The 57,671-nt window shown below is 35.3% G+C and carries 32 protein-coding genes, 2 tRNA genes and 3 rRNA genes (2 of these 37 running past the window's edge); 11 read left to right on the top strand and 26 right to left on the bottom strand.

Going from position 1 to position 57,671, the window contains the following annotated elements; genetic code table 11:
- Positions 1–2,472, bottom strand: partial view of an MBG domain-containing protein gene (locus AC3QL1_RS10125; RefSeq protein ID WP_492497272.1) — the start only. It extends 14,229 nt beyond the left edge of the window; 2,472 of the gene's 16,701 nt are visible here — the first part of the coding sequence; it begins with the start codon at positions 2,470–2,472; its stop codon lies off the left edge, out of view.
- Between the two features lie 792 nt (positions 2,473–3,264).
- On the opposite strand from AC3QL1_RS10125, the gene AC3QL1_RS10120 reads away from it, so the two are divergent.
- From AC3QL1_RS10120 to AC3QL1_RS10105, 4 genes are all read left to right on the top strand, one after another.
- Positions 3,265–3,714: a DUF1810 domain-containing protein gene (locus AC3QL1_RS10120; protein WP_492497271.1), complete on the top strand. Its 450-nt coding sequence runs from the start codon at positions 3,265–3,267 to the stop codon at positions 3,712–3,714.
- A gap of 273 nt (positions 3,715–3,987) precedes the next feature.
- Positions 3,988–4,557 (top strand): hypothetical protein, encoded by a 570-nt coding sequence (locus AC3QL1_RS10115; RefSeq protein WP_492497269.1) that lies wholly within the window; start codon positions 3,988–3,990, stop codon positions 4,555–4,557.
- 217 nt (positions 4,558–4,774) lie between these two features.
- Positions 4,775–5,188 carry a hypothetical protein gene (locus tag AC3QL1_RS10110; protein ID WP_492497267.1) on the top strand — a complete coding sequence of 138 codons (414 nt, stop codon included), beginning with the start codon at positions 4,775–4,777 and terminating at the stop codon, positions 5,186–5,188.
- Positions 5,189–5,278: 90 nt separating this feature from the next.
- Positions 5,279–5,689, top strand: coding sequence for a hypothetical protein (locus AC3QL1_RS10105; RefSeq protein WP_492497266.1), 411 nt, complete (start codon positions 5,279–5,281; stop codon positions 5,687–5,689).
- A gap of 114 nt (positions 5,690–5,803) precedes the next feature.
- On the opposite strand, the gene AC3QL1_RS10100 is transcribed toward AC3QL1_RS10105, so the two are convergent.
- The 16 genes from AC3QL1_RS10100 to AC3QL1_RS10025 form a co-directional block, all read right to left on the bottom strand.
- The gene (locus AC3QL1_RS10100; RefSeq protein ID WP_492497264.1) at positions 5,804–6,781 is read right to left on the bottom strand and encodes a M20/M25/M40 family metallo-hydrolase; all 978 of its coding nucleotides are present in this window, start codon (positions 6,779–6,781) and stop codon (positions 5,804–5,806) included.
- Between the two features lie 204 nt (positions 6,782–6,985).
- Positions 6,986–8,029: a sialidase family protein gene (locus AC3QL1_RS10095; protein ID WP_492497262.1), complete on the bottom strand. Its 1,044-nt coding sequence runs from the start codon at positions 8,027–8,029 to the stop codon at positions 6,986–6,988.
- Between the two features lie 77 nt (positions 8,030–8,106).
- Positions 8,107–9,438, bottom strand: coding sequence for a sugar MFS transporter (locus AC3QL1_RS10090; protein ID WP_492497260.1), 1,332 nt, complete (start codon positions 9,436–9,438; stop codon positions 8,107–8,109).
- 194 nt (positions 9,439–9,632) lie between these two features.
- Positions 9,633–11,234 (bottom strand): SusD/RagB family nutrient-binding outer membrane lipoprotein, encoded by a 1,602-nt coding sequence (locus tag AC3QL1_RS10085; RefSeq protein WP_492497258.1) that lies wholly within the window; start codon positions 11,232–11,234, stop codon positions 9,633–9,635.
- Positions 11,235–11,263: 29 nt separating this feature from the next.
- Positions 11,264–14,359, bottom strand: a complete 3,096-nt coding sequence (locus AC3QL1_RS10080; protein ID WP_492497256.1) for a SusC/RagA family TonB-linked outer membrane protein — start codon at positions 14,357–14,359, stop codon at positions 11,264–11,266.
- A 254-nt stretch (positions 14,360–14,613) separates the two neighbouring features.
- Complete coding sequence (locus tag AC3QL1_RS10075) at positions 14,614–17,274, bottom strand: glycoside hydrolase family 3 N-terminal domain-containing protein (protein ID WP_492497254.1); 2,661 nt, start codon at positions 17,272–17,274, stop codon at positions 14,614–14,616.
- Between the two features lie 12 nt (positions 17,275–17,286).
- Positions 17,287–19,527, bottom strand: a complete 2,241-nt coding sequence (locus AC3QL1_RS10070) for a GH92 family glycosyl hydrolase (protein ID WP_492497252.1) — start codon at positions 19,525–19,527, stop codon at positions 17,287–17,289.
- 4 nt (positions 19,528–19,531) lie between these two features.
- Complete coding sequence (locus AC3QL1_RS10065; protein WP_492497250.1) at positions 19,532–21,016, bottom strand: alpha-L-fucosidase; 1,485 nt, start codon at positions 21,014–21,016, stop codon at positions 19,532–19,534.
- 420 nt (positions 21,017–21,436) lie between these two features.
- Positions 21,437–23,758 (bottom strand): glycoside hydrolase family 20 protein, encoded by a 2,322-nt coding sequence (locus AC3QL1_RS10060; protein WP_492497248.1) that lies wholly within the window; start codon positions 23,756–23,758, stop codon positions 21,437–21,439.
- Between the two features lie 6 nt (positions 23,759–23,764).
- Positions 23,765–26,905 (bottom strand): beta-galactosidase, LacZ type, encoded by a 3,141-nt coding sequence (gene lacZ / locus AC3QL1_RS10055; protein WP_492497246.1) that lies wholly within the window; start codon positions 26,903–26,905, stop codon positions 23,765–23,767.
- 324 nt (positions 26,906–27,229) lie between these two features.
- Positions 27,230–28,255 (bottom strand): isoaspartyl peptidase/L-asparaginase family protein, encoded by a 1,026-nt coding sequence (locus tag AC3QL1_RS10050; RefSeq protein ID WP_492497244.1) that lies wholly within the window; start codon positions 28,253–28,255, stop codon positions 27,230–27,232.
- Positions 28,256–28,639: 384 nt separating this feature from the next.
- The gene (locus AC3QL1_RS10045; protein WP_492497242.1) at positions 28,640–29,719 is read right to left on the bottom strand and encodes a putative glycoside hydrolase; all 1,080 of its coding nucleotides are present in this window, start codon (positions 29,717–29,719) and stop codon (positions 28,640–28,642) included.
- Positions 29,720–29,726: 7 nt separating this feature from the next.
- Entirely contained in the window at positions 29,727–30,794 is a 1,068-nt protein-coding gene (locus tag AC3QL1_RS10040) for a carbohydrate-binding family 9-like protein (RefSeq protein ID WP_492497241.1), read from the bottom strand.
- Positions 30,795–30,804: 10 nt separating this feature from the next.
- Complete coding sequence (locus AC3QL1_RS10035; RefSeq protein WP_492497239.1) at positions 30,805–31,770, bottom strand: glycoside hydrolase family 130 protein; 966 nt, start codon at positions 31,768–31,770, stop codon at positions 30,805–30,807.
- A 331-nt stretch (positions 31,771–32,101) separates the two neighbouring features.
- Positions 32,102–33,979, bottom strand: a complete 1,878-nt coding sequence (locus AC3QL1_RS10030; protein WP_492497237.1) for a sodium:solute symporter family protein — start codon at positions 33,977–33,979, stop codon at positions 32,102–32,104.
- A gap of 34 nt (positions 33,980–34,013) precedes the next feature.
- Positions 34,014–36,257 carry a GH92 family glycosyl hydrolase gene (locus tag AC3QL1_RS10025; protein WP_492497235.1) on the bottom strand — a complete coding sequence of 748 codons (2,244 nt, stop codon included), beginning with the start codon at positions 36,255–36,257 and terminating at the stop codon, positions 34,014–34,016.
- A gap of 121 nt (positions 36,258–36,378) precedes the next feature.
- On the opposite strand from AC3QL1_RS10025, the gene AC3QL1_RS10020 reads away from it, so the two are divergent.
- Together AC3QL1_RS10020 and AC3QL1_RS10015 are read left to right on the top strand one after the other, a co-directional pair.
- Positions 36,379–37,437: a sensor histidine kinase gene (locus AC3QL1_RS10020; RefSeq protein ID WP_492497233.1), complete on the top strand. Its 1,059-nt coding sequence runs from the start codon at positions 36,379–36,381 to the stop codon at positions 37,435–37,437.
- A gap of 64 nt (positions 37,438–37,501) precedes the next feature.
- On the top strand, positions 37,502–38,221 hold the full coding sequence (locus AC3QL1_RS10015; RefSeq protein ID WP_492497231.1) for a LytR/AlgR family response regulator transcription factor: 720 nt from the start codon (positions 37,502–37,504) through the stop codon (positions 38,219–38,221).
- A gap of 354 nt (positions 38,222–38,575) precedes the next feature.
- Here AC3QL1_RS10015 and nagB read toward each other — a convergent pair whose 3' ends face one another.
- Positions 38,576–40,489 (bottom strand): glucosamine-6-phosphate deaminase, encoded by a 1,914-nt coding sequence (nagB, locus tag AC3QL1_RS10010; RefSeq protein WP_492497229.1) that lies wholly within the window; start codon positions 40,487–40,489, stop codon positions 38,576–38,578.
- A gap of 144 nt (positions 40,490–40,633) precedes the next feature.
- Entirely contained in the window at positions 40,634–42,727 is a 2,094-nt protein-coding gene (locus AC3QL1_RS10005) for an alpha-L-fucosidase (RefSeq protein ID WP_492497227.1), read from the bottom strand.
- Positions 42,728–42,951: 224 nt separating this feature from the next.
- Here AC3QL1_RS10005 and AC3QL1_RS10000 point away from each other — a divergent pair, with 224 nt between their 5' ends.
- Positions 42,952–43,971, top strand: coding sequence for a proline-specific peptidase family protein (locus tag AC3QL1_RS10000; RefSeq protein ID WP_492497225.1), 1,020 nt, complete (start codon positions 42,952–42,954; stop codon positions 43,969–43,971).
- A 723-nt stretch (positions 43,972–44,694) separates the two neighbouring features.
- On the opposite strand, the gene rrf is transcribed toward AC3QL1_RS10000, so the two are convergent.
- From rrf to AC3QL1_RS09970, 6 genes are all read right to left on the bottom strand, one after another.
- Positions 44,695–44,804: ribosomal RNA gene (rrf, locus tag AC3QL1_RS09995) — 5S ribosomal RNA — on the bottom strand.
- Between the two features lie 171 nt (positions 44,805–44,975).
- Positions 44,976–47,859: ribosomal RNA gene (locus AC3QL1_RS09990) — 23S ribosomal RNA — on the bottom strand.
- A gap of 131 nt (positions 47,860–47,990) precedes the next feature.
- Positions 47,991–48,064 (bottom strand) — tRNA-Ala (locus tag AC3QL1_RS09985).
- A 155-nt stretch (positions 48,065–48,219) separates the two neighbouring features.
- Positions 48,220–48,293: transfer RNA gene (locus AC3QL1_RS09980), tRNA-Ile, on the bottom strand.
- A gap of 122 nt (positions 48,294–48,415) precedes the next feature.
- Positions 48,416–49,929: ribosomal RNA gene (locus tag AC3QL1_RS09975) — 16S ribosomal RNA — on the bottom strand.
- The 16S, 23S and 5S rRNA genes sit together here with 2 tRNA genes alongside, the layout of an rRNA operon.
- 977 nt (positions 49,930–50,906) lie before the next feature.
- On the bottom strand, positions 50,907–51,908 hold the full coding sequence (locus AC3QL1_RS09970) for an LLM class flavin-dependent oxidoreductase (protein WP_492497224.1): 1,002 nt from the start codon (positions 51,906–51,908) through the stop codon (positions 50,907–50,909).
- Positions 51,909–52,094: 186 nt separating this feature from the next.
- Here AC3QL1_RS09970 and AC3QL1_RS09965 point away from each other — a divergent pair, with 186 nt between their 5' ends.
- The 4 genes from AC3QL1_RS09965 (at position 52,095) to AC3QL1_RS09950 (ending at position 57,361) form a co-directional block, all read left to right on the top strand.
- A complete protein-coding gene (locus AC3QL1_RS09965) occupies positions 52,095–52,610 on the top strand; it encodes a DUF2975 domain-containing protein (protein ID WP_492497222.1) in 516 nt (171 codons plus the stop codon).
- 2 nt (positions 52,611–52,612) lie between these two features.
- The gene (locus AC3QL1_RS09960; protein WP_492497220.1) at positions 52,613–52,819 is read left to right on the top strand and encodes a helix-turn-helix domain-containing protein; all 207 of its coding nucleotides are present in this window, start codon (positions 52,613–52,615) and stop codon (positions 52,817–52,819) included.
- A 113-nt stretch (positions 52,820–52,932) separates the two neighbouring features.
- Complete coding sequence (locus AC3QL1_RS09955) at positions 52,933–53,817, top strand: ABC transporter ATP-binding protein (protein ID WP_492497218.1); 885 nt, start codon at positions 52,933–52,935, stop codon at positions 53,815–53,817.
- Positions 53,818–53,821: 4 nt separating this feature from the next.
- Positions 53,822–57,361 carry an ABC transporter permease/M1 family aminopeptidase gene (locus AC3QL1_RS09950; RefSeq protein WP_492497216.1) on the top strand — a complete coding sequence of 1,180 codons (3,540 nt, stop codon included), beginning with the start codon at positions 53,822–53,824 and terminating at the stop codon, positions 57,359–57,361.
- An 89-nt stretch (positions 57,362–57,450) separates the two neighbouring features.
- Here the strand turns inward: AC3QL1_RS09950 and AC3QL1_RS09945 are convergent, their stop codons facing one another.
- Positions 57,451–57,671, bottom strand: the 3' end of a protein-coding gene (locus tag AC3QL1_RS09945; RefSeq protein WP_492497215.1) for a polysaccharide deacetylase family protein. 976 nt of this gene lie beyond the right edge of the window; 221 of the gene's 1,197 nt are visible here — the last part of the coding sequence; its start codon lies beyond the right edge, outside the window; it ends in the stop codon at positions 57,451–57,453.

The raw sequence follows: 57,671 nt of genomic DNA, 5'->3' as shown, positions 1-57,671 counted from the left end.
GTCGACCAAAACAGAAAAATCACTGGCGATATGTCCAGAGTATGTCAGTCCCGTGATATCATAACTCAAACTCACAGTTCCAGTAGTTCCGGTAGTTTGAACCTTCCATAATCTCTGAACCCTTTTTGTTGTATTTGCTCCATCGATAACATCTGCTTCTGTAAGTGCGTTAGTATTATGACCCACAATTAAAAATGAATTATTTACTAATGATGATGGATTGCTGATTATAATATTTCCCTTTGCACTTTGTCCGGTACCATTTCCGGAACCTGTATTTGTGCTATTAGAAGTAGTCTGATTTAAATCTGAAGCATCATCTTTACCTATTCCAAAAACATCATTATGATAAGCCAAATTAGCTGTTCCATCCCATATAACAGCATCATTTGATGAAATATAATTTGCTGGTGTAGCTGATGTTCCTAAAGTAAAACCATATTTAATAGCCAGATATGTTTCTATTTTATTATGATTATTAGAAATAGAAGATTGATCTGTTTTGTAAAAAATAACCTCCGCAATATTACCATTAAAATAATCTGTTCTGATAATCGTGCTATTTCCTAAACGATAAATTTGCGAATTAAGATTAGCAGTTGTATAGGCATTTGTTGTAAAAGCGCTACCATTGCTTTCTATTCTATATTGATTTGATGTTGTAAAATGAGTTGATAATATTATGTCTTTACCTAATATTGTACTAATACCCGGTAAAGAAACACCATTTCTAGTTGAATGGATCACATCGTTTCCTCCATTTCTTTCTATTAAAGCAATTCCATTTGTATTGTCATAATCTGAAATATTATATCCATTTGAAATGGTGATTACTCTACCATTCGTAGTAGCCGTTTGTGTATTCATTTTTTGCACAACATATGCCGAAATATTATTACTTGTTATAGGAACCGAAAATGTTGCCTGCATCGCATACATACTAGTTCCCGAAGTTCCATTAAAATTTAAAGATGGATTAAAATTCAGATAATTTGTTTGGAATGTCGGTGCTAAAGGAATGGCTGAACCACCACTTAGAAATGCCATAGAAGAAGGTACTGTGGCATGATTATTATTTGTACTCTGGTCATTCCAGGTTGTAACACCAGCACCATTTACAACAGTTGATGTACCTGCATTTGCTTTTAACCATAGTACTAAATCTGAGGAAGCTATTCCTCCCGGACCTATGGTTGATGATAACGTATTTATTGTACCAAAAGTAAAAGTAGCTCCAGGCGGAAAATTCACATTGTCAAATAATAATTTATTTCCAGAAACAGAACTAGAAGATATAATGGTTACAGTTCCGGTTGCAAAATTGCCATCACCATCATCGTCAACTAATAGTTGAAGTCCACTTAATGTTCCAGGAATTGAAATAGCTGTGACATCAAATTCTAAATTTATTGTACCTACACTGCCTGTCGTTTCTGTTTTCCAAATGCGATCCATGCGGGCAAACCCTATCGGAGAACCAGTTGGCAAATTTGTAGTAACAAACGAGAAATTATTACTATCATGTCCAATTAATAAAAAGCTATTATTTGACAATGACGAAGGGTTGCTTATTACAATATTTCCCTTTCCGCCTTGTCCTGTTCCGTCTCCGCTTCCTGTATTCATACTATTAGATTGTGTCTGTAGTAAGCCAGATGCAGTATCTTGCCCTACTCCAAAAACATCGTTATGATAAACCGAATTTATAACAGCATTCCATAAAATTGTATTGGCGCTGTCTACATAGTTACCTGTTTTATGAATACCATATTTGATTGCTAAGTAAGATTCAATATTTATTCTTTGCCCTGATGTAGTTTGGTCGTATACAATAACTTCTGCAATTTGTCCATTTAAATGGTTCCATCCTGCAGAATTTCCGTTATTATTGGTAGTACCAACAGTAGGCACAAAGTTTATCGACGAAAATCCTAATAAATCAGTCATACTCTGATCAGCCCCATCTAATCGGCCTATCATGTTACCGGCCAAAGCTGCATCCATTCCAAAAACGTGAAAATTATCAAAATCAGTAAAAGGAAAACTGGAGTAAGTTGTTGGTTCTCCATTTCCGGAATGTATACCGGAATTAAATTCAGCAAAAATAGCTTTACCATAACTAGAACCAGGACTTGTACCACCAATAATAACACCGCCATTTGGATCATTTACTTTAAAAACCGCATATCCATCAGTATAATTGATTGCAGTATTACCAATTAAATTCTGATTACCGGGATAAACATCCAGAGCTATACTATTATTAAAATTTACTGTAGAATTAAAATTAATTGCGTTTGCTGTAACAGTTGGAGGGGTAGCACTAACTGCAAAAGTATTTATAGAAGCTTTGTCAGTCCAGCCAGTTAAATTGCTTCCGGTAACGGCTGTGCCATTACTTGCATCGAGCCATAAATTTAAACCGGTTGATACTCCTCCCGGACCTTGTGCTCTAACAGTATACGATAGCATTGAAAAAATAACTAAAAAACAAAAGAAAAATAAAGTTCTTATACGTGGAAAAGTAAATATTCTATCCATACTAAATAGTTTTATGTTTAATCAAAAATTATTTATAACATTTTCTAATAGTGGTCGCATAAATAATTTTAAAGATTGTTTTTAAAATTTCAATTCTGACTTCTCAAAAAAGCAATTCATAATCTGTTGAATTATAATTTCATAGAATTATAAAATTTAATCAACTATAAAATCTCTTTTTTAAAAGAGCCTATTTTAAAGCAATAGTTTTAATCGAATAATTATATAAATGAAGCGGACAAATTTGACAAATCAGAAGTACGAGAAAAATGAAGGAAGGTTAATTTGTGTAAAGGCTAAAAATTCAAACACCTGATTATCAGGTGATAAAATTATGTTAAAATTCTAATTTTCTTACAATTCTGAATCTCTAAACTGTTTCAAGTTATAAAATGAAACATGTTTTAATTATTGATCATTTTGAAGAAAAAAATATTTTATTAGAATTATCAGGTTGTTTCTAAAAGCCTAAAATTGACTGTATAGCACTGATTCATTGAGTTAGGAGGAAAAGTTATTAGGATATTTATCAGTATTAAATTCTTCCAGTTATATTCAAATATTGTTATTATATAACAAACCAAAAAAATTATATAAATTTTAAATAAGCTTCATTATTACTTTTGAAGTGTTGTAGAAATTAATCGAATAAAGATATTATTCCATTTAATTAAGCACAGGACACCCAAAATCTTTTATAAATCTTTTATAAATTCAATACAGATGGTATACTTAGACACTGACTTAATGCGATTTTTAGATGCACAAAACAAACTTTATCTTACTGCATTTTCTGAAATCAAAAAAGGAAAAAAACAAACTCATTGGATGTGGTTTATTTTTCCGCAAATAAAAGGACTTGGTAGCAGCAGTATTGCAAATTATTATGCGATAAATGATCTAAAAGAAGCAAGTGACTTTTTACAGCATCCGGTTTTGGCAAAACATCTTATTGAAATTTCAAAACTCTTACTGACTTTTAAAAGAAAACCTATTCAATCTATTTTGGGAGATTTAGATGCTCGCAAACTACGTTCGTCAATGAGTCTTTTTTCACAGGTTGAAAATGCCGATCCTATATTTAAAGAAGTTTTAGATACTTTCTTTTCAGGTGACGTAGATATGCAGACTTTATCATTAATAAATTCTAATGTTAAACTGGCTGTGGCGTAGTTTACATTCATATACATATATTCGAAATAATAAAAAAGCAACTCTTTGGAGTTGCTTTTTTTATTATATGATGTTCAATTTTGTAATGCTTCAAATAATTATATTAGTTTTGTGCAAGGTTCGTTTAAAATCAGTTAAAAGATTTAAAGATCTTTGATATACACGAGCGGGATGCTCGCGCCATCGGGGGCCAGAAATGGGAATCGAAACGACAGAACAAATCCAGCAACAATAAATCCTTATGTTAATAATTTATCAAAAAGATAAACATTTATGAAAACGTTACAAATACTCATGAGTTTTATTCTTCTAGTTGGTTGCAATAATGTAGAAAACAAAAAAGATGTAGATTCATCACTAATAGAGAAAAAGGTATTACCTGCTAAAGTAGTAGCTACAAATAATACAATAGTCTTAAAAAAAGAGATCGTTAATAATCAATTTACTAATGCTCCTTTGGGTGACTTTAATTTCATCAAAAAAGATCTTACTTTATTTTTTAAAGGTAGATATAATGTAAACAAGACAACTACCGTAAATAAATTTACAGGGAAAATTGATACACTTATTACTTTTCAAAATAAAAACTCTCTAGTACGATTTTATAAAAATGATGAAAAAGTAATACTGGACAGTCTGAATGTTTCTGATAAGAACTTTGTAAAATTCTATTTAGGAGTGGATATAGATATGAACAAAGATAAAATTTTAAATATATTTGAGGTTAATAATAAAGACTCTTTTTATGATACTATTTCAATTATTGATGATGAGGGAAATAGTTCAGTAGAACTTTCATTTATCAATAAAAAGTTAAACAAAATAATAGTACTTCCATGGTAATACTTAAAATCAGTACTTATTAACTCGCTCTGCGAAGTGTTCATCTATAAAAATAATACCTGCTGTAGGAAGTCTCCCGACTTCTTAACCATTTCAATAATCTGCGAAGAGAATCAAAAAAATAAAATTGGAACGGAATATAGGGACGGGTACGAAGACTTCGCACAGCAAGTGCAAATAATTCGCTTAGCGCGGTTTAAATATTAAGTAAACATATATGAAAAGACTCTTTTTTTTACTTTTACTGATTTTTTCAGGATGTTCATATCACAAAGATAAATTAGTTATAAAAAATAATTCTAAAGAAGATATTAGTTATGCAATTTTTATAAAAACAAAGAACGAAGTAGAAGATGATTGTGTTTATAAAATTGTTTCAGCTCCTGGAGAATTTAATTTTTTTAATGAAAGCTCTCCAATAGTTAGAAACTATTTATCAGATGAAATGGAGGAATTTTCATGTGATTCTGTTTTATATTTATTTATATATGACAAGGTGGATAATGAAAATTTCTATAAAAATATGGACAGTATCATTTATAGTAAGAGTACCAAATTTTATAAATACTCTAAAAAAGAATTAGATAGTACGAACTGGATTATAAATTATCCTCCTCTTAATACTCATTAACTTGTGCTTTGCGAATGTTTACCAATTTTTCCACAAAAAAGTAGTTCAGCGAAGACATCAAAAATCAAATCCAAGATATTTTTTTGACAAATGAAAAAACTAAAATATATTCTTTTAACATTGACCTTAATAATTCTTAGTTGTAATTATAAAAAAGACAAACTAAAAATTAAAAATAATTCTACAAAAGACATCTATTATCATATAATTTTAAAATTTAGAGATGAGAATACTTATTATGGACCAGCAGTTGGCGGTAAAATTAAGCCAAATACATATGATTCTCCTGGTATGAGAGGTCCAATTTCACACGAAATGAATAAAAATTCTTACAACAAAATATTATACATTGTATATTTTAATATCAAAGATCAAGAATATGTATACAAAAATGAGAGTACTATAATATTTAATAAAAATTTTAGCGTTGATAAATATTCAATAAAAGAATTAGATAGTATGAACTGGATTATAAATTATCCTCGCCTTAATACTAATTAACTTGTGCTTTGCGAATGTTTACCAACTTTGACCAAAAAAAAGTAGTTCAACGAATCAACCAAAATTGAAAAAGCCACTTTCATTAAAAGTGGCTTTTCCAGTTTATTATATTTTCTAATCCCTATTTATAAAATATAGCTGTGGATAGTTCGCAATCTCAACCAAAGCATTATAAATATATTTCGCTACCAAAGCTCCACCATCAACATTAATCAAATCAACATCATCTTCAGGAGTATGATATTGCGGATGTCCTCCTGTATGGAAACCTATAACAGATATTCCGGATTTGTAGAATGAAACATGATCAGATCCTCCGACTTCTCCGGCGTGAACTACGGGATTTAGTCCGCTGTTTTCTCCTAGTTTTTTCATTAGTTCAACTCCTTCCGGGAAAGTTCCGGCGCCACCCATGTAGATTTGTTTTTCGGTATTTAATCTTCCTACCATATCCATATTCAGCATTACTTTTAGCGCTTCTTTTTTGATTGGTAAATGCGAAACGAAATATTTAGAACCTAATAATCCTTCTTCTTCTCCGCTAAAGGAAATGAAAATAATACTTCTTTTAGGTTTGGTTTTAGCTTTTGAAATTTCCTCTAAAATGCACAACAATGCTGAAACTCCGGATGCATTGTCATCTGCTCCGTTGTGAATGGCAACGACATCTTTCTTTTTGCTTCCTGAATTTTGTCCGCCCCAACCCCAATGGTCATAATGAGCGCCAATTACGATATATTCATTTTTTATATTTTCATCTGAACCTTCGATATAACCAATAACATTTTGTGTTGTAACGCTGTCTGATTTTACTTTATTCAATCCTTCTTTCACAAAAAGGCGGAAAGATTGATAGTAACTATCATTGAACTTTTTTAAACCGAATTTTTTAAAATACTTTTCAATATATGCAGCTGCATCATTATTCCCTTTTGTTCCCGGAAACCGACCCTGCATTTTATCTGATGAAAGATATTTATCGTGTTTGTAAAATGTTTTGGCATTGATTCCGTTTTGGGCATTCATTGCTATATTGAAAAATACCGTAAATATTAATACGATCTTAAATTGTAAATTTTGAAAAGATTTCATAATTAGGCTTTATTAATTTTAACACATAAAAACATAGTATGATAGCTTAAAAAAGTCGTTTTACTTGCATTAAAAAAACATAGGCTATGTCTGAGAAACTTGTTTCTTTTATATTCCTCTTTAAATTCATTTAAAAATAAATCTATGTTTCTATGTGTTAAACAAATTTTAGTGAATTAGCGATAGCTGGATATTTTCTTGTTTTTAATTCACATCAAAACTTACATGCTTGATATATTTTCGATTATAAGTATATAAAACATGTACTTTTTTATCAGAAGTTTGAATGATGGCCGGATAACTAAACTCGCCTTCAGGCTGATATTCAAGGTCGAAAAGTTTGTTCCATTGAATTCCGTCGTTTGAATGTTCTACGTCTAATACATTGCGTCCGTTAAACCAGTCTTTTCCTTGTTTCAGCGGATTGTTTACCAATAAAAAAGATTTTTTAGACAGCGGTAAAGCATCAATTCCCGAGTTTGAATTCACCACATTTATGCTATCGGTCTGAGTCCAGTTTTGACCTTTGTCCTTCGACCAGCTTGTAATTAGTTTATTGTGTTTGCTTCGGAATAACATTTGAATTTTATCAGAATGCACTAAAAATGTAGGTTGAATAATATCAAAATTCTGTTTGTTTTCTATATTGATTTTTTCCCATTTTCCGGTTGCTTCGGTATAGGTTTCTACGTGGCTTCTCCATACATTACCTTCAACACTTTCTGTACTGCTTCCGCATAAAATAACGCCCGGAGTTACTTCGATTGGTTTGTTTTTTATGGGGCCTAAAATACCTTCCGGTAAATATTCCGGATTACTCCAGGTTGTTCCGTCATCTTTAGAAGTGATCATCGCGCCAAACCATTCTCTCGGATTTTTTCCAACTTTATAAAACAAATACAAAGTTTTGCTTTTTGCTTTAAATAAAACCGGATTCCAACAAGCTAAAGTGTCGCTTTGTTTTACCAATGGTTTTATCAGATTTTGAGGCTGTGACCAGATTTTATTTTTATAGGTAGAAAAATAAATTCCTACGTCTTTAGCTCCTTCATAACTCCCGCCAAACCATGCCGCCATAATTTCGTTTGGTTGTATTTCGACCAAAGTCGCAGCGTGACTGTTTGTTGTTACCGGTTTTAATGTTATAAAAGTATTTGTGATATTATAAGCCTGTGGTTTCTGTTGTGCCGAAGCAGTAGAAACGCAAACTAAAACGAATAATAATATGGAATTAAATTTTAAAATCATTGTATTATAAAAGTATTAAAGCAGTGAGATTTGAAATACAGGATTCCAATCTCACTTTCAATTTTAATTATAAAGTATTACTTTTTGCTTAATCCTAATTTGTGTCCCCAAACAGCATAATATAAAATTATGATATAACATGGCAGTAAAATCCAGTATCCATCTGTAGCGGCCTGAGCTGTTGCAAAAGTATCATTGATGCCAAACGCAATCATATCGGCTTTATTTAAATCAACTATTTTTCCATATAAAGGCGGAATAACGGCTCCTCCCGAAATGGCCATAATCAATAATGCCGAAGCTGTTTTGGTAAATTTTCCTAAACCTTTTAACGTCAAAGGCCATATTGCCGGCCAGACAAGTGCATTGGCAATTCCTAATGCGGCTACAAAAAGTATAGAGATAAAACCATCGGTGAAAACAATGCAGAAACAAAATATAATTCCTAAAATGGCACTTACTCTCAGAGCCAAAGCCTGAGTGATAAATCTCGGAATTAAAAATACGCCCAAAAGATACGTTCCTACCATTGCCATCAAGGTGAATGTTGTAAAGAATTTGGCATCTGCAGCAGCAAAACCTAACGAAATTCCGTAAGCGATAATAGTATCGCCGGCAATAACCTCAACACCAACATACATAAACAATGTTAATACACCCAGCCACAAATGCGGAAATTGGAATATACTTGTTTTGGTTGTTTCACCTTCTTTTGGCTCTTCAATTGGTGCGGCTTCAACATCCGGTAACGGTGCTTTTCTTATTAAGATTCCCAAAACAACTAAAACGATAGCCATTACCAAATATGGAGTGACCACACTATCTGCCATTGTGTTTAATAATTTTGCTTTTTCTTCGGCATTTACGACGCTTAATTTCTGTTGAATTTCATCAATTCCGGATAATAAAATGGCTCCAAAAATAAGCGAACCCAAAGCGCCTGCAATTTTATTCGAAATTCCCATAATTGCGATTCGTTTGGCCGCACTTTCAATGGGACCAAGAATCGTAATATAAGGGTTTGAGGCTGTTTGCAATAAGGTCATTCCGGTTCCCTGAATAAAAATTCCGGTCAAAAACATCCAGTACGTTCTGGCTTCTGCGGCGGGAATAAAAACCAAAGCTCCCGCTGCCATGATAAACAATCCTAATGACATTCCTTTTTTATATCCAATTTTATTTAGAATATAAGATGCCGGCAAAGCCATTACAACAAACGAAATATAAGATGCCGATGCTACTAAAAGTGATTGCGCAGAGGTTAATTCGTTTATAGTTTTCATAAACGGGATTAATGCGCCATTAATCCAGGTTACAAATCCAAAAATGAAAAATAGTCCTGCAATTATTATAATAGGAATTAGGGTGGTTGGTTGGTTTAATGAGGTTGCTTTATTGTTATCAGCCATAATTTTATTTTTTGTTGGCTATCATCTTCTTCATTTATAAACTCACTTTAAAAATTGAGATAACCCTTTTTATTATTTTGTTTTCATTGTTTTGTTTTTTGCTATTTTAGAAATAGGCGTATAAAACAAAAGGAGAGTTACCTCTCCTTTTGCTTTCTAAGTAACGAATCTCTTTATCTTTACTTAAATTTATTTTATTTAGTATCCCACCAAAGTCTTGTTCCTCCTGAGTCAGGACCTCCAAGTTTTGAGATAGCATCTGTAACGGCATCTCTGTTTGAAGAATATTCGTTTGTAACAAAAATTACACGTTTCATTAAGCTTTTTCCAACTCCCGGTTCAACATTATCCGTGTTAATTATTGGATAGATTACTTTAGCATCACTTCTGCGTAAATCAGCCCAAGCTTCCCAGGATTCCGGGAATATTGCCAAATATTTTTGAACCGCAATTTGTGTACGTTGGTTTGCTTCAGAAGCATCCCATGCAACAGGAAGAGTTACCGGAACTGTTTGTAAACCAATAGTTGGGTAAAGAGTGGCAGCATTTGGCACTGATGGAGTTGATGTTCCTGCGATATAATCAGCAATTACATTTGGATCTGTGATTCCCCATTGTGTCAATGATAATGTAATACCTCGCTCATATAAACTTTGAGCTGTACCGTTCATATTCCATCCGTTTAATGCACCTTCAGCTCTGCTTAAATAATTTTCAGAAGCCATGAAGATTTCAATATTTTTAGTTTCACTTAGAGTTCCGTTAGAACCACTTCCTAATACGTCATTATTAAACATAGAGAAAGCTGTTGTTCCAAACTGACCTTGCAAACCTCCAACTGGTCGGCCTCTGTAGACTTGATCTGCAGGAAGCGCTGTAGGATTAGCCGGTGAGAACCATTTAGCAAGTCTTGGATCATCATACCCTACAAGTAAACTTTCCATAGAAGCTGTCATATAATAACCCCAAGCATTTACAATCATGTTCATATTGTTTGGCGTGATATTACTAACTTTGAAAGTAGCACTTTGATCATTATTCTCAATAACACCTGCCGCTACTGCAGCTTCTGCCTGAGCTTTTCCTTTTGCAGGATCAATGTCAGAAATTCTTAATGCTAAACGCAATCTCATACTGTTTCCAAATCTTTTCCAGTTTGCTACATTTCCACCATATACTCTGTCATTAGGCTGAAGAATTCCAACTGTAGTTGCAGATGTTGCATTAAGTGTAGCATTTGCTTCGTCTAATAATTTGAAGAAATCTGCATAAATAAAGTCAACAGAATCATAAGGTACTTTTTCTTTCTTATTTCCAGCTTCCGTGTAAGGAATTGGACCGTAAGCATCTACCATTTGATTGAACATAAAAACTTTCCAGATTTTTAATATCGCAAGCGCGTCAGCGTTTCCTTCAGATGCTTTAATAGCATTGTTTAAAGCCGGCACAGCAACTGTATAAAAACGCAACCATCCACGTCCTTCGTAACCGTTTACGAAAGCATTTCTTTCTGTACCATATCCACAACTAAGATATTGTGTAAATGTTGATGGCAAAATACCTGTTGCAATACCCCATGTTCCCTGATCATCAACTCCCGGAGAAGAATAAGAACCGTTGTGAATTCCGGCGTATAATGCTGATGCAAACGCAGGACCTGCAAGAGTCTGGTCTAACTGATCTTCTGTTAAGGTATTTTTGTTGGTATTTATATCATTAAAATCCTGTGTACAGCTTGAAAAAACAGCGAGCATCGACATGAATACTCCTATTGTTTTAATTTTATAATTTTTCATATTATATCTCTCTTTTTTTTAAATTAAAATTAAAATCCAAACCTTACGTTAACACCATATTCTCTTGTTGAAGGAATATTGAAAGATTCAATACCTTGCAAGTTTCCTGTACCTGCACCTGCTTCAGGATCAAAGTATTTTGCTTCGTTAAGGAAAAAGAATAAGTTTCTACCTACTACTGAAAAATCAATACTTGCAAATCCGGTATTCTGCAACATGCGTTTTGGTAATGAATATCCAAAAACAAGTTCTCTTAATCTGATGTTTGTAGCATCATAAATAAAAGGTTCTGCCACAGGAGTTCTTTGTCCAATTGCTGTCCAGTATTGTTCTGCTGTAATGCTTGTCGTGTTTGGAACATATGTTCCTCCACTTGCTACAACTCCAGGAACAACAATTCCGCCTTCTCTTCCTGCTAAAGTGATATCACTTACCCCTAAACCAGCTTCTCTCGCCTGTGAGTAAGAAATAACTTCTCCACCAATTCTAAAATCAACTAAGAAACTTAGTGAAAAATCTTTGTATTTAAAATTATTTTTAAAACCTGCAGTCCAGTCCGGGTTAAAGTTTCCGGCACGAACACTAAAATCATCTGTTGCTAAAGGAATACCCGCAGCATTTACAATCATTTGTCCGTCTGGAGTTCTTTGGAATCCTTTGATGTATAAATCACCATATTCTCCACCTTTAATAACTTTACTTCTAACTAACCTTCCTTCACCAATAACCAATTCTTCTCTGTTATCATAGATAGAAGTAACTTTTGATTTATAAGAAGCATAATTCGCCATAATATCCCAAGAGAAATTCTCTGTTTGAATAGGAGTTGCAGTAAGCGTAAGCTCAATACCTTTATTTTCAATATCTCCACCGTTTAATACCGCTCTTGATGTTGAAGAAGACTCAGGTGTGTTGATGTAGAAAATCTGATCTGATGTTTTTGTCTGGAAATAAGTGAAATCTAATCCTAAACGATTTTTGAAAAATCTAACATCTGCACCAAACTCTGATGAACTTGACATCTCTGGTTTAAGGTTAGGATTTGCTGCTGTAGTTTGAGAATACAACATACCACCATTACCACCAATGTATGACAATTGAGAACTTGTTTGGTAAGGATCTGTATCATTACCCACTTTTGCGTAAGAAGCTCTTACTTTAGCAAAGCTAATAACTTCCGGCAAAGTAGCCATATCAGAGATTACTGCTGAAAGACCTGCAGAAGGATAAAAGAAAGATCTGTTTTGCTCAGGCAATGCAGATGACCAGTCATTTCTAGCTGTAATATCTAAGAATAAATAGTTTCTGAAACCAATTTGAGAGAATCCATAAACAGAGTTAACTTGTTTTTCTGACATTGTTGAAGTTGAAGTAACTGTAGAAACATTGATTAAAGAAAAATAGTTTCTTTTACTTAAAACTCCTCCAGATGTTAAAGCAGAACTAGACTGTTTCAACATGTTGGCACCAGCATTAAGACCAATTGTAAAATCTCCAAATTTCTCTTTATAAGAAAGTAATGCATCTGTATTAAATTCACTTACCAATTCTGTAGACTCACTGTATGAACCTAAGTTGTTGTTAAATGCTCTTGTAGCATATCTGTTTCTAATATTTTTGTTAGTCATTTGATCTAAACCACCTCTTACTTGTAAACTTAAAGTATTTGTAATATCGTATTTAAGAGACGCAAGACCAATAAATCTGTTTCTTTTATCATCACGAGAATCGTCACGTAATGCAGACCAGTAAGGGTTTCCTCCTGGAGAACCTGCTTCGTCAATAAAATAGTTTTGTTGCAATTGACCTGAAGCATCTGTATACTCAAAATCTTTGTACTCATTAAATTTAATACTACGAGGTAATAAATAAGCAGATGTACCAATAGATTCTTCACCAGTTCTTAATAAATTATCAATGTTTTGAACGATGTAGTTTGTTTTTACATCCAATGAAAATTTATCAGATAATTTACTTGTCAATCTTAAGTTAAGATTGTGTCTGTCTAAAGCATTACCCTGAACGATACCTTCTGCACGAGTATTTGTGTAAGAGAAGTACCCTTGTGCTTTTTCGTTTCCGGTTGTAATAGACAATGTATTAGCTAAGTTATAACCTGTTTTGTAAAAGTCAATAACGTTGTTTGGCTGTGGACTGTAATCTGTAGTTGCAGGTCCTGCATAATTAGGATTACGAGCCAATTGCCATGCCGAAACCTGTCTTCCGTCTAACTTTGCTCCCCAGCTTGATACAGAAATAGGATTGTAAACTCCTCCATCTCCCTGACCGTATTCGTTTTGGAAATTTGTCAAATCATAAGCTGTAGAAGCCATAAAATTAGATGACAACGAAACTGAGGTTTTACCAGCTTTACCAGATTTAGTTGTAATGATAATAACACCATTACTCGCTCTGTTTCCATAAAGTGCTGCTGCAGATGGTCCTTTAAGAACAGTCATCGAAGCAATGTCTTCAGGGTTAATATTCGAAATACCATCCGGCTGCGTAGTTCCTCCTGTATCAATATCAGGATTACCAGTTGTAGTTCCGTTACTAATTGGCACACCATCCACTACATATAAAGGCTGGTTATTACCGTTAAGAGATCTGTTCCCTCTTAAAGTAATTCTTGATGAACTTCCTACACCATTTGAAGTAGTAGAATAGTTAAGTCCCGCAACTTTACCTGAAAGTGAGTTGGCAACGTTTAAAGACCTTGCTTGAGAAACCTCAGCTACATCAATGTTCTGAGCTGAATAAGTAACTGCTTTCTTTTCTCTTTTAATACCAAGAGCAGTTACAACTACCTCTCCTAACTGATGCGTATCTGCACCTAAAGTTACATTAAGAGTAGTTTGTCCTGAAACAGGAATCTCTTTTGAAGCAGAACCAACATAAGAGAAAACTAAAACTGCTGATTGATTTGGAACATTGATACTGTATTTACCATCAAAATCTGTAGATACACTTGTTTTTGTTCCTTTAACGACAACATTTGCTCCAGGGATCGGAATTCCGCTTGAAGCATCTGTTATCATTCCCTTTACTGTTGAAGTTTGAGCGTGTAGATTTTGAAATCCGAACAAGCAAACCACCAACAATAATTTTAGTACGTCTTTAATCATATAGGTTGTTTTTTGAGTTAATAACATGTTAAATTTAAGGATCCCGTTTGTTAACTAAATCATTATTTCGACAAATGACAAGTTTGAAAAGGTGTTGGTTAAAATTTCGATTTAAACCCCTTATTTTACTATTAAAATCCTTACGTTTTCTATAGTTACACATTATTAATCTTTGTGTTTTGTTAATTTCATAAAAGAATTCTAACCAAAACACTTAAAACACTAAATATTTTTCTGTACCGCTCGTCGAAAAGTTAATCGATTACCTTAAAATTTAACTTTTGTAAATCCGTTGAATTTCCTCCAACCATAACTTCAAAGTCTCCAGGCTCAACTACACGCTTCATTTCCCTGTTCCAGATAGATAATTCATCTGCAGTTAGAGTAAATTCTACTTTTTTAGTTTCTCCTTTTTTGATAAACAACCTTTTGAAACCTTTCAATGTTTTCTTTGGAGTCGTTACACTACTATATACATCATTAATATATAATTGTACAACCTCATCTCCGTCATAATTTCCTGTATTCTTAACATCAACGCTTACTTTCAATTCACCGTCAGCTTTAATTTCTTTGGTATTGATGGCAAAATTTGAATATTCAAACTTGGTATAACTTAAACCATAACCGAATGTATATAATGGATTTTCGCTTTCAGAAACATATCTGTGAATCGCAGATGGTTTTTGGTTATAATATATAGGTAGCTGTCCAACAGATTTTGGAACTGTAATGGGCAATCTTCCACCCGGATTATAATCTCCAAATAAAACATCGGCAACAGCTCTTCCTCCTGCTTCACCAGGAAACCAGCCTTCAATAATTGCCGGAATATTTTCGCTGATCCAGTTTGTCGAAAGCGGACGGCCGTTTAACAACACACAAACTACCGGAGTTCCTGTTTTTTGAATCGCTTCGATCAATTCCTGCTGCATTCCGTGTAAATCTAAAGAAGCTACATCTCTGTTTTCTTCCACTAATTCATTTGATTCTCCTAAAACTACAATGGCAACATCGGCTTTTTTAGCAATATCAATCGCAGGCTGAAAGTTTACTTTTTCCAGATTCCAACGCAAGTGCGCTCTGGCTCCCCAGCCGCCTTCCCACATTTCTATGCGGACTTTGTATTTTTTGCCTGCTTCGATATTTTTTGGAGTCGTAACCATGCTTGTTGCACCTTTTGTCCAGTTGTCAATAACCAACTGATCGTCAACCCACATTCTGATTCCGTCATCTGAACTTAAACCTAACCAACCGTCAAATGATTTTTCTGACTGAATATATCCCGTCCAGCGAATAGAGAAATCATCATCTGTAACACCATCACCCGGAGACCAAGGCCAGTCAAATTCTAATTGATTATCAATACGTGTTAATACCGGATTTCCTTCTACATTTCTATTATTGAAATATTCTCCTTTTAATCCGTTTTGAGATCCATCCGGAGTAAATAAAAATTTCGACGGAATAATTTGCCCTTTTACGATTAAGGAAACACCTTCTTCATAAAGTACATTTGTTTTTGCGCCGGCAACTTGTTTAATACCTTCCAAAACTGTAGTTCCAACTTTATTTTTCACCGCATATCCTCCCAATCTTGATGCATCAGCATTTGGTCCGATAACGGCAACAGTTTTAATATCTTTGCTTAAAGGAAGAATATTGTTATCATTTTTCAATAAAATCATTGATTTACGACCTGCTTCAAGTGCAACATCCTGATTTTCTTTAGTATGAAAACGTTCTTTAATCAGGTTTTTATCTGTGTATGGATTTTCGAATAATCCCAATAAAAATTTCAATCTTAAAACTCCGCCGGCAGCACGATCAATCTGCTCCATTGTCAGTTTCTTTTCATTCACTAATTCAATAATACTTTGTTGCCAAAATTCATTTGTAAAATCATAAAACTGCATATCAACTCCCGCAGCAATTGCAGTTCTGACACTTTCTTTTGGAGAATTCGTTACATAATGCGTTGTTTGAAGGTATTTAATAGCACCTAAATCTGAAACTACAATTCCTTTAAAACCCCATTCTTTTCTTAAAACATCTGTCAATAACCAGTGATTGGCAGCACAAGGAATTCCGTCTAATTCTGAATACGCACACATTGTTCCCAATGCACCTCCTTTTCTAAATGCTTTTTCAAATGATGGAAGATGATCTTCACGAGCCGAACGTTCTCCCACTAAAATTGGAGATGAATTTCCTCCCGCTTGCGGAATACCATGAACGGCGAAGTGTTTTGGTTCTGAAATTATCGTGCGATCTGACCTTAAATCATCGCCCTGCATTCCCTTAATCATTGCCAAACCAATCTCGCTGTTTAAATAAGCATCTTCACCAAAAGTTTCTGCAACTCTTCCCCATCTTGGTTCACGCCCAAGATCTAAGTTTGGTCCCAAACCAAAATGAACGCCATGCGCTCTGGCTTCTGTAGCAATTACTTTACCTACTTTGTCCATTACATTTGTATCCCAGGTTGCTCCCAAACCAATGTTCATTGGAAAAGCCGTACTTCCGTCATCCAGATATCCGTGCAGCATCTCACACATGATAAGGGCAGGAATTCCCCATTTGTTATTTTTTATTACTTCGCTCTGAAGATCATTGATCATTTTTGCCGAACGCGGATAAAGATCATGAATCGCTCCAATTCCTAAATTTCCAATTTTCGCATCTGATTTTGATTTAGAGAAATCTTCTTTTTCTTTAAAAAGTTCTCCTCTGTACATATCCATTTGTCTGGCTTTTTCCTCCAGACTCATTCTGCTTAACAAGTCTTTTACTCTTTCTTCAACAGGTAATTTTGAATCCTGATACGGGTATTTTTTCTGCGCATAGCCTTGGTTAAAAAAACCTACAGCCATTACGAGGATAATGGCTGTTTTTTTAATTCCTAATTGTAACATAGTTGTGTGTTTTTAATTTTGAATCACTTTCAGGGTTGTTCCATTCACAAAATCTTCATGTGAAATAAAATAACTATTCAGTGGTTTTCCGTTTAATTCTATTGTTTTGATTTTTCCGTCAGTATTGATTTCTTTTTCAATTACAATATTTTCTTTTTTATAATATCTTGGATCTAATTTGATCGTAATCTTATCAAACATTGGTGTCGTAATGGTATACAGCGGATCTCCGGGAGAAATTGGGTAAATGCCCATCATAGAATATACTAACCAGGCCGACATTGTTCCTGTATCGTCATTTCCAGGTAATCCTTTTGGCTTATTCTGAAAATATTCTGTAACTAATTTTTTCACCATTTCCTGTGCTTTCCATTCGTCTCCTTTTACATAATTAAACAAATATGGATTTGCGATATCCGGCTCATTTGCCATATCAAATTGTTTCAGGTCGAATACTTTTTGCAATTGATCAGCAAAAGCTTTTTCACCGCCCATTAATTTTATCAATCCTTTGATGTCGTGCGGAACCATAAAAGCATACTGCCACGCATTTCCTTCGATAAAGCCAACATTTTCCTGAAAATTAGCTCCAGATTCAGGATCAAAAGGTTCGTACCATTTTCCGTTAGCAGTTCTTGGCCGAAGCAATTTTAAATCCTTATCATATAATTTTTGATAGGATAACGAACGCTTTGCAAAACGGTTATAATCATCTTTTTTACCTAAGGCTTTCGCCAAAAGTGAAATGGCATAATCTGAAGTATTATATTCCTGCGTTGTAGAAACAGGGCCACGATAATTAGTAGATAAATACCCTTTTTCGATATATTCTTTAAGTCCGGGACGCAATGGATTATTTTCAACCTGATCTGCACCTTTTAGCATCGCATAATAGGCTTTGTAAATATCAAAATCCTGAATTCCTTTTAAGCAGGCATCAACGATAACAATACTTGCAGGATCTCCAACCATGGTAAATGTTTCTGTTGAATTTAATTCCCATTTTGGCAGCCAGCCGTTTTCATCATACATTTCCAGCATACTTTTTATCATATCCGATTGCTGTTTCGGATACACCAAAGATGTTAACGGATGCATGTTTCGATACGTATCCCACAAAGAAAATGTGGTGTAACGTGTACCTTCGGTTTTAGCAATCTTGCTTCTTTTTATTACCGGATATTCTCCGTTGATATCGTTTAAAGTATTGGGATGAATCAAAGTGTGGTATAATGCCGTATAAAAAATCGTTTTCTCATCTCCTGAACCGCCTTCAACCAAAATCTTCGAAAGTTCTTCGTTCCATTCATTATAAGTGTCTTTATAAACTGCTTCAAACGATTTGTTTCCGGTTTCTTTTTCCAGATTTTCACGGGCGTTTTCAATACTTACGTATGAAATTCCAATTTTTACCTCAATCGTTTCCTGTTTATCTAACTTATAGGTAAAATAAGTTCCAATGCTATCGCCAACAACCGTTTTGATAGTATTATCCATCATTCTGGTTTTACCGTTGTACGTCATCCATTGTGCTTCTGTTCCTTCATATTTTGATGGCTTTTTCCAAACTCCGAATTTATTTGCCGGTTTCGAAAACTTCGCCACAAAATATACCGGATAAGCATCTTCGGGACTATTATAGCAAAATGAACCTACAGAACGCATTCCTTCAATTTCTGTTGAAGAAACGACTCTTACCATCGCACCTTCTTCATTGGTTAAACCTAAACCAAGATTCAGTAAAATATTAGATTGCCCTTTCGGGAAAGTAAATTTGCTTACGCCTACTCTTTTAGAAGCCGTAAACTCTGCTTTTACCTTGTATTTATCAATATCAACGCTGTAATAACCTGCTTTTGCTACTTCATTTTTATAGGTTGAACCGTATTTTAAATGATTGGTTTCTACAGCTCCGGTTGTGGGCATTACTATTAAAACGCCCAATTCAGGACAGCCGACACCGCTTATATTTACCTGACTAAATCCGGTTAGAAATGTATTTTCATTTACATACGGATTAGAAAGCCACTGATTGTCTTTTTCTAATTTATTCTGCGGTCCCGCAACATTAAACGGACTAATACTCGCCATTCCTCTTGGCGCAATTGGTCCGGGAAAAGTGGCACCGTAATTTGAAGTTCCAATAAACGGATTCACAAAATCTGCCGGTTGCTGTGCAAAAATGGTTATGCTAAAAAACAGCATGTAAAAACTACATGCTGTTTTGGATACTATTTTTTTTATTGAAAACATATTTCTATCTGTTAATAGCTTCGATTTTTAAAGTCCATGCTTCTTTACAAGGTAAATTGTTTCTTAAACTTTCCGGAATTACAACTTTAAATCCTTCTGCTTCTTTGGTCCACTTCAATGAAGTTTTTGAACCTAACATCGTGATTTTTGTTCCTTTTTTAGGATTGATGGATTTCACTGTAACTTCTGCAGGAATTTTATCTTCTCCGTCTTTTGCCAAATAAAACAAATACACATTTCCGGTTTTGTTTTGCGTCATACAAATATTTTCTTCTTTAAAAGGTTCGATTGGTTTTGTATTGTAAATCGCTGTACTATTTACTTTCATCCAGTCGCCGTAAGCTGCCAATAAATCATAAGCGCCTTGCTGCCATTCTCCTTCAGGACTTGGTGCAACATTCAATAATAAATTTCCACCTTTTGCAACGATATCCACAAGCATGTGAATTCCTTGTCTTCCTGTCAAATATTTAGCATCCGGAGTATAAGACCATCCGCCGCCGGAAGTAATGCAAGATTCCCAAGGATAAGGCAAAGTCTTCGCCGGAACACGTCCTTCGGGAGTTAAGTAGTTTTGGTTTTTTCCGTGAACCGCTCTGTCCACTACAATTAATCCTGGTTGTTTTTGGCGTGCTTTCACAACCAATTCATCCATTTTAGGATCCTGATCTACCACTCTGTGTTTGATAAAACCATTTTTTGATTCGTTTTCTGCAAACTTTTCTTCGTAGTTTTCTTTTAAGTTTTGCTGGTCTCTTTTTCTAACCCATCCGCCATCTAACCATAAGATGTCTATTTTACCATAATCAGATAATAATTCTAAGATTTGGTTGTGGGTGAAATCAACATATTTCTGCCATTTTTCAGGATATAAAGATGGATCATAATTCACGTTTCTGTCGAAAGGAGGAAAATAAGGATCCCAGTAATTTTCGTTATGCCAGTCCGGTTTAGAGAAATAAGCCCCGGTTGAAATATTTTCGGCTCTAAAAGCATCAAAAATTTCTTTTGCAATGTTTGCTTTTGGGTTTGTACTAAAAGCACATTCCTTATCGGTTACTTTATAATCAGAGTACTTAGTATCATACATATTAAATCCGTCATGGTGTTTTGTTGTAAAAACCATGTATTTCATCCCTGCATTTTTAGCCGCTTTTGCCCATTTTGCAGGATCAAATTTTGTTGGATTAAATGTTTTTTTCAAACCTTCATAATCCTTTACATATTGATTATAACTAGCCGGATTACTTCCTTTTTTACGCTCACACCATCCATAATCTTCAGGACAAATAGACCATGATTCTACAATTCCCCATTCGCTATATGTTCCCCAATGCATTAACAATCCGAATTTTTTGCCTTGCCATTCATCTAAATTTTTCAACACCAGCGGATCCGTTTCCGGTACATAGCGCTCATCTTCGTAAATGGCCTGCGAAAACATTTGAACCGAAAATAAAATTGCGATTATGAATATTCCTCTTTTCATCTTTAATCTGTTTATTGTTTATTATTCTTTGTTTATTCTTTTGTATTGGTTTGTGAAAAATTTTTAAACACATAGAAACATAGTTTTCAAAGCTTAAAAAAGGCGTTTCACTTGTATTAAAAAACATAGCGATGCTGTCTCAGCTTTGTCATTCCGATGGATCTCCACAAAAAACTCTATGCAGTAATTCTCCAGTTTGTCGAGCTACTAACGGAGATCCCTCATTCCTCGGAATCACAAAATTGAGGCGACTTTGCCGTCATTTTTTTTATAAAAACTGGCTATGTTTTAGAAACCAGTTTCTTTTTATATTCTTTTTCAACACATTTGAAATCTATGTTTCTATGTGTTTAAATAAAAAACTTGCATTTTCGAAAGCTTTGTAAAAGTTTGAAACTTTGACAAAGCTTCTGGGTATTTTTAATTCACTAAAACCTCATCAACAAACAACCACGAAGATTCACCTTTTGGGCTTTTCTTTAAGTTATAAGCGATTACTTTTACAAATCTTGCATTGCGTTTTTCAAAACTGATTTTAAAATCTTTCAATTCTGAACTCACATTTGCAGCATACGGACGCGTCACTTTTCCAACTTCTTTATAAGTTAATCCATCGTTTGAAACCAAAACTTTTATCTGTGTTGGAAAATTAACTCCTGCACCCTGACTTTCTAACGTTCCTAAAGTTACTTCCTGAATACTTTCCTGTTTTTCCAAATCAACCACAAGTTCCATATCATTTACCAGCCACGCTTGCCATTGTCCGTCATGAAAGTTTTTACTTCCTCTAATCGTATTCACCATTGTAAAAGGACCATTTCCTTTATAACTTTGATTATACGGCGTTAAATAACTTACTTTATGCGCCACCGCTTTATGGAAAATAATAGTATCTGTAAATGTTTTTCCTACTGGTTTTTCATCCTGAAATAAAGAAGCTTTTAAAACTGTAGTTCCTGCAAATTCAATTGGACTTGTATATTTTATTGGATTATGTTCGATGTTTTTGTCTCCCAAAACATAACGAATATCCGGGTTTGGAAACTCATTTTTCAACGTTACATTAATTTGTTTTTTAGTCAAATCTGCCGTTGATGAAGCCGTTACCAAATAAGCACTTTTTGCATAATTGATTCCTAAATAATTGTAACGCTGCATTAAAGAAATTAATCTTGGCGTAAAATCATTCCAGTTACGGCTTTCTTTAGTGCTCCATAACGTTTCTGATAAAGCGGCCAATCTTGGAAAAATCATATACTCAGAATCTTTTGGTCCCGGTAAATGTTCTGCCCATAAATTTGCTTGTCCGCCCAAAACATGTGCAGCTTCCTGAGGCGTCATTCCGGGAACAACGGGATCAAATTTGTACACTTCGTTTAGCGGATTATAAGCATCAAAAGCGACCGGTTCTTCGTTCTGTGGACCTTGATAAAAATTAAAATAGCAAGGAGTTTCCGGCGTCATAATAACATCGTGACCTTGTTTTGCGGCGTCAATTCCGCCTTGCGTTCCTCTCCAGCTCATTACAGTTGCTTCCGGAGCCAGACCACCTTCTAATATTTCATCCCAGCCAATGATTTTTTTGCCTTTAGAATTGATGTATTTCTCCATTCTTTTTACAAAATAACTTTGCAGTTCGTGGGTATTTTTCAATCCGTTGTCTTTCATTCTTTTTTGGCAGTTCGGACATTTTTCCCAATTGGTTTTTGTCGCTTCATCACCTCCAATATGAATGTATTTTGATGGAAAAATGGTAATAACTTCATCAATTACATTTTGTAAAAACTCAAAAGTTGATTCTTTTCCTGCGCAATAAATATCCGTAATAGGCCATAATCCGCCAGACGGAACACCAATACGCTGATCAAAACAAGCCAATTCAGGATATGATGCGATGGCGCTGCTTACGTGTGCCGGCATTTCAATTTCCGGAATAATTTCGATGTTTTTTGTGGCTGCGTATTTTACGATTTCTTTTAATTCTTCCTGGGTTAAAAATCCTCCGTAAGTTCCTTTTTCATCGGGATTTGTAGTCAATCTTGCATTCCAGGCCAAATTTTCCTGATCGACTCTCCAGGCGCCAACTTCAGTTAATTTTGGATATTTTTTTATTTCGATTCTCCAACCCTGATCGTCTACCAAATGCAAATGCAAAACATTCATTTTGTGCATTGCCAAACGATCAATGGTTTCTATTACATAATTTTTATCAAAGAAATGACGGGATAAATCGAGCATTAAACCTCTCCATTGAAAACGGGGTTTATCATTTATAACCACATTTGGAATCTGCCATTTTTGATTTGGCAGCACATTTTTACTTTCAATAACCACCGGAAGCAATTGTCTGATACTTTCTAAAGCATAAATAAAACCTGCATTTCCTTTTGCCGTAATCGTGATATTTTTAGAATTTACATCTAAAATATAAGCTTCTCTTTCTAAATTCGGATCAACCTTAAACTGTACAAAATTACTTTGCGGAACTGCCGCAGAAAATTGTGGGCGAAATCCTGCCGCTTTTTCAAATTTATTGATCAAAGCGTTTGAAATTTCTTTTTGAACCTCCGTCGTTGCTACAAATTTTGTTGCAGCCGAGAATTCAAAAACACCTTTGTTTATTAGTAATTGTGTTGGTTTTGGTATAATCTGAATATCCTTTTCTGTATATATTTTTTGGCTGTAGCCGAAATTAAAAACAGTCAGGAAGAGTACGATAAGGAATGGTTTTAATATCCTCATAATGAATTATTTTATTGATGGTGTTATGTTAAACTGATATTGATATGTTTTGTCTCTCAACAAATATTTTTCCATTGGCCACGCTTGCCAGCTGTCGATACCGCCCACTCCCATTTGTTTCGAATCGATTTTTAAACTTGTTAAATCTCTTTCTTTCAATTCAGCTGCGTGTCTTTGGTCTTTTTGCAAACCATCATCTAAATCTTCATTTAAAAAATGTAAAGCCGTAGTTGCCAGTAATTCATCTGATGTCACTTTTATTTTCAATTTATCATTTGATAATTCTAACCAGCGAACTTCTGTTTTATTTCCCGTTTCCTGCGGACGGATGTACGGATAATATTGCTCTGAAACGGTTTGATTGTAAAGTCCAACTTGTGAGCTGTAATTTCTGTCAATATAATTTTCATGCGGCCCTTTTCCGTAATACGTGATTGAGCTGAAATCTTTTGGCAGAATCATTTCCATACCAAATCTTGGCAATATTGGCGTTTCCTTATTTTTATCGATATTCAATTGTTCTTTTACGTTTAATTCTCCGTTACTATTGAATTCGTAATTTAAGATTATTTTTGAAAAAACCGAAGGTAAATTATAAGTTGCTGTAACTAAAATTTTATTGTCTTTGGTTACAGAATACGTCCAGTTTTCAAGTGCTGGATTTTCTGTTGCCTCTTTCCATGCTTTTAAATTTATCTGAAAATTAGCTCCAAAGTCATTGTCGTTTGGTGCTCTCCAAAGGTTTGGACGCAATTGATATCCTTCTTTTAAAATTGGCAGATTATTGAATGTATATCCATTAATAAATCCCGTTTTTTTGTCAAAAGTTATCGTTGCTTTATCACTTTTAAATACCGTAGCACTGGCTTGTTTCTCTACAGAAATTTTTGATGCGCCATTTATTTTAATATCATTTTTCCAGTTTCCTGAAAGTGCAAGCTGATCTGTTGCGATTTGAAAACCTTTTGGCAAAAACGGTTCTTCTTCTTTAAGATGGTAGGTGACAACTACAAATGCTTCCTGAAACTGTTTTTGTTCAATATTAATCGGAAGTTGGTATATTTTAGATTCTCTTGGGTTGATTTCTAAATTATCAATTGTTCCCGTTGCATCATCTTTTCCGTCAAGGACTAATTTCCAATGCAAACTAACATTGCTTAAATCTTTAAACGAAAATTCATTATACACTTTAATTGTTGTTGTTGTTTTATCCTGCCACGAAGTCAGAATATTCTGCATCACATTTCGCATTTCTAATGCATGCGGATTTGGTTTTCTGTCCACCGTAAAAACTCCATTATTTACGAAGTTGTTGTCGCTTTTGACATCTTTTGGACCAAAATCTCCTCCGTAAGCCAAAATCGTAGTTCCGTCAGGTTGTTTTTTATAAACCGACTGATCGATCATATCCCATATAAAACCGCCCTGAAAGTTTGGATATTTACGAATCACATCCCAATAATCTTTAAAATTCCCCATCGAATTCCCCATTGCATGTGCATATTCACACTGAATGTAAGGTCTTGACGGATTTGGGTTTGCCAAAATATATTCTTCCATTTTATTCGGAGAACTGTACATTGGATCTATAATATCAGAATCCCATTCAAATTTTAAATCTTTTCCATCCCACGCTCCTGCAGTGGCTCTTTCGTACTGAATTGGTCTTGATTTATCTCTGTTTTTGATCCACAAATAACCTCTGTAAAAGTTGTATCCGTTTCCGGCTTCATTCCCCATACTCCAGATAATCACCGAAGTATGATTTTTATCTCTTTCGATCATACGCTCCATACGTTGAATGTGTGCTAATTCCCAGTCTGGTTTATTACCCAAAGTTTTGGTGATGTCATAACCCATTCCGTGTGACTCTATGTTAGCTTCATCAACCACATAAATTCCGTATTTATCGCATAATTCATAAAAATATTCGTCGTTTGGATAATGCGACATTCTCACCGCATTGATATTAAATTCCTTCATCAGTTTAATATCCTGTTCCATTCGTTCTCTCGAAATTGTTTGTCCTGTAACCGGATCAACTTCATGACGGTTTACCCCTTTTATGTAAACTGCTTTTCCGTTTACCAAAAGCTGTCCGCCTTTAATTTCCACTTTTCTAAAACCAACATTCTGATTGATCACTTCGATTACAGTTCCTTTTTTGTCTTTTAAAAGAAAATAAACCTGATATAAATTCGGAATTTCAGCGCTCCATTTCTTCGGATTATTTACAGCGAAGTCAAAAGTTTGTTTTTCGCTTAAAGCGGAAATAACTTTTGAAGTAATAATTTTATCACCGTCTTTTAACTGAACATCTAAAGTATAACCATCTTTTGCATTTAAATTAGAAAATTCTGTCGAGATTTTTAAACTTCCGTTTACATAAGAAGCATCGAGATCAGGAATAATTTCATAGTCTTTTAGATGCGCTTTGTTTCTTGCAATTAAATAAGAATCACGCGTAATTCCGCTCATTCGCCACATATCCTGACATTCTAAATACGAACCGTCATTCCATTTCATCACTTGTAATGTGATGGTGTTTTTTCCGGTTTTCACGTATTTATTTAAGTTGAATTCTGATGGTAATTTACCATCTTCGCCATAACCTACATAAACGCCGTTTACCCAAACGGTAAGATTTGATTTTGCAGTACCAATATGAAGAAAAATGTCTTTTCCTTCCCAACTTTTGTCAATTGTAATTTCTTTTCTGTAAACTCCTGTCGGGTTAAATTTTGTTGGCACAAACGGCGGATTTGGCGCCATTAAATAATCAAAATCATAGGTTGTATTTACATAAACCGGATATCCGTAACCATTTACATCCCAACTTGCAGGAATTCTAAAATTATCCCAATCTGAATCGTTAAAAGTGCTTTTTTCAAAATCTTTTGGAAGTGCACTCGGGCTGTCTACATATTTAAACTTCCAGGCTCCATTTATATCTAGATAATTTTTAGATTGTCTCCATTCATTTTTAGATGCTAATGCTTCATTTTCAAAAACATAATAAGCAGCGTGCATTGGCTCTCTATTATCTTCATTAATTTTTTCATTTTGCCAAAAAGGAACTTTTTCCTGCGCAGTTATAGTTGCAATTGAAGCAATTAGTAATGATAATATGGATATTGATTTTTTCATTATTTGTTTTTTTATTCTCTTTGTGCTTTTTTTTTAGCACATAGACATAGACTTTAAAGTTAAAAAAAAAGGTGTGGGGCTTTTATTCTAATCTTATGAGAGTTGTAAAGCCTATGTTTCTATGTGTTTAAAAATTATATTTTTAGTTTGTCTTTTCGGTTTCAATAATAAAAACATTTTTTTCAGGAGCTAATCCCGCTATCCGTTCCAATCTTTTGTGGCGAACCCCGCCACAAAAGGATTTCCACTTCTATCGGGGCTAGGGAACTCATTTTCAAAAGAATATTTTCGTCTGATTTACAGAAATGACAAAAATGACGTCTATTATTTATCCCACGACATTTTAAATTTTGCATCTTCCATTCTGTGGCCTTTTTCATCATCAGAAACGGCGTAATTAAATCCGGATCTTAAACTGTAACCTGCGTGCTCTCCGTTTTTATTTAAAGCAATAAAACCAACCTGCAAATATTCCATGTCTTTGTGGTTTTTGTGCTTGTTATAAATACGTTCTGTAATTTCTTTACAGGCATCATAAGGCGATTTTCCCTGACGCATTAATTCTACAACCATTGCACTTCCTGCAGTTCTTATCACGGCTTCACCTAAACCGGTTGCCGCAGCGGCGCCAACTTCATTGTCCAGAAAAAGACCCGCGCCGATTATTGGGGAGTCACCAACGCGTCCGTGCATTTTCCAGGCGGCGCCACTTGTTGTACAGCCTCCAGCAAGATTTCCATCCTGATCTAACATTAGCATGCTTATCGTATCGTGATTTTCTATATTGATCACGGGTTTATATTTTGAATCTTCCAGCCATTTTTTCCAGTCTTTTTCAGATTCCGGAGTCAATAGATTTTCTACTTTAAAGCCTTCTGATAAAGCAAATTGTAATGCGCCTTGTCCGGCCAGCATAACATGAGGTGTTTTTTGAAGTACTAATTTCGCAACCGAAATAGGATGCATAATTCCCTGCAGAAAGCATACGGAACCACAATTACTATTATGGTCCATAATACAGGCGTCCAGTGTCACTTTTCCCTCGCGATCCGGATATCCTCCATAACCAACACTGCGGACATTCGGATCTGCTTCAGGAATTTTCATACCGGCTTCGAGCGCATCTAAGGCTGATTTTCCGGCTTTTAATTCTTTCCAGGTTTCCTGATTAGCGGGCAAACCGTGATTCCATGTCGAAATTACGATTGGCTTTATTGTCTTTTTCAAAGGATTTTCTAGTTCCTCTTTTTCATCTTCCCTGCTATTTGCAAATCCGCTATAGCCCAAAACTGAACTCATGGCCACCGTACCTAAAGTTGTTTTTTTGATAAAATCTCTTCTATTTGACATGTGCTTATTTTTTAATTGAAAATTCCCCGTAATGTTTATTCTTGTCTCATTATATTTTAACACATAGAAACATAGTTTTTTGAACCGCATAAAAGTCGTTTCACTTGCATTAACAAACATAGCATGGCTATGTGTGGAAATTTGTTTCTTTTGTATTCTTTTTTATACACATTTGAAAATCTATGTTTCTATGTGTTTAAATCTATTCTAAAAATCGTGAAATTATATTCTTGCCTAATTATATTAACACATAGAAACATAGTTTTCAAACTATTAAAAAGTCGTTTTACTTAAAATCTCATAGTTGTATGCGAAAAAAAATAGGATTTGTAAAAATGACTTAAATTTAAACCTATGTTTCTATATGTTAAACAATTTCAGTATTTATTTTAAACCGTCTTTTGTTTCCTTAATGGTTTTTAAATTACTTGCTGTTAAAGCATTTCCATCAAAGAAAGAAACTCCTACGGCTCCATTTTCTTTTGCTAATAAAATCGCTTCTTTTAGTTCTTTATCCGATTTTAAACCCGGAATGTAAATTCCTGTATTGATTTTTGTTTTTTTATCTTCTAGATCTGCCACGCCTTGTTTTGTTGCGTATCCAACCCAGTCAATTTCTTCATTATAAAAACTGTGGTAAATCATTGGATAAACCTGATCAATATTCCATTTGTCCCAACGCTGACGCACCATGTGATCTGCCATTTCAGGATAAGGAAATACGGCTGCAGTCAATTCTTTATTGTGTTTATGAGCAATTTTATACGCATCATCTACAACTGCTTTGATAGCGTTTAACCTGAAATTTTTCCATTCCATATCAATGGAGGTGTTGTGGCTTTCTTTTGGATTTTTATGGTGAATTCTTTCAAATGCTTTGATACATTCATCACAATAACAAAAATCAAACTGAGGTAATTCTGTGTCCTGAACCAGATTGTATTTTGGCAATAAACTAATTGGTAAAAAGATGTCCGGGAAACGAATATAATCCAAGTGAACACTTTCGATTCCGTCTACTTTTGCTAATTCTTCAACCAATGCTAAAACGTGATTTCTTGACTCTTGTCTGGTTGGACATAACCACTGGTAATAATCTACATACGGGCGATTATCAAAACAAGATTTCCCTTCTTTACTTACCTGATACCAATCCGGATGCTGCAATGCAATTGAATCTCCGGGTCTGTTCATGGCCATAATCCAGGCATGTACTTTTAAGCCTTCTTTTGTAGCTAAAGGCACTAATCTTTTTAGAAGTTTTGGATCTGTTGCTGTATTAATTAATACTTCATCAATTCCTCCGTCTTTGTATTTTTTAAATTCTTTTGTATAATCTGCATCTGATTTTTTAGGATCGGCAGTTGTCCATACTCCAAATTTAAAAGTGGTTGGTTCTTCTTTTTTTACACATGAAAAAATACTAAATGCCAATAAAAGAAGTAATAGTTTTGGTAGTTTCATAGTTGGTTTATTTTGATATTATTTTACCATCTTCCCTTATGATCAGTGTTTGATTAGAAAAAGGACTTTTTACTGAAATATTATATCCCGAGGCATGGTTTTCTAATACTGGTTTCAAAATTTTACCGTCGACACTAATAGCTTCTTTGGTTAGATTTTGTATTGATTTTGCCCACGTTTTATTCTTCTGATAATATTCTTTCTGAGCTCTGAATAAAGTGTATAATTCCCATCTCACTTTTTCTTCCTGCGGAATGGTGAAGGTTTCTTTTTCATCTTTCGAAGAGAAATAAACATACCCCCATTTTTCCGGCTCGTGCATGTTGATCACGCCCATTGGCGACCAAACCCAATTGTACTCCGGTAAAAATTTTCCGTTGGCATCTTTTTTACGTTCGTAACTGCCATTTTTTATGTCGTGCTGCCAATTAACTCTTGAGAAATTAACTCGCCAGAATTTATCTTCGGGCACATTTTTTTCATTATAGGATTTTCTATAAGATGCCCAGGGAATTGCCATTTCTAATACCCAACCTTCATCTGTGTCGTTTGGATTGTTTAGCGTTCCGTTAATTTTTACTGCTGATTTCAGGCCCGGAATATTCCAGTCGTTTAAAACTACGTTGTCATTTTCTCTATAAGGTTTTGACAGAAACAGATCCCAAGCTGTATTTAAAGCATTAATTTCTAATTCATAATAGTCAAAAGTGTTGCTATCGGGATCAATGAAAACTTCAAAATCGTTGTTGTAAAAAATAATGGTATCACGTTGTTTTAAATTTGCCCAAACATGCGGCTCATCAACTTTTGCTAATATATAAAAATTGGTTTCATCCCAGAGCATTTTAACTTTTGTTCCATATTTTGGTTTTATTCCATTTTCTATATCTTCAAAAAGGTCTGTCCAATCTGCTTTATTCCATGAAGCATCAGATCCATCTCCATCAATTACGACTGGAGATGAAGCTTTTGCGGCTACATAAGTTTTAGGCACTACTTTGTCCTTTGATTGTGAATAACCAACTGCCGAAACAAAACCTAAAACAACTGTTAACCATTTTAATTTTAAACGCATGCTTCTTTTTTTATAAACTATTATCTTTTGTAAATTGTATTACTTCACTTAATTTACCAAATGCAATTGCTACAGTTGTATCTGCTGCGCCATAATATACGGCCAGTTTATCTTCTTCTTTATCGTGCAAAGCGGCACATGGGAAAACTACATTTGGTACATCTCCTACCATTTCATAGATTTCTGCAGGTCCTAATAAATAAGGCTGTGTTCTGTATTTTACTTTGTCCGGTGAATCAACTTCTAAAAGTGCTGATCCCATTGCATAACGAAAACCGTTGCAGGTATTGATTACTCCGTGGTAAATCATGAGCCAGCCTTCTTCTGTTAAAATCGGGATTGGTCCTGCTCCTACTTTGGTACATTGCCATGCACTTTGTTCAAACGGAGATGGTTTCATCACCAAACGGTGTTCTCCCCAATATTTCATGTCCGGGCTGTAACTGATCCAGATATCTCCAAAAGGCGTATGTCCGTTATCACTCGGACGGCTTAACATGGCGTATTTTCCATTTATTTTCTGTGGAAACAAAACTCCGTTTCTATTGAATGGTAAAAACGCATTTTCGCACTGAAAAAATTCTTTGAAGTCAAAAGTGTAACCAATACCAATTGTTGGTCCGTTGTAACCGTTACACCAGGTAATCCAGTAACGATCTTCGATAAAAACCACACGCGGATCATATTTATAAGCAGATTCGATCATTTCTGTATTACCAGACTGCATTACAATTGGTTCGTGATTAATGTCCCAATCGATTCCGTTTTTACTAAATCCGGCAAAAATATTCATTTGAACCGCTTTGTTGTCGCATCTGAAAACACCTGCAAATCCGTCTCCAAAAGGAACAACTGCACTGTTAAAAATACTATTAGATGTTGGGATTGCGTATCTGTCAATAATAGGATTTTCAGAATATCTCCACATTACATCATTATTGTTTTCGGGTCTGTCTTGCCAAGGAATTGTACTCATGCTCTCTTTCTTTATTATAGTTTGTTTTTTTTGTTTGCTTTTTTTGTTTGAAACTTTGTCTTGATTTTTAAACACATAGAAACATAGTTTTTGAAAACCTTATAAAAGGCATTTCACTTGCATTAACACACATAGCATAGCTATGTGTGGAAACTTGTTTCTTTTGTATTCTTTTTTATAACACATTTGAAATCTATGTTTCTATGTGTTTAAATATTACTCTCAATTTTTGTCAGTTATTCAATCTTGTCATTTTAAGCTTTGTCAAAGTTTAAACTTTGACAAAGCTGTCTCAATAATTATCTAATTTTCTAATTCACAAATTATCTAACTAATCCTCTATTCTTCTCACTTTATCTAACCACGTAAATTTCAAAATTGTTGTGGTTACTAAAAACACCACTAACGCCGTAATTGCTTTTGGATAATCTCTGATAATGAAAAATATCGGCAATAAAATCATACTCGATTGCCATACAATTCCGATGGCGCAATTCATCATATCAGTCCAGAAATCATTGTTTTTTTCGAATGTCAGATCTTCTGCTTTTAATGTTTTATAAACCGGATTCCAGAAACCCCAAGGTCTTACGTTTTTATAGAAAGATCTTAAAACTTCCATATCTGTTGGTTTGCTTAGGAAAGTTCCTAAAAGACAACCTAAAATAGAAAACCCGAATATTATTGGAAATAAATAAATGGCCTGTACTTGCGCTAAATCGTATAAAATTGTTCCTTCGGATAAACTTCCTTTGGCCTGACCCAGAGCAAATTGTAAAGAAGCTACGATTAATCCGGCGAACATTCCCCAGAAATAACCCCAGCCGTTAAATCTCCACCAAATCCATTTTAAGAAATTGGCCGCGACGTAACCTCCGTATAAGGCGCTGGTAATCCATAATGTTAGTGAGTTGATGGAGTCTGCAAAGAATCCCATGAAAACTCCTAAACCAACAACAAGGAAAGAAGAAATCTGGCTTACTTTGATATAATGTGCATTTGTTGCAACTGGTTTGAAGTATTTTTTATAAATATCATTTACAATATAAGCCGGTCCTGCATTTACAAAAGCTGAAAATCCGGACATAAATGCGGCTAATAAACCGGCAAGGAGAATTCCTTTTATTCCAACAGGAATGTATAAATTAACCACTTTTGGCATTAATAATTCTAAATCAGCTCCTGTTAAACCTGTGTTTGCGTTTAATTCCGGCGCCAGGTTTACCAATGCAATTACTACGATTCCGGTAATTAATAAATATCTTGGAATGAATAAAATCAAGTTGGTAAAACCGCTCATGTAAGCCGCTTCTTTTACCGATTTTGTAGAAAGAATTCTTTGTAAATCATAACTTGGTGTTGGTCCGGCAACACTGGCAAAAAATCCTTTGAACAATGTCATTCCGATAAAAGCGCCAAACATTTTGTATCCTTCTGAATCAATTAAGTTATTAAAGGTTTGGAACTTATCACTCCATTGCGTTTCAAATTGCCATCCGAAGAAAACATTTTTCCACTCTTCGGTAATAACCGAATTAATTTGTAAATCTGAATAATTGATAAAAGCGTAACCGGCAATTAAAACTCCGGCAACGATCATGATTAAATATTGTACCACTTCTGTCGCCACTACAGAAAACATTCCGCCTTTTACGGTATAAATTGTCGTTAACAAAATGATTATTAAGGCATAAGATCGTTCAGAAGTCAGCAGAATTAAATCGCCGTAATGAAGCGTTAAATCCCAGGGAAGAATAATAGTTACAAATTTTCCGATTCCTTCAAAAAAGTAAGCGATAAAACCAATTGTAGAAATAATGGCAAAAATAGCCACAATAATATGAGATGCTTTTCCGGCTCTGTCACTTCCAAAACGGGTTAAAATCCATTCAGAACCTGTCATTACTTTTGATCTTCTAATCCAGACAGCCAGGAACATCATGACAAAAATCTGGTTCCATATTGGCCAAAGCCACATAAACATGAAACTTTTTACGCCATATAAAAACAGTACTCCAATCATCCAGGAAGTTCCTGAAACATCAAACATTCCTGAACCGTTGCTCAGACCTAAAAAATACCATTTGATTGTTTTCCCGCCAAGGAAATAATCGTCTAATCCTTTTGATGCTTTTCTTGAAATCCAAATTCCTATTCCTACCGAGAGCAGGATGTAGGCTACGATGATCGATACGTCAATAATGTCCATTAATTTTATTTGTTTTTTAGTTAGTTACGTGGTTTTAGTTTTTTGTTCCCCAATTTTTATTGGGCTCAGCTCCCATTACAAAATGCAAAATTCCGCCTTGTAGTATTTGTTGATGGGTGATTACTGTTTTATTAAACGGAACACCGTTAAGCGTTGCCGATTGTATATAAAAGTTTTTTTCTGAAACATTTTCGGCTTCGATTACAAAAGATTTTCCTCCTTCGAGATTGATTTTTGCTTTTTCGAAAATCGGGCTTCCAATTTCGTATTCACCAGAAGCAGGATTCATTGGATACAATCCCATTGAACTAAAAACATACCACGCCGACATTTGTCCGCAATCTTCGTTTCCGCTTAATCCGTTTGGTGTTGTATTGTATTGCGTATCTAAAATATGACGAACCCAATATTGTGTTCTCCAAGGCTGATTTGCATGGTTAAACATATAAGCAATATGGTGGCTTGGCTCGTTTCCGTGTGCGTATTGCCCAATTAATCCTGAAATATCTGCCGAAACATTGTTTCCTGTAATTTCTGAACTTTCAGTAAAAAGCTGTTCTAAACGTTTTGTAAATACTTCATTACTTCCGTGCAGCAAAATAAAATCATCTACATTATGAGGTACAAACCAGCTGTGCTGCCAGGCATTTCCTTCGGTATAATCGGTGTGTTCTCTGTGATTGGAATGTTTTGCATCAAAAGGTTCGTTCCAGGATTTTCCATCCTCCGATTTTCCTCTCATAAATCCGGTTTTCGGATCAAATAAATATTGATACGCTTTTGAGCGGTTTAGGAAAAATTGATAATCTTCTGTTTTTCCTAATGCTTTTGCCATTTGCGCAACGCACCAGTCGTCATAAGCATATTCCAGCGTAATTGTAACTGATTCGTCCAGTAAATTATACGGAATGTAACCGTATTTTTTGTAGAAATTCAATCCGCGTTCGTCCTGCATCATGGTTGTTTTCATGGCTTGGTATGCTTTTTCGGCATCAAAACCTTTAATGCCTTTTTGGTAAGCATCAACAATTACCGGAATGGAATGATATCCTGTCATTGTATTTGTTTCGTTGGCGTAGAGTGTCCAAACCGGTAATATTTTTTTGGTATCGTAATACGCTAACATTGAGTTAATAATGTCTGATGTTTTGTCTGGTGCCAATAAAGTCAGTAAAGGGTTTTCTGCTCTAAAAGTATCCCATAGTGATAAGGTCGAATAGGCGGTATAATCTTTTGCTGTAACAATTTGATCATCCTCTCTTCTAAATTGACCGTTTTTATCACTATAGGTTACAGGGGCAACTTGGGTGTGGAACATCGCGGTATAAAAGATGGTTTTTAAAGAGTCGACTGGTGTTTCGACTTCTATTTTATTTAGAGCAGAATTCCAGATTTCTGCTGATTTTGTTTTTGTTTTTTCAAAATTTGAACTTTCACCATCCAGATTATCTTTGGCATTTGCCACACTTACAGATGATAAGGCTACTTTTACAAATAGCTCTTCCGTATTATTGGCATCAAAAAATAATTGTGCCGATGTGTTTTCTCCTTCTGCAGAATTGCCTGTAATCACTTGTTTATTAGCCAGTAAAACAGATTCGGCAATAGGTTTTGAAAATTTTGCGACAAAAAATACTTTTTGATTTTTTGCCCAGCCCATACTATAACGGTATCCACTAATCGTAAATTTATCCTCGATTGTAATGGCTGTTTTTAATGTTTTGTCCCAATTAATTGCAAAACCAAGATCGATAACAACAGATTGTTTGTCGTTTTTGGCAAAGGTATATTTATGGAAAGCGGTGCGTTGAGAAGAAGTTAATTCTACATTGATTTTAGGATCCTCAAGAAAAACTTGGTAATAACCCGGTGTTGCTTTTTCGTTAGCATGACTGTAAGATGATTTATATGTTAATTGATCGCGTGAAGTTGTTTTTGCTGTTAAATCAAGCTTTTTATTGGTTGGCATGAATAAGATGTCTGCCAAATCTCCAATTCCTGTTCCGCTTAAGTGCAAATGACTGAAACCGGACACAATAGAATCTGAATAATGATACCCTGAACACCAATCCCAGCTCGAAATACCATTGTCAGGACTTACCTGAAGCATCCCAAAAGGAACAGTTGCGCCCGGATAAGTATGTCCGTGACCACCTGTACCTATAAAAGGATTTACATGGCTGGTAAAAATTTTATCTTGTTGGTTATTTTTGTTTACATTTATTTTGCAACTTGTAACCAGAATAACAAACAAAACAAGCAGAGTAAAATTCTTCATATAAAACAATCTTAATTTAACTTTAAATTTAAACAAATACGACTTTTACTAAAACTAATTTAGACGGATGACGTATAAACTTAGATAAACATCAAAAAAAGTCACAAAACGTCACATTATTATGATTTTAAATTCAAGCAAATTATATCGCATTCAATTGCAGTATCACATTATATTTTGGTTAACTTATTTTGTTTTTAATACTTTTCGATGGGGAAGTTATTTTAATAATTACGGTTATTCGTTAAAGACAAATCTTTTGGGTTTTCCTATTCACATGGCGTTGTGTTATTTGAATATTCTGGTATTTATGCCCAATTTGGTTTACAAAAAAAAATACCTGCAATATGTTATTGTTATTTTATGCGCCATATTTATTATGGTGGTTTTAAAATTTAATCTTACCTATTTATTAATAACACATGAAGTTTGGCCAGAAGGTCCGGAAACTATAGATAAATTAACCCTCAATTATACGATTGATATGATGATGGGCGAACTTTATGTAATGACTTTTGTGACCGCGATTAAGATTACTTTTGATTTTTTGAAGGAACAAAAAAGGGTTACGGATCTTGAAAAATCGCAATTAGAAACGGAATTGCTTTTCCTGAAATCTCAAATTTCTCCGCATTTTTTCTTCAATACGCTTAATAATATTTATTCTTTATCTGTCGAAAAATCAAACAAAACACCCAAGATCGTTCTTAAGCTATCTGAATTAATGCGCTATATGCTGTATGATACAAAAAGCACCAGACAAAGTTTAGAGAATGAAATACTTTGTATTCAGAATTATCTGGATTTGGAAAGAATCAGAAATGATGATCGACTGGAAGTTAACATGGAAGTTTCCGGAGATATTCACGATAAAGAGATTAGTCCTATTATATTATTGACGTTTCTGGAAAATGCATTCAAACATGGTGTAAATAAAAATACAGGAAAAGTAGTAATCAACATCAATTTTAAGGTAAAAGGCGATTTTCTGCATTTCACTATCACTAACCCAATGCCCGAAATTACGCAACATAAGGACAATTTTAACAAGTCTAGTGGTATAGGTTTAGAGAATGTCAAAAAAAGACTTGAATTAGGTTATAATAAAAACGACTATAAGCTTTCATTTAAAAATAAAAAGGATATTTTTGTCGTAAAGCTAGTAATTAAAGTGTCTTAGAGACTTTTACCTCTTTATTACAACTATGCTTACTAAAATATTTCTCTCACAAAAATAATCGAAAATGAAAATAAACTGTTTGATCATAGACGATGAGCCATTAGCAATTAATGTTATCAAAAACTATCTGGAGCCTATTGAAAATTTTGAGGTTGTAAATACTTTTAGTAATCCTATAGAAGGTCTGAATTATTTAAAAAACAACAAAGTTGATGTGATTTTCCTGGATATCAATATGCCGGTTCTCGACGGTATAAATTTTATTAAAAGTCTGGAAAATCCGCCGATCCTTGTAATAACGAGCGCTTACAGTCAGTTTGCAATTGAAACTTATGAATTGGATGTTTTGGATTATTTGGTAAAACCTATCGAATTTCCAAGATTGATGAAAACACTAAACAAGATTAGTAAAAGACTGAACAACAGTACTAGCGGTAATTCTCAGGAAACTAGCAATTCTGAAAGTCCTTTTATTTTTGTTAAGATTGATAAAAAAAGAATGAAGAAAATCTTTTTTAACGAAATTCTTGTGATCGAAAGTTTAAAGGATTACCTAAAAATAAATACCTTAACGGGAAAATATATCATACACAGCACATTATCTGATTTTACAGATTTATTGCCGGAAAGAAATTTTTTAAGAATACACCGATCTTACACCATCGCAATTGATAAAATTGACGCAGTTGAAGGAAATAGTATTGAAATTGAAGGATTGAGATACGTAATTGGAAGATCTTATATTGATCATGTAAAACAAAGAATTTTAAATTCTTCGATTTAAAAACGAAATACTTTTTATTTTACGACAAAACCTTTGTCAAAGTTTGAAACTTTGACAAAGGTTTTTTTTATTAATCATAAACCCGACAGATTTTAAAAACCTGTCGGGTTTATCATCATAGATTTTTTTTGATTTTGATTGCGGAATCACTTTGCGGTCCTTCGACTTCGCTCAGGATGACATAAAATGCGGTTAACTTTTCAGACTATCTTGAATTCTCTGTGAAAAACTTTGTGCGCTCTGTGGTAAAATTAAAAGCAAAAAAAAATGCGACCATAAGGCCGCATTTTCAACATACAGGTAACTAACCAAAATAAACCATTTAAAAATAATTTATTGTATTCTAAAAATTAACTAAAAATAATATCTCTTGAATGCTTCAATAGCCGAATAATCTGCTAAACCTAAAGCATGATATTTTTCTGCCGTTAATCTGTTTCTGTCTTCTACTCTTACCCAGAATTCTCTGCTGTCATCTCCCTGAAACATTACTCCGTCTTTTTGAGATTGGTGATAGAATATGGCATGACGTTTTTTAAGAACCTGATCAGGGCTCATTGGAACCGCCATCTCGATTTGGTACGATTCCCACTCATGCCATGCTCCTCTATACAACCAGACCCAGCAATCGTCCATAAATTTTTTGTGCTTTAATCTTTTTAAAGCTTCAAACAAACTATCTAAACAAACTTTATGGGTTCCATGAGGGTCTGCTAAATCTCCTGCTGCGTAAATTTGATGTGGTTTTATCCTTTCGATAATATCACACATAATTTGAATATCAGCCTCTCCAAGGTTATTTTTCTTAACTGTTCCAGTTTCATAAAACGGTAGATCTAAAAAGTTAACATTTGAATCCGGTAATCCTAAATATCTTGTAGCGGCCAGAGACTCGCTTCTTCTAATCAATCCTTTTAATTTTCTAACTTCTAAAGAATCAATATCATTGTGCTTTTTGGTTTTCAAAAAGTTAATTATGTTTTCAGATTCTGCAGAATTTTTATTTAATGCCATCGAAATTTCAGCAAATTTTAAAGCTTCTTCATTCGAAACAGCAATATTTCCAGAAGTTTGATACGCAATATGAACATCGTGTCCTTGTTCTACCAATCTGTCAAAAGTTCCTCCCATCGAAATAACATCATCATCCGGATGCGGACTAAAAATGATGATTCTTTTTCTTTCCGGCGTTGCACGTTCCGGTCTGTAAGTATCATCTGCATTAGGTTTTCCTCCTGGCCAGCCTGTGATTGTCTGCTGCATTTTATTAAACATTTTAATGTTCAAATCATACGCAGTTCCTTCTTCTGTTAACACACTCGACATTCCGTTATCGTTATAATCTTTGTCTGTTAATTTCAGGAAAGGTTTTTTAGTCAATTCACTTAACCAGGCCACCGCTTTCAGTTTTAACTCTTCGTCCCAAACTACTGATTTTACCAACCAAGGTGTTTTTACTCGGGTTAATTCTGATGAAGCTTCGGTATCTAAAACAAAAGTTGTGTTGTTGTGCTGTTGTAAATACGTTGCCGGTACTTGCGAAGAAATATTTCCTTCAATTGTTTTCTTAATAATTTCAGCCTTGCTGATTCCCCATCCAAGAAGTACAATTCTTTTTGCATTTTTTACGGTGCCAATTCCCATTGTAATTGCTTTTCTAGGCACATTGTCTATACCTAAAAATGATGACGCAGCATCTGTACGTGTCAAATGATCGAGTGTAATACTTCTGGTTCCTGAATTAACGTGAGATCCCGGCTCATTAAAACCGATATGTCCTGTTCTTCCAATTCCTAAAAGTTGAAAATCTAAACCTCCGTAGGCTTTAATTTTCATTTCATAATCGATGCAATATTGTTGTAAATCTTCATTACTTATTTTTCCGTCCGGAATATTTACATTTTCCGGATGAATGTCAACATGATTAAAAAGGTGCTCATGCATAAAGTGATAGTAACTCTGAATATTGTTTTTATCCATTGGATAATATTCATCTAAATTAAAGGTTACTACATTTGCAAAACTCAAACCTTCTTCTTTATGTAATCGAACTAATTCTTCGTAAACTTTTATTGGCGAAGATCCAGTTGCTAATCCTAAAACACAAGGTTCGTCTAATTCTTCTTTTCTCTGAATTATGTTTGCTATTTCCTGAGCAACTAATATCGAAGCTTCTTTTGATGATTCGAAAATTACGTTATGAATCTTCTCAAAACGCGTTTCCTCGAATTTTCCAGCTTCTTTAAAATTTATGCCTTCTTTAATCATTTGCCTGTTTCATTTAATTTATAGTATAAAATTAAGAATTACTCTACCGATAAAATTAAAAATTCGACTAATGACCCGTTAACTTCGGCAAAAGACATAATTAGAAACTTTAAAAAAAAACCACTTTAATTATGACTTGCAATTTTATTTTTCAACAACATTTATTTCACTAATAGAAACTGTTTGTCCTTTTCCTTCAGCAGATTTTGCCACAAAACGCAGGTATCTGGCTTTGGTTTCTCCAAACGTTTTTATTTGTTCGATTGGATTGTTTTTTATGTTCGAAAATTCCCCTTCAGATTGTAATGTCCATTTTACATTATCCAAACTCGTGTAAAATGCATACTTTGAAATTAAATTCAGATTATTCCCCACTTGCTGCGGAACATAAGTAAAACCATTAATTTTAAGAGCCGATCCCATATCAATTGCTACTTCTTGCGGAAGTTTGTTGGTTTCATTCCCGAAGCCCCAATCTGTATTAGGATTTCCATCTATTATTTTTATTGCCGAATTTAAGTCTCCACTGGAAACGGCTACAATTTTCCATTTTTCTTTAGAAACTCCATATTTTGCCGTTTTGACAGCGCTGTATATTTTTTCTTCTATATTAAAAGAAACCGCTTTTATCTGAACCGCTTTATTGTATTTAAATACTCCTTTATATAAGGTACTTTTTGCAGATGGATTACTTCCGTCCACGGTGTAATAAATACTATTTCCTTCTTCAGATTTAATCGTAACATTTCCATTTTTATCACGCTGAATTTCCGGCATATGCACAAAAGTTGGCGCATTAAAAGCCTGAATATTCGAAATAACAATACTTGCTTTCGAATCTGTAATATTAATTCTCAATGCCGATGCGGTGATTCTGTCTATTCTTAAAATTCTTTTATAACCAATAGTTGTTTCGCTGGCAACAGTTTTCCATTCTCCGTTAACTTTAGCTTCAACAGTAAAAGCTTTCACGCGTTGTCCTAATTTTATATATTCCTGAAGTAAAACACGGTCAATAGCTATAGGCTTATCAAATTCAAACACAATAGATGCGGTTTTTACATTGTCGTCTGTCGCCCAATAGGTATTTTTATTTCCGTCGTAAACATTCTTTGCTGCAAATTCAGTGTTATTTCCTCTAGCATTCGTTGCTGTTATTTTACTTCCCGCTAATAATTCCGTTTTAAAATCTTCTTTTATAGTAGATACTAATTCTTTTAATCTTGCTTCGTCATTTTCATGAACCAAACCTCTTCGATCCACAGGAAGATTCAATAATAAAGTGGCATTTCGACCAATTGACTCATAGTAAATATCAACCATTTCGTCTAAAGGACGCACTTTATCATCTTCAACAGCATGATAAAACCATCCTGGTCTTATGGAGACATCAGCTTCTCCGGGAACCCATTTTTCACCATCTTCATGTCCCGACATAAATTCGGTATAATGTACTTTTCCGGCTAATTCATCTTTCTGGCGCAAAAGAGACCAGTTTGTTTTTCCGGCACGGCCTTCTTCATTGCCAATCCATCTTGCTTCTGCAGGACCAACTCCCCAAACTAAAGTTTTTGGAGCTAATTCATAAATCATTTTATAAGTATCGTCCCAATTATAATATTCAAGTGTATTTATTTTTCTGGTTTCGTTTGCTCCGCCATAGTATCCATCACCGCCATTGGCACCATCAAACCACATTTCGAAAATATCTCCGTAATTCGTTAATAGTTCTTTTAACTGATTTCTGAAATAAGTAATATAATCAGGCTTGCCATAGTCTGGATGATTTCTGTCCCAAGGCGAAAGATATAGACCTAATTTCAAATCGTATTCTTTACAAGCAGCAGCTAATTCTTTTATAAGATCACCTTTTCCATTTTCCCACGGAGAATTCTTTACAGAACGCTCTGTATAAGCCGATGGCCATAAACAAAAACCATCGTGATGTTTTGCAACTAAAATAATTCCTTTCATTCCGGCAGCTTTTACAACGCGTGCCCATTGGCGAACATCTAAATTTGTTGGATTAAAAAGCTGCGGAGATTCATCGCCATAACCCCATTCCTTATTTGTAAAAGTATTTAATGAAAAGTGCACAAAAGCATAAAATTCCATTTCATGCCAATCAACCTGTTTTTGCGTTGGAAGAGGTCCAAAAGGTTCAGGAGATTTCACTAATTGCTGACTATTCACATTTATTAAACACAAAAAACTCAGTAAAAGAAAAAGGTTTTTCATTACGATTACAATTAAAATTTTGATGGTAAGCTAATTAAAAATATAAATTTAAAGTAAATGAGTATTTTAATGTATACTATTTCGACCAATGACGTTTTTTGAAGAGTATAGGAGTGTTATTATTTTCTGGTATAATAAACAAAACCAAACTTTAATTAAAATTTGTATTTTAGACGAAACGAAACTTAAAAAATAAATCAATATAACATTAAACTATAAAAAATATGCGCTCACTCATCCTTTTAGCAATAGCTGTTTTGGTTATATCATGTAAAAATGAAAATAAATCACAAGCCCTTTCAGATTATTTTACATATAATCAAAATAGTGCTGTAGAATCGGCCGGAGTAAAAATGATTCCAATCAAAACACCTGTTGGGGAATTTAAAGTCTGGACAAAACGCTTTGGAAATAATCCAAAAATAAAAATTTTATTATTACATGGTGGCCCGGCAATGACGCATGAATATATGGAATGTTTCGAGACTTTTTTTCAACGTGAAGGATTTGAATTTTACGAGTATGATCAACTCGGATCTTATTACAGCGATCAGCCCAAAGACAGCAGTCTATGGACAACAGAGCGATTTGTAGAAGAAGTTGAACAAGTCCGTAAAGCAATTGGCGCTGATAAAAATAACTTTTATGTCTTAGGGAATTCCTGGGGAGGAATCTTGGCTATGGAATACGCATTAAAATACCAAAAAAACTTAAAAGGTTTATTAGTTGCCAATATGGTAGCCAGTGCTCCGGAATACGGAAAATATGCAGATGAAGTATTAGCCAAACAAATGAAGCCAGAGATTCTTGCAGAAATAAGAACATTAGAAGCTAAAAAAGATTTCAATAATCCGCGTTATATGGAATTATTGATACCAAATTTCTACAAAGAACATTTATGTCGATTAAAAGAATGGCCAGACGGTTTAAACAGAGCGAGCAAACATGTTAATGGAGAAATATACACTCTAATGCAAGGACCAAGCGAATTTGGTATTAGTGGTCGTTTAGCCAAATGGGATATTAAAAATCGTCTTCATGAAATTACAATTCCAACCTTAATGATAGGTGCAAAATATGACACAATGGATCCTAAAGCCATGGAAGAACAAAGCAAATTAGTCAAAAATGGGCATTACTTGTATTGCCCCAACGGAAGTCATTTAGCAATGTGGGACGATCAAAAAGTCTTTATGAATGGAGTTATTCAATTTGTAAAAGATGTTGATAGCAACAAATTTTAAAATGAAATAAAAATCATATCTTACTTAAAAGACCATAAGGCTTCAAATAATTGCATCTAATCTTAAAAACTCCTTCATTAGGGAGTTTTTTTTATGGAGTACTTTAAAGAAAATATTCTCTATTAAATCTGAATATGATAGTATTTGTGGCTAAGTTTTAAATTTTAAAGCATTTCTTGTACATCAAAATGCGATTATTTTTTATGCATTCACAAAAAATCAGAACTTAGAAAAGTAATTTGTAGAAGTATATTAGTAAAATTATTATCGAAGTTTATGAATTGTATTAACAGATAAGAACAGATTCTCGCGTCTACTCTGTCGTCTTTGATAATAAGAGTTTTAGGTAAGCTTTATAAAATAAGCATTTTCTAATCCCTAATCTCTCAAGTTTAGATTTAAGCCTTGAAAGTTATTACTATTATTGTCCTGGAAAAATTAAATTATAAAATCACAAAGAAATAATTATAAGGATCTTATTGAAGAATGGAGTATTAGAACAGCGCAAAAGGATGTCGTTCCCATTCTTAACGCAAACGTGGTAAATAAAAGTATAGGCTTAAAAAAAATCACGCATTATTTAATCGAATTTCATAAATCTGTTTCGAATAGCTTTGCGAACTTTATCTTTAAAACAACTCAAGCTTTATTGGCATGCTTTGCGTAAAAAAAGTGTTATAAAACGAAAAATCCCCATCAAATACATGATGAGGATTTTCAAAAGAAAGGCGACGACATACTCTCCCACATAACTGCAGTACCATCTGCGCAGGCGGGCTTAACTACTCTGTTCGGGATGGGAAGAGGTGAGCCCCGCCGCAATAACCACCTTAAGGCTGTTAGTTTTCAGTTCACAGTTTATAGTCTGCAGTTTTTCAACTCATAACTTATAACTCAAAACTCATAACTGCTCTGCGTCGAGCAAATATCTTAACATACTGAGATAAAGAAACATAAAAGTATTAGAAAGTTTCTCCCCCCGACTTGCATCGGGGGAAAAGGGTGTACATAAGCTTACGGATTATTAGTACTACTCGACTATGACATTACTGCCTTTACATCTATAGCCTATCAACGTGGTCATCTTCCACGATCCTTAAAAGAAATCTCATCTTGTGGTGGGTTTCGCGCTTATATGCTTTCAGCGCTTATCCCTTCCAAACGTAGCTACTCTGCGGTGCCCCTGGCGGGACAACAGATACACTAGAGGTTTGTCCAATTCGGTCCTCTCGTACTAGAATCAGATCCACTCAAATTTCTAACGCCCACAGTAGATAGAGACCGAACTGTCTCACGACGTTCTGAACCCAGCTCGCGTGCCACTTTAATGGGCGAACAGCCCAACCCTTGGGACCTTCTCCAGCCCCAGGATGTGACGAGCCGACATCGAGGTGCCAAACCCCCCCGTCGATATGAGCTCTTGGGGGAGATCAGCCTGTTATCCCCGGCGTACCTTTTATCCTTTGAGCGATGGCCCTTCCATGCGGAACCACCGGATCACTATGCTCTACTTTCGTACCTGATCGACCTGTATGTCTCTCAGTCAAGCTCCCTTATGCCATTGCACTCTACGCACGGTTACCAAGCGTACTGAGGGAACCTTTAGAAGCCTCCGTTACTCTTTTGGAGGCGACCACCCCAGTCAAACTACCCACCAAGCAATGTCCCCCACAATATGGGGTTAGGCCTCAGATAAACAAAGGGTTGTATTTCAACAATGACTCCACAACGCCTGGCGACGCCGCTTCATAGTCTCCAACCTATCCTACACATCATTTATCCAAGGTCAATACTAAGCTATAGTAAAGGTGCACAGGGTCTTTTCGTCCCACTGCGGGTAAACGGCATCTTCACCGTTACTACAATTTCACCGAGCTCATGGCTGAGACAGTGTCCAGATCGTTACACCATTCGTGCAGGTCGGAACTTACCCGACAAGGAATTTCGCTACCTTAGGACCGTTATAGTTACGGCCGCCGTTTACTGGGGCTTCAATTCAATGCTTCTCCGAAGATAACATCTCCTCTTAACCTTCCAGCACCGGGCAGGTGTCAGGCCCTATACTTCATCTTACGATTTTGCAGAGCCCTGTGTTTTTGATAAACAGTCGCCTGGACCTCTTCACTGCGGCCCTGATTGCTCAGGGCGACCTTTCTCCCGAAGTTACAGGTCTATTTTGCCTAATTCCTTAGCCATGAATCTCTCGAGCACCTTAGGATTCTCTCCTCAACTACCTGTGTCGGTTTACGGTACTGGTACTAATTACCTGAAGTTTAGAGGTTTTTCTTGGAAGCCCTTAGGCGCACTATCTCTTTGTCCGAAGACTCCGAGTACTATCGTATTTCCCCAAGACGCGTGGATTTGCCTGCGCATCTTATAGGTAGGTACTTCAACGAACTATTCCGTCAGTTCGCGGCGCTTTCATCACTCCGTCACCCCATCACAGTAATTAGTAGTACGGGAATATTAACCCGTTGGCCATCGACTGTCCCTTTCGGGTTCGCCTTAGGACCAGACTAACCCACAGCTGATTAGCATAGCTGTGGAAACCTTAGTTTTTCGGTGTGCGGGTTTCTCGCCCGCATTATCGTTACTTATGCCTACATTTTCTTTTCTAACCAGTCCAGCATACCTGACGATACACCTTCAACCCTGTTAGAATGCTCCCCTACCACTTAGAGTAAACTCTAAATCCATAGCTTCGGTAATACGCTTATGCCCGATTATTATCCATGCTCGTCCGCTCGACTAGTGAGCTGTTACGCACTCTTTAAATGAATGGCTGCTTCCAAGCCAACATCCTAGCTGTCTGGGCAGACAAACCTCGTTCTTTCAACTTAGCGTATATTTGGGGACCTTAGCTGATGGTCTGGGTTCTTTCCCTCTCGGACTTGGACCTTAGCACCCAAGCCCTCACTGCTGTGAAACATTATATAGCATTCGGAGTTTGTCAGGAATTGGTAGGCGGTGAAGCCCCCGCATCCAATCAGTAGCTCTACCTCTATATAACTTTATGCACAGCGCTGCACCTAAATGCATTTCGGGGAGTACGAGCTATTTCCGAGTTTGATTGGCCTTTCACCCCTACCCACAGGTCATCCGAAGACTTTTCAACGTCAACCGGTTCGGTCCTCCACTGTGTGTTACCACAGCTTCAACCTGCCCATGGGTAGATCACACGGTTTCGCGTCTAACACTACTGACTAAAGCGCCCTATTCAGACTCGCTTTCGCTACGGATCCGTGGCTTAACCACTTAACCTTGCCAGCAACGTTAACTCGTAGGCTCATTATGCAAAAGGCACGCCGTCACCCCACGAAAGGGCTCCGACCGCTTGTAAGCGTATGGTTTCAGGATCTATTTCACTCCGTTATTCACGGTTCTTTTCACCTTTCCCTCACGGTACTGGTTCACTATCGGTCTCTCAGGAGTATTTAGCCTTAGCGGATGGTCCCGCCAAATTCAGACAGGGTTTCACGTGCCCCGCCCTACTCAGGATACCACTATCTATTACACTTGTTACCCATACGGGGCTATCACCCTCTGTGGCGTCACTTTCCAGCAACTTCCGGTTCCTTGTGCATAAAATGTCGTGGTCCTACAACCCCAGCATTGCCGTAACAGCACTGGTTTGGGCTAATCCGCGTTCGCTCGCCACTACTTACGGAATCACTTTTGTTTTCTTCTCCTCCGCCTACTTAGATGTTTCAGTTCAGCGGGTTTGCCCACCTATCGGTGTACTATGTCTTCAACATAGTGGGTTGCCCCATTCAGGTATCTGCGGATCAATCGGTGTGTGCCCGTCCCCGCAGCTTTTCGCAGCTTATCACGCCTTTCATCGCCTCTGAGAGCCTAGGCATCCCCCATACGCCCTTATTTTGCTTATTGTACCAATCATAATTTAATATGACCGTTTTTTTTGTTTTTGTTAGTTATAACAAAAACGCTTTCTACTTTTTATTATTTTCTTATCTCAATATGTCAATGAACTTTTATTTACTATCTTTATAGTAAACCAGTGGAGAATAACGGAGTCGAACCGTTGACCTCCTGCGTGCAAGGCAGGCGCTCTAGCCAGCTGAGCTAATCCCCCATTTTTCAATCTTAGATTGTAGAATTCAGATTTTAGATTTCTTAATTCTTCTCTAATTTCTTTTGGTGAATTCCAACTTCCAGAATTTCCTTTTTCCAAGCTAACAGTCTTTTTAATTTTTAATTCTCAATTTTGAATTGAAAACTTTAAAAAAGTAGTCCCGGGCAGACTCGAACTGCCGACCCCTACATTATCAGTGTAGTACTCTAACCAGCTGAGCTACGAGACTCTGTTTTACTTAAAATTTATTATTTGAACTAACAGCAAGAGTAATTGAACCTGAAATCCAGATCCTTTAGATAGACATCTTTTTTCCCCAGCGTGCATTGCTGCTAACACATGGGGCTCTAGAAAGGAGGTGTTCCAGCCGCACCTTCCGGTACGGCTACCTTGTTACGACTTAGCCCTAGTTACCAGTTTTACCCTAGGCAGCTCCTTGCGGTCACCGACTTCAGGCACCCCCAGCTTCCATGGCTTGACGGGCGGTGTGTACAAGGCCCGGGAACGTATTCACCGGATCATGGCTGATATCCGATTACTAGCGATTCCAGCTTCACGGAGTCGAGTTGCAGACTCCGATCCGAACTGTGACCGGTTTTATAGATTCGCTCCTGGTCGCCCAGTGGCTGCTCTCTGTACCGGCCATTGTAGCACGTGTGTAGCCCAAGGCGTAAGGGCCGTGATGATTTGACGTCATCCCCACCTTCCTCACAGTTTGCACTGGCAGTCTTGTTAGAGTTCCCGACATGACTCGCTGGCAACTAACAACAGGGGTTGCGCTCGTTATAGGACTTAACCTGACACCTCACGGCACGAGCTGACGACAACCATGCAGCACCTTGTAAATTGTCTTGCGAAAGTTCTGTTTCCAAAACGGTCAATCTACATTTAAGCCTTGGTAAGGTTCCTCGCGTATCATCGAATTAAACCACATGCTCCACCGCTTGTGCGGGCCCCCGTCAATTCCTTTGAGTTTCATTCTTGCGAACGTACTCCCCAGGTGGGATACTTATCACTTTCGCTTAGCCACTGAAATTGCTTCCAACAGCTAGTATCCATCGTTTACGGCGTGGACTACCAGGGTATCTAATCCTGTTCGCTACCCACGCTTTCGTCCATCAGCGTCAATCCATTAGTAGTAACCTGCCTTCGCAATTGGTATTCCATGTAATCTCTAAGCATTTCACCGCTACACTACATATTCTAGTTACTTCCTAATAATTCAAGTTCAGCAGTATCAATGGCCGTTCCACCGTTGAGCGATGGGCTTTCACCACTGACTTACTAAACCGCCTACGGACCCTTTAAACCCAATGATTCCGGATAACGCTTGGATCCTCCGTATTACCGCGGCTGCTGGCACGGAGTTAGCCGATCCTTATTCTTACGATACCGTCAAGCTCCTACACGTAGGAGTGTTTCTTCTCGTACAAAAGCAGTTTACAATCCATAGGACCGTCATCCTGCACGCGGCATGGCTGGATCAGGCTTGCGCCCATTGTCCAATATTCCTCACTGCTGCCTCCCGTAGGAGTCTGGTCCGTGTCTCAGTACCAGTGTGGGGGATCTCCCTCTCAGGACCCCTACCCATCGTAGCCTTGGTAAGCCGTTACCTTACCAACTAGCTAATGGGACGCATGCTCATCTTTTACCGTTGTGACTTTAATAGTTCAACCATGCGGTTGTACTATGCTATGAGGTATTAATCCAAATTTCTCTGGGCTATCCCTCTGTAAAAGGTAGATTGCATACGCGTTACGCACCCGTGCGCCGGTCTCTTAGTCCGAAAACTAATACCCCTCGACTTGCATGTGTTAAGCCTGCCGCTAGCGTTCATCCTGAGCCAGGATCAAACTCTTCATCGTATATTTTAATATTATATTGCGATGTCGTCTCTATCGGTCTTTTCGAATCTCCCGATTCCATTACTCTTATTCTTTTGTTCTAACATCTCTGTTAAAACGGCTGTCAATTCAATATGTCTACGAACGTGTTTCAATTTTGTTTCGCTTGTTTCTCAAAGCGGGTGCAAAAGTAGAAAACTTATTTTTAACCGGCAAATGTTTTTTGAAGTTTTTTTTTAGAAAATTTCTTTTCCTTTTTTCCTTCCAACCTTGCCAATCTCTCAATGAACTTTCCGCGTTTTGCGGGGTGCAAATGTAACATCTGTTTTCAAATCTCACAAGCTTTTTTTAAACTTTTTTTGAAAATATTTTTTCGTTTAGTTTAACTAGCCTGTCAGTATTTCAGTGAACGTCTGTCGTTGTTGCGGGTGCAAAAGTAGCACCTTTATTTACATTTCCAAGCCTTTTTTTTATATAATTTCAATCTTTTTCCTAAATGGCTGGTTTCGCGTTTTTTACAGGGCAAAGTTTTTTTTGATTTGGCGGGTTATGCCTGATTTTGGCTCTTTGGGGGTGGGTTGGCCGCAAAGGCGCTAAGGTTTCTTTTTCTACAGTTTTGTGGTTTCTCGCAGAGTGGCAAAGGCGCCTGGTTTTCTTCCTTGCGCTTTATTTTCTTCTGGAAACGGCTTCCCTAGCCCCGATAGAAGTGGAAATCCTTTTGCTTTTTTCTTTAAAAAGCAAAAGATTGGAACGGATAGCGGGAAATAGCTCCCAGATTAAATTCTGAAAAGGTTACTAATAAACCCGACAGGTTTTGAAAACCTGTCGGGTTTCGTTGAGCCATAATTGGAGTTAATACATTATTGTCGAATTTCTCCTTTATATATATATATATGTATAAAAAAAAACCGACAGGTTCTGAAAAACTGTCGGGTTGTGGATAGAGATTTTTAATCTTATATATAGGTGTGTAAAATACATTATATATATGTATAGTTTTAGTTTAAAGCATCGATTACTTCTTTGGTGATTTGAATGCTTTTTAATTTTGCATTGTGATCGAAAATTGGGCTGGTCACCATTAACTCATCGATTCTGGCATAATCGATAAACTTTTTAAGATCGATTATTAACTGTTCTTTGTTTCCTGTAAAAGTACAGGCGGTCATTTGGTCGACATGAAAGCGTTCTTCTTCGCTCATGATATCATCAAGTGAATCTACAGGTGGCTGAAGTCCTTTGCGATCACCGCGAATTAGATTCAAAAACATTTGGTATAGACTTGTTGATAGCTTTTCGGCTTCTTCGTTTGTATCTGCAGCTACAATATTTACGCATGCCATTGTTTTTGGTTTGTCTAAAACATCTGATGCCTGGAAATTTTCACGGTAGAATTCAAATGCCTGAATCATTTGGCGTGGTGCAAAATGTCCGGCAAAAGCATAAGGTAATCCGTATGCACCGGCCAATGCAGCACTTTCCATACTTGAACCTAAAATCCAGATTGGAATATTTGAGCCTTCGGCCGGAAATGCCCGAACTTTTGCCGTAGCATTTTCAGCTGAAAAGTAATCCTGAAGCTTGCTTACATTTTGAGGAAAGCGCTGTGCCTGTTCAAAAAAGTCTTTTCGGATTGCTTCTGCTGTTGGCTGATCTGTTCCCGGCGCTCTTCCTAAACCTAAGTCTATTCGGTTTGGGTAAAGTGTTTCTAAGGTTCCGAATTGCTCGGCTACTATTAAAGGAGAATGATTAGGCAACATGATTCCGCCAGAACCTACACGGATGTTTTTTGTATTACCGGCAATGTAGCCAATTAAAACCACTGTTGCTGTACTCGCAACATGTGCCATATTATGGTGTTCGGCCAGCCAAAATCGCTTATATCCTAAATTATCCGCTAATTGCGCTATGTCTTTTGTTTTTTGAAATGTTTCTGTGGCGTTGCTATCCTGAGTAATGATAGCGAGCTCTAATAGAGAGACTGAAATTGGGTTTTTCATATAAAAAAATCTAGTATGCAAAATTAACTCATTTATAGAGATGTCTTTTCTTTTCTAGTGTTAATAGAATTATAATGTTTTTGCGTTTAAGAAAAACAGTCTGCAAATTGTAAATTCTGATAATTAATTATTGTTTTACAATAATTAATTATACATTTGCAATATAAAAACTAAATTTAGTAACAAATGAAAAGCACTTACATTGTTTCAAAAATCTTATTTTATGTTACCCGATTTTTAGCTATTGTCTATTTTATATTAGCTCTTTACTCCTTAGCAGCTTTAATTACCGGATGGTCTTTGACTTTTAAGGAAAATGGAAAATATTTTCAGGTATGTTATCCTTTTACTGAACATCCGTTGATGCTGGGCAATTATAATATTCCTTATATTATTTTTGATTTTTTATCCCCTCTTACTCTTTACGGACTTTTCTTTTTACTGATCAGTAATGTTTTTAAAGTATTTTTTCAACCTAAATTATTTACTCAAAACGGGATTAGTCATTTAAGGCGATTTTATTTGGCAAATTTGATATTGCCCGGAATTACCATTTTTTTAGCTTCTATTTTTGTTTCGTTGGACAATGAAGTGAGCATTTTTATTGTATTACATTTTATGCTGGGAATATTTGCTTATTTTCTGGCTGCAATTTTCAAACAGGGTTTAAACCTTCAGAACGAACAAGACTTATTTATATAACTATGCCAATAATTGTAAATGTTGATGTTATGCTTGCCAGACGCAAGATGCAAAGTAAAGAATTGGCAGAAAAACTAGATATTACTCCTGCTAATTTATCGATACTTAAAACCGGAAAAGCCAAAGGAATCCGGTTTGATACTCTTGAAGCTATTTGCAAAATATTAGATTGCCAGCCCGGTGATATTTTAGAGTATGTAAGCGAATAGCTTTTTTTTAAACTTAATCTTTTTATATAAAATCGACTTTTTGAAGCCGACAGGAATTCTATTGCCTGTTTTTTTTCGAAAGTATTACAATCAATCATTAAATCAATCAAAAAATGAACAGTTTATCAATCAAAAATCTCAGCAAAAGCTATGTGAACGGTACACAAGCACTAGCTGATGTATCTCTTGAAATTACGAACGGAATGTTTGGGCTATTGGGTCCTAACGGAGCGGGGAAATCAACCTTAATGCGAACTATTGCCGCTTTACAGGAACCAACTTCCGGAATAATTGAGTTTAACGGAATCAATATTCTTGATAACCCAATGTTTATCAGGCAAAATTTGGGCTATTTACCTCAGGAATTTGGTGTTTATCCAAAAATATCTGCTTATCGCCTGCTGGATCATTTGGCAGTTTTAAAAGGAATTGTCGACAAAAAAGAAAGACATAACCAAATTTTAAACTTACTAAATCAGACTAATTTACTACAGCACAAAGACAAAGCGGTACATTCTTTTTCTGGCGGAATGCGCCAGCGTTTTGGAATTGTGCAGGCTTTGCTTGGAAACCCTAAAATTATTATTGTTGATGAACCTACTGCGGGACTTGATCCTGAAGAAAGAAACCGTTTTAATAATTTATTGAGCGAGATTGGCGAAAACATTATTGTGCTTTTATCGACCCACATTGTCGAAGATGTTCGCGATCTCTGTACCAAAATGGCAATTATTGCAAACGGAAAATTAATTTCTGAAGGGAATCCTAACGATGCTGTTGATTCTTTAAAGGATAAAATCTGGATGAAAGCGATTCACAAAGCTGAATTGCAAGATTATCAAACGAACTTCAATATTATATCCTCGCATTTAAATTCCGGAAAACTGAACATTCATGTTCTTTCAGATCATCAGCCTGATTCGGGTTTTGCTTTAATCTCTCCCGATTTAAGTGATGTTTATTTCAGTTTTTTAAATCAAAATCAACTTAAAAAATAATGTTATGTTTCTAAAATTATCACAATTTGAATGGCATAACAATACCAGAAACTGGAGTTTTTATGCTGCGTTTTTCATTTATCTGCTTTTTGGATTTCTGGTTAGTGCTTTTGCTAATTTTTCTTTTTCAGGTGCTTACAAAAACGGTCCTTACGTATTGACTTATGCAATTGGTTTGATTTCTTTGACCACGATATTCTCTATCACACTTCAGGTGGCGCAAAATTTCCTGAAAGAATATGAAACCAAATTTGATTCAATTATCTTCACTACTCCTATTTCTAAGTTTCATTATTTAGGAAGTAAATTTATTATTGCTTTTGGAGTTGCTGTTGTTTCTTTCGGAATGTTTATTATTGGAATGATGATTGGGCATTTAATGCCGTGGTTTTCTAAAAATGAAATTGGTCCGTTTTCATTTCTCAATTACTTTTGGCCGTATTTGGTTTTAGTGATTCCGAATATATTATTGTGTCTTTCTATTTTGACTACTTTGGCATGGTTAACGAGAAATAAACTCTTTATATATGTAGGCGGTTTTCTGATTTACATTTTATATATCGCCGGTTCGCTTTTCTCTAACTCTCCTATTTTTGCTAATGCTTCGCCTTCGTCAGCAGCTGCGATGTCTTTTGCGGCAAAAGTAGATCCGTTTGGGTTAGCGGCTTTTTTAGAGCAAACGAGATATTGGACTTCTATCGAAAAGAACAACGAACTTCTTCATTTATCAGGCAATTTTCTGCATAACAGAGTTCTTTGGTTAACTGTTTCAGTTCTTCTGATTTTAATTTCTTATCGTTTCTTTTCTTTTCGAAAAACGAAAACTAAAAAGGTAAAATCATCTAACGTTTTAAAAACTGAAACGATTCCTTTTTCTTCGGAAGTGCCAAAAAACATTGAATTTCAAACTTTAAAACACAATTTTTTAGTTTTAAAAAGCTTCATTAAAATGGATGTTTCTTTAATTCTGAAGGGAATTCCGTTTATCTTAATTGTCCTTTTATTTTCAGGATTACTATTAATTGAAATTTCAGATGAAATTGACGGCGGAATTCGATTAGCACAAAACATTACAAATACCGCTTTGATGATCAGCACGATTATGGATCGTTTGCCTTTTCTTCTCATCATCATTATTCTTTTTTATAGCAATGAATTATTATATAGGAGTGAAAATTCAAAATTTGAGATGCTCGAAAATACAGCGCCATATTCTCAAATGGTAGTTTTATCTGCAAAATTAATTTCGCTTTTTACGATTCCGTTACTAATTATTGCCTTTACGATTTTGATAGGTTGTGGTTTTCAAATCGTTTATGCCAATGCACCAATAGAATTTGGTCTTTACTTTTCATTATTTTATTATCTTGGTTTGCCCATTTTATTGATTTCAGTTTTAATTATTTTCATTCAGACTGTTGTTCCGAATAAATATTTATGTCTTTCGGCGGCAGCCATCATTACAATTTTGATAAGTACGGGAATTGGAGCACAATTAGGAATCTTGCATCCTTTATTAAGATTTGGAGATTCTTTCAAAAGAGAATATTTTGATTTGAATGGTTTCGGAAGATACACTTTTGCATTTGATATTTCGATGTTTTACAATTCAGGATTGGCTTTGATTCTACTAATTCTGACTGGAATTTTATGGAAACGAAATACTTCTATCCTGAAATCATTTCGAAGACATTCTTTTAATACGATTCAGAAAGCAGTTTTTACTTTGGGAATGATTCTTTTTATTGGTTTTGGAAGTTATCTTTTTTATAAAACGAATATTGAATATCCTTATATTACTGAAGAAGATCAAAACAATTGGAGTGAACAATATGAATTGAAATTCAAAAAATATGCTAATTTACCTCAACCTGTAATAACTTCCGTAAAGAGTAATGTCGATTTATTTCGGGATGAAAATCGATATGAGGTAAAAGGAACTTACGAACTAATCAATAATACTAAAAAACCAATTGATAGTTTACTCCTATATATAGATCGAAATTCAAAACTTACTTCAATTGAAATTCCGAATGCTAAAAGATTAAGTGATGTTTCAGCATTCCATCATTATTGGTTTCGTATAGCAAAACCGCTACAACCTCAGCAAAAAATGGAGATTTCGTTTTCGTTCGAATCAAGCTGGTCGCCATTTAAAGGTCATACAGCCTTTAATTCGATTATACAAAACGGTTCTTTTATAAGAATAAGCCGTTATTACCCCGTATTTGGTTATCAGGATTCTAACGAAATCAGCAGCAAAAAAGAACGTTTAAAAAGAAAGTTACCAACTCAAAGTCCGCTTAAAAAATTAGAAGACAAATCAAAAACCAAATATGATTTTATTAATTATGAGGCAATTGTTTCTACATCAAAAAATCAAACTGCAATTGGAGTTGGCGATTTAATTGGGAAATGGAAAAAAGACAATCGCAATTATTTTCATTATAAATCAAATGGGAAAATTCCCTTTCGATTTGCATTTTCTTCTGCTGCATACCAAATTCAAAAAACAATTTATAAAGGTATTTCTATTGAAGTTTATTATGATTCCAGACATTCCCGAAATGTTTCGAAACTAATAAAAGATGTAAAAAACACGCTGGATTATTGTCAAATCAATTTTGGAATATATCCATATAAAACAATTCGTTATGCAGAAGTTTCTGCTTTCGCCGATGGTTTTGCCGCAACTTCTTATCCGTCTACGGTTTTCATGAAAGAGAATTTTGGATTTTACAGTGATCTTTCTCATAAAGACAAGGAAGATGTAATTAACCAATTAACGGCTCATGAATTATCACACGAATGGTGGGGAAATGCGCAAATTAGTCCGGAACAAAAAGAAGGCAGCTGGATTTTGACTGAAACTTTGGCTCAATACACAGAATTGATGCTTTATGAAAAAGAGCATGGTTTAGAGAAAACTTTAGAAACTTTAAAAATTCATTTGGATCTATATCTAAGCAGTCGAAGCTACGATCCTGAAACACCTCTTTATAAAACAAATTACGAAACACCGCATTTACCTTATAATAAAGGAATACTCGTGATGCATCAATTGCGATTGTTGATTGGAGAAAAAAATGTGAATTTGGCTCTGCAGAATTTTCTAAATAAATATAAATATCCCAATCAAAGTCCGGATTCTCAGGATTTATTAAATGAAATTTATTTGGTAACAGATCAAAAACTGCATTATAAACTAGATGAAATGTTTAAACAAATTATTACGTATTCATCAAATGTTGTTTCGGTTGAAAGTAAGCGGAAGAATGGTGTTTATGAAGTTTCATTTAAAGTGAATTCTAAAAAATATTCTGAGAATGCGAATGGAAAACGAAAACTGATTCCGAATGATGCTGCAATAGATATTGGCATTTATGATGAAAACGGAAAGTTGTTTTCTTATCCATTTTCGATTAAAAACAATTCGGTGCAAGGAAAAATCAAAATCAAAACAAAACCTCAACTTATTGTTGTTGATCCGTATTTAAAAAATATAGATACTTTTATAAAAGACAACGAAAAGGAAATTAATTAAAAGTTTTTTTTGCCACAGATTAAAGGATTACAATGATTTATCAGAATAATTAAATCCTACTAATCCTTTAATCTGTGGCAAAAATTTTCTTATTTTAGTTGAATCGTAATCAATTTATGTGTTGTTTTTCCATCGCTTAAAATTTTAAAATCTTTTGAATTTGATTCTATTTCAAATTTTGAAGAAGTATCAACCGCTAACGAAATTTCGCGATGTCTGAATGTTTTTGGAATTTCAGGAATTTCAATTGTCACCAGACCATCTTTATTGGCTTGTTCGTAATTGATTTTAATTCTGTCGCGCAGCCAAA

This window comes from Flavobacterium sp. GW823-FHT04A11 (assembly GCF_058796535.1).
Note: the sequence above shows the minus strand (reverse complement) of the source record. Positions and strands in the feature narration are given on the sequence as shown.

What these genes read in the sequence shown, in the direction of transcription:
- AC3QL1_RS10120 (WP_492497271.1), top strand. Translation starts at nt 3,265, where the DNA reads ATGGTATACTTAGACACTGACTTAATGCGATTTTTAGATGCACAAAAC.
- AC3QL1_RS10115 (WP_492497269.1), top strand. Translation starts at nt 3,988, where the DNA reads ATGAAAACGTTACAAATACTCATGAGTTTTATTCTTCTAGTTGGTTGC.
- AC3QL1_RS10110 (WP_492497267.1), top strand. Translation starts at nt 4,775, where the DNA reads ATGAAAAGACTCTTTTTTTTACTTTTACTGATTTTTTCAGGATGTTCA.
- AC3QL1_RS10105 (WP_492497266.1), top strand. Translation starts at nt 5,279, where the DNA reads ATGAAAAAACTAAAATATATTCTTTTAACATTGACCTTAATAATTCTT.
- AC3QL1_RS10100 (WP_492497264.1), bottom strand. Translation starts at nt 6,781, where the DNA reads ATGAAATCTTTTCAAAATTTACAATTTAAGATCGTATTAATATTTACG.
- AC3QL1_RS10095 (WP_492497262.1), bottom strand. Translation starts at nt 8,029, where the DNA reads ATGATTTTAAAATTTAATTCCATATTATTATTCGTTTTAGTTTGCGTT.
- AC3QL1_RS10090 (WP_492497260.1), bottom strand. Translation starts at nt 9,438, where the DNA reads ATGGCTGATAACAATAAAGCAACCTCATTAAACCAACCAACCACCCTA.
- AC3QL1_RS10085 (WP_492497258.1), bottom strand. Translation starts at nt 11,234, where the DNA reads ATGAAAAATTATAAAATTAAAACAATAGGAGTATTCATGTCGATGCTC.
- AC3QL1_RS10080 (WP_492497256.1), bottom strand. Translation starts at nt 14,359, where the DNA reads ATGATTAAAGACGTACTAAAATTATTGTTGGTGGTTTGCTTGTTCGGA.
- AC3QL1_RS10075 (WP_492497254.1), bottom strand. Translation starts at nt 17,274, where the DNA reads ATGTTACAATTAGGAATTAAAAAAACAGCCATTATCCTCGTAATGGCT.
- AC3QL1_RS10070 (WP_492497252.1), bottom strand. Translation starts at nt 19,527, where the DNA reads ATGTTTTCAATAAAAAAAATAGTATCCAAAACAGCATGTAGTTTTTAC.
- AC3QL1_RS10065 (WP_492497250.1), bottom strand. Translation starts at nt 21,016, where the DNA reads ATGAAAAGAGGAATATTCATAATCGCAATTTTATTTTCGGTTCAAATG.
- AC3QL1_RS10060 (WP_492497248.1), bottom strand. Translation starts at nt 23,758, where the DNA reads ATGAGGATATTAAAACCATTCCTTATCGTACTCTTCCTGACTGTTTTT.
- lacZ (WP_492497246.1), bottom strand. Translation starts at nt 26,905, where the DNA reads ATGAAAAAATCAATATCCATATTATCATTACTAATTGCTTCAATTGCA.
- AC3QL1_RS10050 (WP_492497244.1), bottom strand. Translation starts at nt 28,255, where the DNA reads ATGTCAAATAGAAGAGATTTTATCAAAAAAACAACTTTAGGTACGGTG.
- AC3QL1_RS10045 (WP_492497242.1), bottom strand. Translation starts at nt 29,719, where the DNA reads ATGAAACTACCAAAACTATTACTTCTTTTATTGGCATTTAGTATTTTT.
- AC3QL1_RS10040 (WP_492497241.1), bottom strand. Translation starts at nt 30,794, where the DNA reads ATGCGTTTAAAATTAAAATGGTTAACAGTTGTTTTAGGTTTTGTTTCG.
- AC3QL1_RS10035 (WP_492497239.1), bottom strand. Translation starts at nt 31,770, where the DNA reads ATGAGTACAATTCCTTGGCAAGACAGACCCGAAAACAATAATGATGTA.
- AC3QL1_RS10030 (WP_492497237.1), bottom strand. Translation starts at nt 33,979, where the DNA reads ATGGACATTATTGACGTATCGATCATCGTAGCCTACATCCTGCTCTCG.
- AC3QL1_RS10025 (WP_492497235.1), bottom strand. Translation starts at nt 36,257, where the DNA reads ATGAAGAATTTTACTCTGCTTGTTTTGTTTGTTATTCTGGTTACAAGT.
- AC3QL1_RS10020 (WP_492497233.1), top strand. Translation starts at nt 36,379, where the DNA reads ATGATTTTAAATTCAAGCAAATTATATCGCATTCAATTGCAGTATCAC.
- AC3QL1_RS10015 (WP_492497231.1), top strand. Translation starts at nt 37,502, where the DNA reads ATGAAAATAAACTGTTTGATCATAGACGATGAGCCATTAGCAATTAAT.
- nagB (WP_492497229.1), bottom strand. Translation starts at nt 40,489, where the DNA reads ATGATTAAAGAAGGCATAAATTTTAAAGAAGCTGGAAAATTCGAGGAA.
- AC3QL1_RS10005 (WP_492497227.1), bottom strand. Translation starts at nt 42,727, where the DNA reads ATGAAAAACCTTTTTCTTTTACTGAGTTTTTTGTGTTTAATAAATGTG.
- AC3QL1_RS10000 (WP_492497225.1), top strand. Translation starts at nt 42,952, where the DNA reads ATGCGCTCACTCATCCTTTTAGCAATAGCTGTTTTGGTTATATCATGT.
- AC3QL1_RS09970 (WP_492497224.1), bottom strand. Translation starts at nt 51,908, where the DNA reads ATGAAAAACCCAATTTCAGTCTCTCTATTAGAGCTCGCTATCATTACT.
- AC3QL1_RS09965 (WP_492497222.1), top strand. Translation starts at nt 52,095, where the DNA reads ATGAAAAGCACTTACATTGTTTCAAAAATCTTATTTTATGTTACCCGA.
- AC3QL1_RS09960 (WP_492497220.1), top strand. Translation starts at nt 52,613, where the DNA reads ATGCCAATAATTGTAAATGTTGATGTTATGCTTGCCAGACGCAAGATG.
- AC3QL1_RS09955 (WP_492497218.1), top strand. Translation starts at nt 52,933, where the DNA reads ATGAACAGTTTATCAATCAAAAATCTCAGCAAAAGCTATGTGAACGGT.
- AC3QL1_RS09950 (WP_492497216.1), top strand. Translation starts at nt 53,822, where the DNA reads ATGTTTCTAAAATTATCACAATTTGAATGGCATAACAATACCAGAAAC.